Origin of the sequence: Streptomyces sp. NPDC091271, assembly GCF_044757505.1 — a bacterium.
GTDB lineage: Bacteria > Actinomycetota > Actinomycetes > Streptomycetales > Streptomycetaceae > Streptomyces.
Genome location: NZ_JBIVVD010000009.1, coordinates 110,178 through 166,771, shown reverse-complemented (window position 1 = coordinate 166,771; position 56,594 = coordinate 110,178). Strand labels below are relative to the sequence as shown.

General features: G+C 70.1%; 50 protein-coding genes, 1 tRNA gene and 2 pseudogenes (2 of these 53 cut by a window edge). 26 read left to right on the top strand and 27 right to left on the bottom strand.

Translation table 11 applies throughout. The features are described 5' to 3' along the window. Positions 1-1,169, bottom strand: the 5' end (the start) of a protein-coding gene (locus ACIQM3_RS33045; protein ID WP_401630917.1) for a penicillin acylase family protein. The gene continues 1,576 nt to the left of window position 1, outside the view; the window shows 1,169 of its 2,745 coding nt (coding positions 1-1,169); it begins with the start codon at positions 1,167-1,169; its stop codon lies beyond the left edge, outside the window. A gap of 220 nt (positions 1,170-1,389) precedes the next feature. On the opposite strand from ACIQM3_RS33045, the gene ACIQM3_RS33040 reads away from it, so the two are divergent. The 6 genes from ACIQM3_RS33040 (at position 1,390) to ACIQM3_RS33015 (ending at position 7,273) form a co-directional block, all read left to right on the top strand. Continuing rightward, positions 1,390-3,003 carry a potassium/proton antiporter gene (locus ACIQM3_RS33040; RefSeq protein WP_401631261.1) on the top strand — a complete coding sequence of 538 codons (1,614 nt, stop codon included), beginning with the start codon at positions 1,390-1,392 and terminating at the stop codon, positions 3,001-3,003. Positions 3,004-3,317: 314 nt separating this feature from the next. Continuing rightward, positions 3,318-4,598 (top strand): MFS transporter, encoded by a 1,281-nt coding sequence (locus ACIQM3_RS33035; protein WP_401630915.1) that lies wholly within the window; start codon positions 3,318-3,320, stop codon positions 4,596-4,598. 66 nt (positions 4,599-4,664) lie between these two features. Beyond that, positions 4,665-5,015: an FmdB family zinc ribbon protein gene (locus tag ACIQM3_RS33030; protein ID WP_401630914.1), complete on the top strand. Its 351-nt coding sequence runs from the start codon at positions 4,665-4,667 to the stop codon at positions 5,013-5,015. Between the two features lie 87 nt (positions 5,016-5,102). Then, positions 5,103-5,951, top strand: a complete 849-nt coding sequence (locus ACIQM3_RS33025; protein WP_401630912.1) for an S-methyl-5'-thioadenosine phosphorylase — start codon at positions 5,103-5,105, stop codon at positions 5,949-5,951. 180 nt (positions 5,952-6,131) lie between these two features. Next, complete coding sequence (locus tag ACIQM3_RS33020; protein WP_401630910.1) at positions 6,132-6,692, top strand: RcpC/CpaB family pilus assembly protein; 561 nt, start codon at positions 6,132-6,134, stop codon at positions 6,690-6,692. A gap of 119 nt (positions 6,693-6,811) precedes the next feature. Next, entirely contained in the window at positions 6,812-7,273 is a 462-nt protein-coding gene (locus tag ACIQM3_RS33015; RefSeq protein ID WP_401630908.1) for an MscL family protein, read from the top strand. Positions 7,274-7,314: 41 nt separating this feature from the next. Here ACIQM3_RS33015 and ACIQM3_RS33010 read toward each other — a convergent pair whose 3' ends face one another. The 11 genes from ACIQM3_RS33010 to ACIQM3_RS32960 form a co-directional block, all read right to left on the bottom strand. Further along, positions 7,315-7,542 carry a hypothetical protein gene (locus tag ACIQM3_RS33010; RefSeq protein ID WP_401630906.1) on the bottom strand — a complete coding sequence of 76 codons (228 nt, stop codon included), beginning with the start codon at positions 7,540-7,542 and terminating at the stop codon, positions 7,315-7,317. Between the two features lie 21 nt (positions 7,543-7,563). Further along, positions 7,564-7,968: a hypothetical protein gene (locus ACIQM3_RS33005; RefSeq protein ID WP_401630904.1), complete on the bottom strand. Its 405-nt coding sequence runs from the start codon at positions 7,966-7,968 to the stop codon at positions 7,564-7,566. After that, entirely contained in the window at positions 7,965-8,660 is a 696-nt protein-coding gene (locus ACIQM3_RS33000; RefSeq protein ID WP_401630903.1) for a ubiquinol-cytochrome c reductase iron-sulfur subunit, read from the bottom strand. Before ACIQM3_RS33000 ends, ACIQM3_RS33005 begins: the two co-directional genes overlap by 4 nt. Continuing rightward, positions 8,657-9,259, bottom strand: a complete 603-nt coding sequence (locus ACIQM3_RS32995; RefSeq protein ID WP_104786667.1) for a 4Fe-4S dicluster domain-containing protein — start codon at positions 9,257-9,259, stop codon at positions 8,657-8,659. Before ACIQM3_RS32995 ends, ACIQM3_RS33000 begins: the two co-directional genes overlap by 4 nt. 7 nt (positions 9,260-9,266) lie before the next feature. After that, entirely contained in the window at positions 9,267-11,591 is a 2,325-nt protein-coding gene (locus tag ACIQM3_RS32990; RefSeq protein ID WP_401630901.1) for a molybdopterin oxidoreductase family protein, read from the bottom strand. Further along, positions 11,588-12,745 carry an MFS transporter gene (locus ACIQM3_RS32985; RefSeq protein WP_401630899.1) on the bottom strand — a complete coding sequence of 386 codons (1,158 nt, stop codon included), beginning with the start codon at positions 12,743-12,745 and terminating at the stop codon, positions 11,588-11,590. Before ACIQM3_RS32985 ends, ACIQM3_RS32990 begins: the two co-directional genes overlap by 4 nt. 134 nt (positions 12,746-12,879) lie before the next feature. Then, positions 12,880-13,983, bottom strand: coding sequence for a peptidase C39 family protein (locus ACIQM3_RS32980; protein WP_401630897.1), 1,104 nt, complete (start codon positions 13,981-13,983; stop codon positions 12,880-12,882). 67 nt (positions 13,984-14,050) lie between these two features. Beyond that, on the bottom strand, positions 14,051-16,153 hold the full coding sequence (locus ACIQM3_RS32975; RefSeq protein ID WP_401630895.1) for an iron ABC transporter permease: 2,103 nt from the start codon (positions 16,151-16,153) through the stop codon (positions 14,051-14,053). Beyond that, complete coding sequence (locus ACIQM3_RS32970) at positions 16,150-17,214, bottom strand: iron-siderophore ABC transporter substrate-binding protein (protein WP_401630893.1); 1,065 nt, start codon at positions 17,212-17,214, stop codon at positions 16,150-16,152. The genes ACIQM3_RS32975 and ACIQM3_RS32970 overlap by 4 nt, the downstream gene beginning before the upstream one ends. 96 nt (positions 17,215-17,310) lie before the next feature. Further along, entirely contained in the window at positions 17,311-18,174 is an 864-nt protein-coding gene (locus ACIQM3_RS32965) for an ABC transporter ATP-binding protein (protein ID WP_401630891.1), read from the bottom strand. 165 nt (positions 18,175-18,339) lie between these two features. Further along, complete coding sequence (locus tag ACIQM3_RS32960; RefSeq protein WP_401630889.1) at positions 18,340-19,215, bottom strand: helix-turn-helix domain-containing protein; 876 nt, start codon at positions 19,213-19,215, stop codon at positions 18,340-18,342. 92 nt (positions 19,216-19,307) lie between these two features. On the opposite strand from ACIQM3_RS32960, the gene ACIQM3_RS32955 reads away from it, so the two are divergent. Beyond that, positions 19,308-20,381 (top strand): P1 family peptidase, encoded by a 1,074-nt coding sequence (locus ACIQM3_RS32955; protein WP_401630887.1) that lies wholly within the window; start codon positions 19,308-19,310, stop codon positions 20,379-20,381. 153 nt (positions 20,382-20,534) lie between these two features. After that, on the top strand, positions 20,535-21,281 hold the full coding sequence (locus ACIQM3_RS32950) for a DUF6227 family protein (protein WP_401630885.1): 747 nt from the start codon (positions 20,535-20,537) through the stop codon (positions 21,279-21,281). Positions 21,282-21,295: 14 nt separating this feature from the next. Here ACIQM3_RS32950 and ACIQM3_RS32945 read toward each other — a convergent pair whose 3' ends face one another. Then, on the bottom strand, positions 21,296-22,870 hold the full coding sequence (locus ACIQM3_RS32945) for an MFS transporter (RefSeq protein ID WP_401630883.1): 1,575 nt from the start codon (positions 22,868-22,870) through the stop codon (positions 21,296-21,298). 61 nt (positions 22,871-22,931) lie between these two features. On the opposite strand from ACIQM3_RS32945, the gene ACIQM3_RS32940 reads away from it, so the two are divergent. Beyond that, on the top strand, positions 22,932-23,921 hold the full coding sequence (locus ACIQM3_RS32940) for a helix-turn-helix transcriptional regulator (protein WP_401630881.1): 990 nt from the start codon (positions 22,932-22,934) through the stop codon (positions 23,919-23,921). A gap of 135 nt (positions 23,922-24,056) precedes the next feature. Here ACIQM3_RS32940 and ACIQM3_RS32935 read toward each other — a convergent pair whose 3' ends face one another. Beyond that, complete coding sequence (locus ACIQM3_RS32935; RefSeq protein WP_401630879.1) at positions 24,057-25,058, bottom strand: RNA polymerase sigma factor RpoD/SigA; 1,002 nt, start codon at positions 25,056-25,058, stop codon at positions 24,057-24,059. 150 nt (positions 25,059-25,208) lie between these two features. Here ACIQM3_RS32935 and ACIQM3_RS32930 point away from each other — a divergent pair, with 150 nt between their 5' ends. Next, complete coding sequence (locus ACIQM3_RS32930) at positions 25,209-25,787, top strand: GNAT family N-acetyltransferase (protein WP_401630877.1); 579 nt, start codon at positions 25,209-25,211, stop codon at positions 25,785-25,787. Here ACIQM3_RS32930 and ACIQM3_RS32925 read toward each other — a convergent pair. Beyond that, the gene (locus tag ACIQM3_RS32925; RefSeq protein WP_401630875.1) at positions 25,735-26,517 is read right to left on the bottom strand and encodes a dioxygenase; all 783 of its coding nucleotides are present in this window, start codon (positions 26,515-26,517) and stop codon (positions 25,735-25,737) included. The genes ACIQM3_RS32930 and ACIQM3_RS32925 overlap by 53 nt on opposite strands. A 181-nt stretch (positions 26,518-26,698) precedes the next feature. On the opposite strand from ACIQM3_RS32925, the gene ACIQM3_RS32920 reads away from it, so the two are divergent. Then, entirely contained in the window at positions 26,699-27,211 is a 513-nt protein-coding gene (locus ACIQM3_RS32920; protein ID WP_401522092.1) for a MarR family winged helix-turn-helix transcriptional regulator, read from the top strand. A 33-nt stretch (positions 27,212-27,244) separates the two neighbouring features. Here the strand turns inward: ACIQM3_RS32920 and ACIQM3_RS32915 are convergent, their stop codons facing one another. Together ACIQM3_RS32915 and ACIQM3_RS32910 are read right to left on the bottom strand one after the other, a co-directional pair. Further along, a complete protein-coding gene (locus ACIQM3_RS32915) occupies positions 27,245-28,765 on the bottom strand; it encodes an MFS transporter (protein WP_401630873.1) in 1,521 nt (506 codons plus the stop codon). 196 nt (positions 28,766-28,961) lie between these two features. Further along, on the bottom strand, positions 28,962-29,615 hold the full coding sequence (locus tag ACIQM3_RS32910; RefSeq protein ID WP_401630871.1) for a TetR/AcrR family transcriptional regulator: 654 nt from the start codon (positions 29,613-29,615) through the stop codon (positions 28,962-28,964). Between the two features lie 253 nt (positions 29,616-29,868). Between ACIQM3_RS32910 and ACIQM3_RS32905 the strand changes: the two genes are divergently transcribed. Next, positions 29,869-31,146: a M6 family metalloprotease domain-containing protein gene (locus tag ACIQM3_RS32905; protein WP_401630869.1), complete on the top strand. Its 1,278-nt coding sequence runs from the start codon at positions 29,869-29,871 to the stop codon at positions 31,144-31,146. 6 nt (positions 31,147-31,152) lie between these two features. On the opposite strand, the gene ACIQM3_RS32900 is transcribed toward ACIQM3_RS32905, so the two are convergent. Further along, positions 31,153-32,877 carry a class I adenylate-forming enzyme family protein gene (locus tag ACIQM3_RS32900; RefSeq protein WP_401630867.1) on the bottom strand — a complete coding sequence of 575 codons (1,725 nt, stop codon included), beginning with the start codon at positions 32,875-32,877 and terminating at the stop codon, positions 31,153-31,155. A 291-nt stretch (positions 32,878-33,168) separates the two neighbouring features. On the opposite strand from ACIQM3_RS32900, the gene ACIQM3_RS32895 reads away from it, so the two are divergent. Together ACIQM3_RS32895 and ACIQM3_RS32890 are read left to right on the top strand one after the other, a co-directional pair. Then, positions 33,169-33,594, top strand: a complete 426-nt coding sequence (locus ACIQM3_RS32895) for a winged helix-turn-helix transcriptional regulator (protein WP_401630865.1) — start codon at positions 33,169-33,171, stop codon at positions 33,592-33,594. A gap of 159 nt (positions 33,595-33,753) precedes the next feature. Continuing rightward, positions 33,754-33,826, top strand: a tRNA-Arg gene (locus tag ACIQM3_RS32890). A gap of 46 nt (positions 33,827-33,872) precedes the next feature. Here ACIQM3_RS32890 and xerC read toward each other — a convergent pair. Beyond that, a complete protein-coding gene (xerC, locus tag ACIQM3_RS32885; protein WP_401630863.1) occupies positions 33,873-34,811 on the bottom strand; it encodes a tyrosine recombinase XerC in 939 nt (312 codons plus the stop codon). A 47-nt stretch (positions 34,812-34,858) separates the two neighbouring features. Between xerC and ACIQM3_RS32880 the strand changes: the two are divergent. Continuing rightward, positions 34,859-35,155, top strand: a pseudogene (locus ACIQM3_RS32880) (IS701 family transposase); the annotation flags it as partial. 22 nt (positions 35,156-35,177) lie between these two features. On the opposite strand, the gene ACIQM3_RS32875 reads toward ACIQM3_RS32880, so the two are convergent. Beyond that, positions 35,178-35,708, bottom strand: coding sequence for a hypothetical protein (locus tag ACIQM3_RS32875; protein ID WP_401630861.1), 531 nt, complete (start codon positions 35,706-35,708; stop codon positions 35,178-35,180). A gap of 1,449 nt (positions 35,709-37,157) precedes the next feature. On the opposite strand from ACIQM3_RS32875, the gene ACIQM3_RS32870 reads away from it, so the two are divergent. The 3 genes from ACIQM3_RS32870 to ACIQM3_RS32860 all read left to right on the top strand — a co-directional run bounded on the left by ACIQM3_RS32870 (position 37,158) and on the right by ACIQM3_RS32860 (position 39,958). Next, entirely contained in the window at positions 37,158-37,598 is a 441-nt protein-coding gene (locus ACIQM3_RS32870) for a hypothetical protein (RefSeq protein WP_401630859.1), read from the top strand. A 490-nt stretch (positions 37,599-38,088) separates the two neighbouring features. Continuing rightward, positions 38,089-38,697, top strand: coding sequence for a hypothetical protein (locus ACIQM3_RS32865; protein ID WP_401630857.1), 609 nt, complete (start codon positions 38,089-38,091; stop codon positions 38,695-38,697). A gap of 202 nt (positions 38,698-38,899) precedes the next feature. Then, positions 38,900-39,958: an HNH endonuclease gene (locus tag ACIQM3_RS32860; protein WP_401630855.1), complete on the top strand. Its 1,059-nt coding sequence runs from the start codon at positions 38,900-38,902 to the stop codon at positions 39,956-39,958. Positions 39,959-40,074: 116 nt separating this feature from the next. Here the strand turns inward: ACIQM3_RS32860 and ACIQM3_RS32855 are convergent, their stop codons facing one another. Continuing rightward, complete coding sequence (locus tag ACIQM3_RS32855) at positions 40,075-40,962, bottom strand: aminoglycoside phosphotransferase family protein (protein WP_401630853.1); 888 nt, start codon at positions 40,960-40,962, stop codon at positions 40,075-40,077. Between the two features lie 85 nt (positions 40,963-41,047). Here ACIQM3_RS32855 and ACIQM3_RS32850 point away from each other — a divergent pair, with 85 nt between their 5' ends. Further along, on the top strand, positions 41,048-41,797 hold the full coding sequence (locus ACIQM3_RS32850) for an ATP-grasp domain-containing protein (protein WP_401630851.1): 750 nt from the start codon (positions 41,048-41,050) through the stop codon (positions 41,795-41,797). A gap of 6 nt (positions 41,798-41,803) precedes the next feature. On the opposite strand, the gene ACIQM3_RS32845 is transcribed toward ACIQM3_RS32850, so the two are convergent. The 3 genes from ACIQM3_RS32845 to ACIQM3_RS32835 form a co-directional block, all read right to left on the bottom strand. Next, positions 41,804-42,631 carry an adhesin gene (locus ACIQM3_RS32845; RefSeq protein WP_401631258.1) on the bottom strand — a complete coding sequence of 276 codons (828 nt, stop codon included), beginning with the start codon at positions 42,629-42,631 and terminating at the stop codon, positions 41,804-41,806. Positions 42,632-42,728: 97 nt separating this feature from the next. Continuing rightward, the gene (locus tag ACIQM3_RS32840) at positions 42,729-44,552 is read right to left on the bottom strand and encodes an MFS transporter (protein WP_401630849.1); all 1,824 of its coding nucleotides are present in this window, start codon (positions 44,550-44,552) and stop codon (positions 42,729-42,731) included. Between the two features lie 192 nt (positions 44,553-44,744). Continuing rightward, positions 44,745-47,558 (bottom strand): D-alanyl-D-alanine carboxypeptidase, encoded by a 2,814-nt coding sequence (locus ACIQM3_RS32835; protein ID WP_401630847.1) that lies wholly within the window; start codon positions 47,556-47,558, stop codon positions 44,745-44,747. Between the two features lie 164 nt (positions 47,559-47,722). Here ACIQM3_RS32835 and ACIQM3_RS32830 point away from each other — a divergent pair, with 164 nt between their 5' ends. The 4 genes from ACIQM3_RS32830 (at position 47,723) to ACIQM3_RS32815 (ending at position 52,126) form a co-directional block, all read left to right on the top strand. Continuing rightward, on the top strand, positions 47,723-48,436 hold the full coding sequence (locus ACIQM3_RS32830) for a GPP34 family phosphoprotein (protein ID WP_401630845.1): 714 nt from the start codon (positions 47,723-47,725) through the stop codon (positions 48,434-48,436). A gap of 248 nt (positions 48,437-48,684) precedes the next feature. Next, a complete protein-coding gene (locus ACIQM3_RS32825; RefSeq protein ID WP_401630843.1) occupies positions 48,685-49,542 on the top strand; it encodes a helix-turn-helix domain-containing protein in 858 nt (285 codons plus the stop codon). Between the two features lie 247 nt (positions 49,543-49,789). Continuing rightward, complete coding sequence (locus ACIQM3_RS32820) at positions 49,790-49,996, top strand: DUF397 domain-containing protein (protein WP_356709852.1); 207 nt, start codon at positions 49,790-49,792, stop codon at positions 49,994-49,996. Positions 49,997-50,542: 546 nt separating this feature from the next. Continuing rightward, entirely contained in the window at positions 50,543-52,126 is a 1,584-nt protein-coding gene (locus ACIQM3_RS32815; RefSeq protein WP_401630841.1) for a sodium:solute symporter family protein, read from the top strand. Between the two features lie 89 nt (positions 52,127-52,215). Here ACIQM3_RS32815 and ACIQM3_RS32810 read toward each other — a convergent pair whose 3' ends face one another. Continuing rightward, the gene (locus ACIQM3_RS32810; RefSeq protein ID WP_401630840.1) at positions 52,216-53,331 is read right to left on the bottom strand and encodes an ADP-ribosylglycohydrolase family protein; all 1,116 of its coding nucleotides are present in this window, start codon (positions 53,329-53,331) and stop codon (positions 52,216-52,218) included. A 184-nt stretch (positions 53,332-53,515) separates the two neighbouring features. After that, positions 53,516-53,989: a carboxymuconolactone decarboxylase family protein gene (locus tag ACIQM3_RS32805; protein ID WP_401630838.1), complete on the bottom strand. Its 474-nt coding sequence runs from the start codon at positions 53,987-53,989 to the stop codon at positions 53,516-53,518. 309 nt (positions 53,990-54,298) lie between these two features. Between ACIQM3_RS32805 and ACIQM3_RS32800 the strand changes: the two are divergent. Further along, positions 54,299-55,032, top strand: a pseudogene (locus ACIQM3_RS32800) (DUF5753 domain-containing protein). After that, positions 55,029-55,247 carry a DUF397 domain-containing protein gene (locus tag ACIQM3_RS32795; protein ID WP_401630837.1) on the top strand — a complete coding sequence of 73 codons (219 nt, stop codon included), beginning with the start codon at positions 55,029-55,031 and terminating at the stop codon, positions 55,245-55,247. The pseudogene ACIQM3_RS32800 and the gene ACIQM3_RS32795 overlap by 4 nt, the downstream one beginning before the upstream one ends. Here the strand turns inward: ACIQM3_RS32795 and ACIQM3_RS32790 are convergent. Next, positions 55,220-56,326 carry an alkene reductase gene (locus ACIQM3_RS32790; protein WP_401630835.1) on the bottom strand — a complete coding sequence of 369 codons (1,107 nt, stop codon included), beginning with the start codon at positions 56,324-56,326 and terminating at the stop codon, positions 55,220-55,222. The genes ACIQM3_RS32795 and ACIQM3_RS32790 overlap by 28 nt on opposite strands. A gap of 58 nt (positions 56,327-56,384) precedes the next feature. On the opposite strand from ACIQM3_RS32790, the gene ACIQM3_RS32785 reads away from it, so the two are divergent. Beyond that, on the top strand, positions 56,385-56,594 hold the 5' portion of the coding sequence (locus tag ACIQM3_RS32785) for a MerR family transcriptional regulator (protein WP_401630833.1). The gene runs 165 nt beyond the window's last position; only the first 210 of its 375 coding nucleotides appear in the window; its start codon is at positions 56,385-56,387; the stop codon falls past the right edge of the window.

Below are 56,594 nucleotides of genomic sequence, written 5' to 3'. Positions count from 1 at the left end.
GTGACGTCCGCGCCGAGGTTGGTGAAGCCCCAGGCGATGTCCTGGTTGTGGCCGATGACCACACCGGGCATCCCGGAGAACGTGTAGCCGGCGGTGTCGTACTGGCACGACTCCGAGAGCTGACGGCAGTGCAGCCCCATCTGGTACCAGAGCGAGGGCAGCTGCGGCGCCAGGTGCGGGTCGTTGGCCAGCAGCGGCTTGTCCGTCGTCGTGTACTCGCCGGAGACGACCCAGGAGTTCGATCCGATGCCGTTGCCGTTGGGGCCGAGCAGCGCCGGGATCTCGTCGAGGCTCTCGGAGAGCGCGGAGAGCTGGGTGTTCAGGCCCTCGGTCGCGCCCTCGACGGTCTGCGACCCGATCTCTCCCGTCGGCTCGGCCTCGGGGTCGTACTTACCGGTGGCCGGGGAGACCGCGCCCTGCTCGACGATCGGCTTGTTCTTCTCGTACGGGTAGTCCGGGTAGAGGTCCTTGATCTGCTTCGCGCTGAGCCTGCTGGTCATCAGCGAGCGGTCGATCTCGTCCTGCATGTTCCCGCGCAGGTCCCAGGCCATCGCCTTCAGCCAGGCGATCGAGTCGACCGGGGTCCACTCGGTGGGCTTGTAGTCGTTGGTCAGGCCGAGGGCCGCGTACTCGACGGAGATGTCCTTGCCGTCCTTGCCGTCCAGATACGCGTTCACCCCCTCCGCGTACGCCTGGAGGTTCTTCTTGGTGTCCTCGTCCAGGACCTCGTCGTACTCCTTCTGCGCGACCTTGCGCCAGCCCAGCGTGCGCAGGAAGGAGTCGGTCCCGACCTGGCCGGAGCCGAACATCTCGGAGAGCCGGCCCGAGGTCATGTGACGGCGTACGTCCATTTCCCAGAAGCGGTCCTGGGCCTGGACGAAGCCCTGGGCGCGGAACAGGTCGCTGTCGGTGTCCGCGTAGATCTGCGGGATCCCGTAGTCGTCGCGCTTGACGTCGACGTCACCTGACAGACCCTTGAGTTCGAGCGAACCGGTGGTCTGCGGGTACGAGGCCCGGACCGTGGAAACGGACCAGTACGCGCCGTATCCGACACCCGCGACAAGCGCCAGCACCAGGACGATCACGATCAGGCGGGCGCGTCGCCCCTTCTTCCTGCCTGTCGTCTTCGCATCGGAAGACCCGGAAGGGGCGGTTGTGTTGGCGGGCATCGCTGTCCTTCGAGGGGCAGGGTGGTCCTGGGAGTGCAGGAGCAACCATAGGCGCCCCGCCGAAGCCACTCGGACGCGGTATGGGGATGCATCCATTTGCGCACCGGTTCGCACGAACACTCGAAGGCGTCAAGAAAACGTTAAAGATTAGGTAAGGTAACGAAGTACTGGCCGCCGGAGGACGATCCGGAAGGCGTACGCACCAGGGAAGGAACGGACCCTGACTGTCCACGCGCTCAACGAACTTCTGCTCGTCTGCTCACTCGTCCTGCTGGTCGCCGTCGCGGCCGTACGCATCTCGTCCCGCAGCGGGCTCCCAAGCCTGCTCCTGTACCTCGGCATCGGCATCGCCATGGGGCAGGACGGCATCTTCGACGTCAAGTTCGACAACGCCGAGCTGACCCAGGTGATCGGCTACGCCGCCCTGGTCGTCATCCTGGCCGAGGGCGGCCTGGGCACGAAGTGGAAAGAAGTGAAACCCGCGCTGCCGGCGGCAGCCATGCTGTCGATCATCGGCGTGGGCATCAGCGTGGGCGTCACCGCGAGCGCGGCGCACTATCTCGTCGGCCTCGACTGGCGGCAGGCCCTGATCATCGGAGCCGTCGTCTCCTCGACCGACGCCGCGGCCGTCTTCTCCGTCCTGCGCAAGGTCCCGCTGCCCTCCCGCATCACCGGTGTCCTGGAGGCCGAATCCGGCTTCAACGACGCTCCCGTGGTGATCCTCGTGGTGGCGTTCTCCGCCGTCGGCCCCGTGGAGCACTGGTACGTGCTGGTCGGTGAGATAGCCCTGGAGCTCCTCATCGGTGCCGCGATCGGCCTCGCGGTGGGCTGGCTGGGCTCCTTCGGGATCCGCCATGTGGCACTGCCCGCGTCCGGGCTCTACCCGATCGCCGTGATGGCCATCGCGGTGTCGGCGTACGCGGCGGGCGCCATGGCCCACGGCAGTGGCTTCCTGGCCGTCTACCTCGCCGCGATGGTCCTCGGCAACTCCAAGCTCCCGCACTGGCCGGCGACCCGGGGTTTCGCCGACGGGCTCGGCTGGCTGGCGCAGATCGGCATGTTCGTCCTGCTCGGCCTGCTGGTCACCCCGCACGACCTGATCGACGACTTCTGGCCCGCCGTGGTCGTGGGGCTGGTACTCACCGCCGTCGCCCGGCCGTTGTCCGTGTTCATCAGCCTGGCGCCGTTCCGGCTGCCACGGCGCGAGAAGGCGCTGATGTCCTGGGCGGGCCTGCGTGGCGCCGTCCCCATCATCCTGGCGACCATCCCCATGGTGTCCGGGATCGAGGGGAGCACCCGGGTCTTCAACATCGTCTTCGTACTCGTCATCGTCTACACGCTGATCCAGGGACCGACCCTGCCCTGGCTGGCGAAGACCCTGAAGATCTCCGACGACCCCTCCGAGACCGCCGATCTCGGCATCGAGTCGGCACCCCTGGAACGGTTGCGCGGCCATCTGCTGTCCGTCGCGGTCCCGGGCAAGTCCAAGATGCACGGCGTGGAGGTCGGGGAGCTGCGGCTGCCCGCCGGGGCCGCGGTCACCCTCGTCGTACGGGACGGCAAGAGCTTCGTCCCCGCGCCCTCGACCGTGCTGCGCCGCGGGGACGAGCTGCTGGTCGTCGCGACCGATCCGGTGCGCGACGCGGCGGAGGCCCGGCTGCGGGCGGTCGGACAGGGCGGCAAGCTGGCCGGCTGGCTGGGGACGGGCGGGGCTGACCGGGCCGACGAGGTCACGGTGGACATGCCGCACCTCGCGAAGCTGGCCCGGAGGCTGGGCAAGGGCGGCGAGAGTCGCCCGGCGGACAAGGCGGAGAGCAGCCGGGCCCCTCACTGACCGGAGAGGCGGCGAGGGGCTCCAGCTCACAATCGCAGGTGCACCGGGGCCAGGGCCTGTAACATGAAGGACCGGATCTTCTGATCCACACGATGTGAACGTGATCGACCAACCCTGATCGACCAACTCTGTCTGATGCAGAGCTGGCGCGACCGTATGGCGGTCGTGGCGTCCTTCGCCTCTGGAGCGAGCGCCCGGCATCTACCGCAGTCCCGCGCGAAGAGGACAGCTCTCGGCAGTTCCCGCACGCTCCCCGCACCCCGTGCGAGGCGTTCCCGGGGACACGGCCACCAGGCGGCAGAAAGGCATGGACCGTGGCGTCCACGGTCTCCGACCGCCCCGGTTACGGGCAGTTGCTGCGCACCCCGGGTGCGTGGACCTTCCTCCTTCCGGGCTTCGCAGCCCGGCAGCCCTTCGCGATGCTGACCATCGGGATCGTGCTCCTGGTTCAGCACACCACCGGCTCGTACGGCAGTGCGGGCGCCGTGGCCGCCGCCTCCGGCGTCTCCATGGCGCTGTTCGCGCCGCAGAGCGGCAGGCTCGCCGACCGCTTCGGCCAGCGGGCGGTGCTCCTGCCCGGCGTCCTGATGCACGCCGTCTCCGTCGGTGGCCTCACCGCACTCGCCCTGGCGGACGCGCCGCTGTGGGCGTTGTTCCTGGCGGCGGTGCCCACCGGAGCCTCCATCCCGCAGGTCGGGCCCATGGTGCGGGCGCGCTGGGCGGCCCGGCTCGGCGCCGCCCCGGGGCGTCCGGCCTCCCCGCTGATGGCCACGGCCGCCGCCTTCGAGTCCGTGACGGACGAGTTCACCTTCGTCGTCGGGCCCGTGCTCGCGACCGCGCTGTGCACCGGCGTGCACCCTGCGGCCGGACTGGTCGCGGAGGCGGCGCTGACACTGCTGGGCGGCATCCTGTTCGCCGCCCAGCGCTCCACCGAGCCCGCTCCCCGGGGCGCCGCCACGGCGGACGAACCGCACCGCTCGGCGCTCTCCGTACCCGGGGTGCGCGTCCTCGCGATCACCTTCCTGGGCATCGGCGCCGTGTTCGGCGGCATGCAGGTCTCCCTGACGGCGTTCTCCGAGGAGATCGGCCGTCCGGGCGTTAACGGGCTGCTGTACGGGATCTTCGCGGCCGGCAACATGCTGGCGGGTATCGCCTGCGGGGCCATCGCCTGGAAGAGCAGCCCGCGCCGTCGGCTGATCGTCGGCTACGTGGCCCTGACCCTGACCGCGTCCGGCCTCTGGGCCGTGCACTCCGTACCGCTGCTGGCGGGGCTCGGACTGCTGGTCGGACTGTGCATCGCGCCCGCGCTGATCAGCGGCTACACCCTGGTCGAAGCCCTGGTGCCCGCGTCCGCCAGGACCGAGGCCTTCACCTGGCTCACCGGCGCCGTGGCGCTTGGTCAGGCGGCGGCCGTCACGGTGGCCGGACAGCTCGCGGACGCCCATGGCGCGAGCACGGGTTTCGTGGTCCCGCTGGCCGGCACGGCGCTGGCCCTGGCGACCCTGCTGGCCCTGCGTTCACGGCTTGCGCCGAGGGCCGGAGGGCGGACGGTGGCACGTGGGATCGGTCACCGCGAGCCGGTCACGGTGGACTGATCGCTCGGAATAGGTCAGTATGGAGCGTCGTTAGCACTCATTGAGTGAGAGTGCCAGGAGGAGCAAGTGCCGACCTATCAGTACCAGTGCACCGAATGCGGCGAGGGCCTCGAAGCGGTGCAGAAGTTCACCGATGATGCCCTGACCGTGTGCCCGAACTGCGAGGGACGCCTCAAGAAGGTGTTCTCGGCCGTCGGCATCGTCTTCAAGGGATCCGGTTTCTACCGGAACGACAGCCGCGGCTCCTCGTCGAGCAGCACGCCGGCCACGTCGTCGTCCGCGAAGACATCCGATTCTTCCGCCGGGTCGGCCTCCGGGTCCTCCTCGGCGAAGTCGGACGCGAAGCCGGCCGCCTCGGCCGCGTCCTCGACCTCCTCCTCGGCTTCTTCCTCGCCGAGCGGTACGTCGGCCGCCTGAGGCACCCGCGCACCACACGTTCCACCCCGGACCCCGCTGATCGACTCGGCGGGGTCCCGGTCGTGCGCGCCCGGTTAGTGTGACCGCATGGTGAACGCAGAAACGGCTACAGCGGAAATCGGTGTCATCGGCGGATCGGGCTTCTACTCCTTCCTGGAGGACGTCACCGAGGTCCAGGTGGACACCCCGTACGGAGCGCCGAGCGACTCCCTCTTCCTGGGTGAAATCGCGGGACGCCGGGTGGCCTTCCTCCCCCGGCACGGCCGCGGCCACCACCTCCCGCCGCACCGGATCAACTACCGCGCCAACCTCTGGGCCCTGCGTTCCGTCGGCGTACGCCAGGTGCTCGGCCCGTGCGCGGTAGGCGGTCTGCGTCCGGAGTACGGCCCCGGCACCCTGCTCGTACCGGACCAGATGGTCGACCGTACGAAGGCCCGCACGCAGACGTTCTACGACGGTGAGCCGCGGGCCGACGGCACCCAGCCGAACGTGGTGCATCTCGGCTTCGCCGACCCGTACTGCCCCCAGGGCCGCAAGGCGGCCCTGGCCGCGGCACGCGGTCGCGACTGGGAGCCGGTGGACGGCGGAACCCTGGTCGTTGTCGAGGGCCCGCGCTTCTCGACCCGCGCCGAGTCGCGCTGGCACGCCGCGATGGGCTGGTCGGTCGTCGGGATGACGGGGCATCCGGAGGCGGTGCTCGCCCGCGAACTGAACCTCTGCTACACGACGCTGACGCTTGTGACGGACCTCGACGCGGGGGCCGAGGCCGGCGAGGGCGTCAACCACGCCGAGGTGCTCGAGGTGTTCGCGGCCAATGTGGACCGGCTGCGGTCGGTGCTCTTCGACGCGGTGGCCGCTCTGCCCGCGAACGAGGGCCGTGACTGCGTGTGCGCGCACGCACTGGACGGGATCGACACGGGGATCGAGCTGCCGTAGCCCGGCACGGTCACGGGCATCGGGCTCGCGCTCCGCCCGCTTCCGACTCGTACGGGTGGCCGGGTTGTCCACATCGTGGGGGCTGTCCACAGGGCCGGGCGGGATTTGCGCGGAGGGTGGATCGTGAGGGGGTCCGGCGGGATCTCCCGCGGACTCCCCTCACGACAGGTGGTGTTGGCCATGTTCCCGTCGGTGCCCGATACACGTCCCGCGCCTCCCGCACCGTGCGGGGTCCCGTCCTTCGGGCCCCTGCGCGTGCGGGGCGGCGGCGGGCGGCGTCTCCGGCGGGCGCTGCGGGGGCAGCGCCGGGCGCTGGCCGCGGGCTTCGCGCTGGCCTCCGCCGTGCTCGCCGCCTCAGGGCTGGGCGGGGAGAGAGGGGCGGTCGCCGTCGGCGGGGACGCGCCGCCGGGGCCCGACCGGCGGGCCGTACCTCTGGTGTCCGCTCCGGTGCGGATCGCCGACGCGGCGACGGTGGGGCTGCTGCGGCCGGGCGACCGCGTCGACGTGATCGCCACGGCCGACGGGGAGCCCGGGGCCGGAGTGGTGGCACGGGACGTGCGGGTGGCGGAGGTCCCACACGGTACGGGCGACGCGGAGGCGCCGTTCCCCGCGGCCGACGGCGGGGCGGGCATGGGACATGGCGCCCTGGTGGTCCTGTCCGTGGAGCGGGACACCGCGGCGGCTCTGGCAGGTGCCGGCGCGTCGGGTCGTCTCGCGGTGGCGGTGTCCCATGCCGAATAGGACTGGCATCGCGTCAACTCACCCGTGCGACGTACTCGATTGGACAGTGTGGTCTTCTGGCGCCTTATGTGGCGGGGCGGTTCGCTCCCCCTACTGCACGCACAGAGGAAGGCTCACCTGTGAGCGAGAAGAACGTCGGCCTCCTGGAGGGCTTCAAGGCCTTTCTGACGCGCGGCAATGTGATCGATCTCGCGGTCGCCGTCGTCATCGGTGCCGCCTTCACGAACGTGGTGAACGCTGTCGTGAAGGGCATCATCAATCCGGTGGTCGGTGCGTTCGGCACCCAGGACCTGGAGAAGTACACGTCCTGTCTCCAGGGCCCCTGTGCGGTGGATCCGGAGACCGGGAGGATGGACGGTATCGAGATCCTTTGGGGCTCGGTGCTCAGCGCCACCCTCAGCTTCCTGATCACCGGCGCCGTCGTCTATTTCCTGATGGTGCTGCCGATGGCGAAGTACCTCGCCAGGCGGGCCGCGTCCCAGGCCGCGAAGGAGGGCGTGCGGGAGACGCTGGAGGTCAGCGAGCTGGAAGTGCTGAAGGAGATCCGGGACGCGCTGGTCGCCCAGCGGGGCCAGGCCTGAGGTCGTCTCCGCACGGCCGGACCCCTGCCCGGCAGGCCGCGTCAGATGTGGTGGGGCGGCTTCTCGTCGAGGAAGCGGGCCAGGTCGGCCGCGCCGCCGCCGGACGGAGCCCGCTCACCCCACCCCTGGTCCGTGTCGTCCGCGGACTGCCGGTCCAGCGGATCGTCGAAGACCAGAGCCGACGGCTTGGGCCCGGACTCCTGCGGGGGCCGCTGCTGGGGCTGCGGCGGCTTCGACTCTCGCGGTCCGGGGGCGGGGGCGGTACTCATGCCTCCAGGGTACGGCCGGGCTCAGCGGTCCTTGGGATCGAGCAGCCACAGCCCCAGCACGACGAGGAACGACAGGCACAGAAAACCGGCGCCCCACCAGGCCGTGCCTGTGTCGCCCTCCATCCACACGTTGACGACCTCCGTCAGAGCCCAGAGCTGGCCGATGACGACGCCCATCGCCAGCACCAGCCTGGCCGTCAGCTTCGCGGAGCGCTCGGGTTCCTGCTCGGAGCCCGCTCCCGGTCCCGGACCGGTGTGACGGACCCGGGGGTCGGCATAGCCACTGGTGGGCCGGATCTGGGGGTAGCGCTCATGGAGGGGGCGGTTCAGCTCGGCCCGCTCGCTGCCGGGGTGATAGTCGGGATACCGCGTTCCGGCGGGGCTGGGCGGCCGCGGCGGCTCGATCGGGTCCAGAGGTTCCGTCATGACCGCATCCCCGTGGTGGCGGCGTCGGACGGAGCCGGCGCGGGTGGCGCCTCCGCGCCGCCTCCGGTGCCGGGGCAGCCGATCCGTGCGGCGAGATCGGGGCGGTCCTCGCCGAGCTGGCGGCACAGCCCTGCTTCGGCGCTCTCCCCGGAGCGGGTGGTCCCGACGGCCCAGATACTGCCGTCCTCCAGTTCGGTCAGCACCACCTTGGGCAGCCCGCGGGGCGGCGGGCCGGCCGTGACCGCGCCGGTGCGGGCGTCGAAGACTCCCTCGTGGCAGGGGCAGTAGAGCTCGCCGTCCGTACCCCGGTCCTTGCGCCAGAGCACGCCGCAGGCCAGATGGGTGCAGACGGCGGAGTAGCCGACCAGGGTGCCGTCGTCCATCCGCACGGCGACCGCCCGGTCCTCGTCGCCCGGGTAGCGGAAGGCGAGGGACTCTCCGGGCAGCAGCTGCGCGGCGATCCGCTTCGGGGACGGCGCCTTCCCGTCCTCCGTCTCGCCGTGCCGGTGGAGGATGCCTCCCGCCACGGCCAGACCGCCCACGGCGAGACCGCCGGACACGGTGGCGACGATCCGGAGGTAGTCGCGGCGGGTGGTCAGCGAGTCGGCGGCGATCCGGTCGTGCAGGGCTTCACGGGGGTCGCTCCCGGAGCCGTGGTCGGGGCCCGGCTGCTGCTGTTCGGTGACGCTCATCGGCGGACGTCCTTCCCGTTGATCTCGACGACGGGGAGTCCGCCGGGTACCGGCCACTGGACCCGCTCCGCGGGCACGACCATGGCCACGCCGGTGCGGACCTCGCTCTCGCCGAAGACGAACGTGTCGGCGACCTGCACACCGGGGCGCTCCGCCTGGAGCTCTTCGACGGTGCCGTAGTAGAGGGCACCGGTGGGGCAGACGGTGGCGCACATGGGGGCGAGTCCGTAGGCGGTGCGGTCGTAACAGAGGTTGCACTTCATCTGCAGCTTGGCCTGGAGGTCGATCTTCGGAACACCGAAGGGGCAGGCGTTGACGCAGTTGGCGCAGCCGATGCAGCGGGTGGTGTCGGCCTGCTGCACGACACCGTCCGCGGTGACCAGGATCGCGTCGGCCGGGCAGACCTCGGCGCAGGGGGCCACCGGGTCCTCGCAGTGCATGCAGACCGTGGGGAGGGAGGCGACGGATGAGCCCTCGTCGGTGTAGTCGAGGTGGATCATCGACTTGCCTCGGTGCGAGTCGCATTCCCGGCAGGCGGAGACACAGGCCTGACAGCCGATGCAGCGCCCCGGGTCGATGAACATCGTTCTGCCCATCATCCGGGCATCAGCTCCTTTCCGAGGTGCCGCGGCCCTGCGGGGCCGTGGGCGGCAGTGGGTCGGTGCGGGAGACCTGGGTCTCGGGATAGGCGACGTGGCCGGGGGCGACGGGGGGTGCGGGGACCTCGTCGATCGCCTCTGCGTGTTCGATGCGGCAGGCGCAGACCTTGTACTCGGGGATCTTGGAGCGGGGGTCGAGGGCGTCGATGGTGAGGGCGTTGGCAGCCGTGGGGACGGGCCAGTGGTAGGGGATGAACACCGTGTCGGGACGGATCGCCTCGGTGACCAGCGCGGGGAAGACCTCGCTGCCGCGCCGGGTGACGACGCGGACGGGTTCGCCGTTGTGGAATCCGTGGGAGGGGTGGACCTCGGCCCAGGGCCGCGGGGTCTGCTCCACGAGCGCCCCCAGCCGGCGGGTCTGGTTGCCGGAGAGGAAGTGCGCGACGGTGCGTCCGGTGGTCAGCGTCATCGGGTGCTCGGCGTCGTACGGGTCCGCCGGCGGATGCCACTCGACGACCTGCATGTGGATCTTGCCGTCGGCGTGGTAGGTCGTGCCGTCCTCGAACAGCCGGGGGGTGCCGGGGTGGTCGGTGGACGGGCAGGGCCAGGAGATTCCGCCGGTCTCCTCGAGCCGTTCGTAGGTGATGCCGGAGTAGTCGATGATCGTGCCCGCGGAGGCCCTGCGCAGTTCGTCGAAGACCTCGCGGGAGCTGCCGAAGGCGAATTTGTCGCCTGCTCCGAGGCGGCGGGCGATCTCGCACATCACCCAGGTGTCGGTCCGCACGCCGGACGGCGGCTCCTGCGCCTTGTTGTGCTTGACGACGCGTGCCTCCGCGTTCGCCATCACCCCTTCGTCCTCGGCCCAGATGGTGACAGGGAAGACGACGTGCGCGTTGGCGGCGGTCTCGGAGAGGAAGAAGTCGAACTGGGCGTGGAATTCGGTGGTGTCGTACCCCTCCTTGACCACGGCGTAGTTGGGGAGCGACACGAAGGGGTTGTTGCAGATGCCGATGAGACCGCGGATCTCCTGGCGCTGCATCTGCCAGACCATTTCCATCATCGAGGTCCCGGCGGCCGGGAGTTCGGACTCCTCGATGCCCCAGATCTCGCAGATCTGCCGGCGGTGCTCCTCGTTGAGGATCGAGCGGCCGCCGGGGAGGAGGTCGGCCTTCTGACCGTGTTCCCTGCCGCCCTGGCCGTTCCCCTGCCCGGTGAGGGTGCCGTATCCGGCGCCGGGCTTGCCGATGTGGCCGGTGGCGGTGCAGAGGTTGATCACGCTGAGGCAGTTCTCGACGCCCTGCGTGTGGTGCTCGATGCCCCGGGCGTGGAAGGCCATGGCCTTGGGCGCGCGGGCGAAGGCACGGGCGACCTGGACGACCTGCTCCGCGGGGATCCCGCAGATCTCCGCGGCGCGCGACGGGGGGTACTGGGCCACGTTGGCCTTGACCTCCTCCCAGCCGGTGGCGTGGGCCGCGAGGTAGGCCTCGTCGGTGAGGCCCTCCTCGATGACCACGTTCAGCACGGCGTTGAAGAAGGCCGAGTCGGTGCCCGACTTGAGTGCGACGTGGATGTCGGCGGTGCGCGCGACCGCCGTCTCGCGCGGGTCGACCACGATCAGAGTGGCACCGCGGTCCCGGGCCCCCCAGACGTACTGGGTCAGTACAGGGAAGCACTCACCGACGTTGGCCCCGGCGAGCAGGAGGCAGTCGGTGAGCAGGATGTCGGAGAAGGGGTTGCCGGCGCGGTCGATGTTGAAGGCGAGCTTGTTGGCACCGGCGGCGCTCACCATGCAGAGCCGGCCGTTGTAGTCGACGTGCTTGGTCTTCAGTGCGACCCGGGCGAATTTGCCGACCAGATACGTCTTCTCGGAGAAGAGGCTTGCGCCGCCGAGGACGCCGAAGGCGTCCCGCCCGTGCTCCTGCTGGATGCGCCTGATCTCGGAGACGGTGAAGTCCAGCGCCTCGTCCCAGGAGACCTCCCGCAGTTCCTCGTCGCGGGTGCGGCGCATGAGGGGCGCGGTCAGCCGGTCCGGGTGGTTGACCTGCTGGTAGGCGTTGATGCCCTTGGGGCAGAGCCGCATGCGGTTGATGTCGTGGTTGCGGGGCTCCACGCCGAAGACCTTGCCGCCGCGGTCCACCCGGAGATACATCCCGCACTGGACACCGCAGAAGCAGCAGTGGGTGGGGACGAGCGTCTCGCCGTTCTGGTCGGCGTGCCACTGGTCGGCCGGGATGCCGCCGGCGTCGCGGAAGCCACGGGTGCCGGGCGGGGCGAGGGAGGGGTCGAGGGGGACGGTCGTACGGCCGTCGGCTGCGCGTGGGTCCGCGGTCACTTGAAACCCTTCTTGACCTTGGTGAGATAGGCGTTGCCGCGCAGTACCCGCTTGCAGCGCGGGCAGTATTCGGCCCACGCGTCGAAGCCGAGTTCGAGGTCACGCATGGTGCCGCGCAGATTCTCGACGTACGGGCCGGTGTCGATGGCCTCTCCGCAGCGGCGGCAGGCGAAGATCTCGTCGTCCTGGCGCCCGGTGTACTTGAAGAGCTGCATGCCGACCGCTGCCGGGCGCTGCACGATGTGGAAGAACTTCCCGAACGGGATGTAGATGAGGGTGAAGACCACCGACACCATGTGGAGGATCGCCAGGAACTCGTAGCCTCCGCCGTGCAGGAAGATCGAGGAGAAGGTGAGCAGCAGACCGGTCACGGAGATGATGATCAGAGCGAGCAGCGGCACCATGTCGTAGGCGAACCGCTGTCCGGTGATGGCCCCCCGGTCCTTCATACGGCGCCAGAGGAAGTACCCCGCGCCGGGGATGACGAGCACCGCGGCGATGTCCAGGCCGTGGAACATCAGCCAGCCGATGATGTTCAGCGAGTCGAAGCCGAGGATCTTGAGACCCCAGATGCGCATCTCGTAGCCGGGCCCCGACCCGGTGTCGGAGGTGAAGGTGAACCAGCCCCAGGTCAGCGGGAAGGTGATCAGCGCGGCGAGGACGCACCCCCAGAAGATCAGCTGGTGGGCTGCCCAACGGGCGTGTGAGCGGGCGCCGAGGAATTTCTGGAAGCCCAGGTAGGTCGCGATCATCTTCGGCAGGGCGGTGGGTGCCTTGCGGAAGTTCTCGGCCGAGAACAGGCTGCTCCAGCCGTTCTTGAAGAGCCGTCGGGCGCCGGGGGCGGACACCCAGACCGTGTAGCGGTAGGCGACCCCGAAGGCGAGGAAGACGGTGGCGACGGCGTACGGGAGCAGCGCCGAGTCGAAATCGTGCAGCAGGCGGCTGCCGAACACGATCGCGAGGATCAGCAGGCAGGAGACCACGGCTCCGGCCAGGGCCGCGCGGCCGGAGACGGATCGCGGAAGGTTCCGGGCCGCCCTCGCGGCGACGGAGGGCCCCTTGCCGGGTGGCCGGCCGGCCGTCCCACCGGACGGGGCGGTGCGGACACCGGGCTCGGGCTGCTCGGCTGCGGCGCGTTCTGGTGGCTCGGTCACCCGGCCACCGTAGGGCCGAAATGGGCGTTCGGTCCCGTTATATGCCCCGATGGTGTGAGCGCGTCGCCCAGGTGGCCCGAGCCCCGGCTCTTCCCCGGTCCCTCACCGGACGCAACAGCCGGCCGAGGGGTTTCTCACCCGGGCGGTTCGTCGGAGGAAGCGTCGCGCTGCTGCGGGTGGCCGATTGCCACGGCACCGCGGAAACGGTCCGCCGAGAGGGTCGACATGGTGTCGAGCGACGAGTCGGGGACCGGCAGCAGGTGGGCGTCGACCCAGGTGTCCCCGGCGCCCGCCTGGGCCCACGGGTCCTCGATCACGACGGCGCCGGGCACGGCGCCGTGGCAGAGCACCCAGTGCGGCACGTCGAACCCCTGCATCCCTGCGAGCGAGACCAGGAGCAGCACGTGCTCACGTCTGCCGACCGCGCTCCGGATCGCGGCCAGGGAGAGACGGCCCGGGTCGACCGGGACACCGATCCGCCCGGCCTCCGTGCGCGACGTGCGCTGGAGCAGGGCTCGCCACTCCTGTTCCTTCTCCGTGCAGTGGTCGAGCAGGACGGGCTGGTCCGTATCGAGGTGGACCGTCACGGGGGACGACGGCCACGCCCGGCGTACGGCGACGCCCAGTCCGATCGGCTCGCACGCGGGGAAGTTGGTGGCGTCGCGCCACAGTGTCAGCTCCGCCTCGCGGTCGAGTGCCTCCCGGGGCAGCGTCCCCCCGTGCGCCTTCGCGACCAGAGCGGTGACGGCCCCGCAGGTGAAGTGCGTGGTCTGCCCGTAGTACGGGGGCTCGGTCCCCGGGCCGTCGCACAGCCAGCGCACGTAACCGGCATCGGGCCCTGCCCCGTCCTCCACCGGCGAGAGGGGAGGACACAGAGGGGCGAATCCCGCGGCCGCGGCGGCCTCCGGGCTCGCCGTCCACCCTTCCCACTTGACCTGTACGAGCCCGCGGTCCCGTGCGTGCGCGATGACGGCCTCGACGGTTGCCGGCACGTCGCCGACCGCGTCGACGATCTTGAGGTAGGCCGTGTGCGGGCGTGCCGTCACGAGCGCGGCGGCGACCCAGTCCGCACCGTCGTCACCCGGAACGGCCACGATGTGGGGGGCGTGGGCGGAACGGTCGACCGTGTGCCAGCGCTCCGGGACCTCGTGCCCGAGGTGCCCCAGCGAGCTCGGGGGCGTGTCGGGCTCGAACGGGACCACGACGCTCTTCACGGGCGTTCCCTGCTGGGACGGCATTCCGGCGCTCCTCGGCGGGTCGGGGAAGGTGAAGGACGGGTTCTCGGAAGCGGGATCCCGCCCGGTGTCAGGCACGGGACCGCCCGAGCACCCAGACGAAGTACGGGGCGCCGACCAGGGCGATCATGAGGCCCGCCGGCACCTGGGCCGGTACGACGATCGTGCGGCCGAGAGCGTCGGCCACACAGACCAGCAGTGCTCCGAGCAGCATCGCGACCGGGATCGACCGCCCGTGCCGGGCGCCCACCAGGGACCGGGCGAGGTGCGGGGCGACGAGCCCCACGAAGCCCACGACACCGACAGCGATCACGCTGAGCGCCGCGAGCACCGCTGCGATGGCCAGTGCGGCGAAACGCGTGCGTTCCGGCCTGACGCCGACGACGCGCGGGGTGTCCTCGTCGACGGCGAGCAGGTCGAGATGGCTGCGCATGGCGAGCAGCACGGGAACGGCGAGCGCCAGGGCCACCGCGACCGGGACGACGTCGGGGAACGTACGCCCGTAGGTCGTGCCGGAGAGCCAGGTGAAGATCCGCGGGGTGTTCCACGGGTCGGCACGCAGCAGGAGGAAGGTGGTGACGGAGCTGATGCCGTACCCGCAGCCGATGCCGATCAGCACGAACCGGTCGGGCAGGAAGCCCCCGCGCCAGGACAGCAGGGCGATCAGCCCGAACGTGGCGAGTCCCGTCACGACCGCGGCCGCGATGAGCAGCGGCCGCCCGCCGGGCAGGCCCGAGGTGACGACGGCCACCGCACCCAGCCCGGCGCCCGCCGTGATGCCGAGCACGCCCGGCTCCGCCAGTGGATTGCGTACCGCACCCTGTACGACGCATCCGGCCAGTCCGAGAGCCGCGCCGGCGAGGATCGCGGCCAGCACGCGCGGGACCCGGTCGTCGAGCGCCTGCCCGATGAGGTCGGGGGCGGTGCCCTGGGCCCAGAGCGCGATGTCACCCGTCCGGAGCCAGAGACTTCCCGCCAGAACCGCGACGAGGGCCGCCGCGGCCAGCAGTGCCACCGCGCCGAGCACGACGAGAAGGAAAGCGCGGCGCGACCGTGCGGCGACCCGTGCGTGCGGTGGCTGACGCAGCCGGCCCGTGTCGCGGAGGCGGAGCGCGAGGATCACGATGACCACGGAGCCGAGCAGCGCGGTCGGCACACCGGTGGGAATGGAGGCGGCCCCGTCCGCGCCCTGCAGCGCGCGCAGCGACGCGTCCGCGAGCAGGATGAGCAGCGCGCCGAGCAACCCGGCCGCGGGCACCAGGAAGACGTGCCGCCGCAGCGCCCGGACCCGTCCCGCGATCAGCCGGGCGAACACGGGGGCGCCGAGGCCGACGAAGGCGATCGGGCCCGCGAGCGTCACCGCCGTGCTGGTCATGACCACCGCGCAGATCACGGCGATCACACGGGTGCTCCGGATCGGCACGCCGAGGGTGGACGCGGCGTCGTCGCCGAGGTTCATCACATCGAGCCTGCGGGACAGCGCCAGGGCGACGCAGAGCACCACGGCCACGAGGGGGAAGGCGCGTACCGACGCGTCGATGTTGATCTGTGCGAGCGAACCGCTCCCCCAGGCGAAGAGACCGGTCGTGTTCTGTTCGAACAGGATGAGGACCATCGCGGTCGCCGCGTCCAGGGCCATCGCCGTCGCCGATCCCGCGAGGATGAGGCGGGTGCCGGTGGTGCCCGCGGCCCGGCCCGCGAGGAGCAGTACGAGCGCCGCCGCGGCCAGTCCGCCGGCGAACGCGACGGCGCCCGACGCCCAGAGCGGGACCGCGAGGCCGAACGCCGCGACGAGCGAGAGCGTGAAGTAGGCCCCGGCCGTGACCGCGAGGGTGTCTGGGGAGGCGAGCGCGTTGTGCGTGACGGACTGGAGCAGCGCCCCGGCCGCGCCGAGGGCGATGCCCACCGCCACGCCCGCGAACAGGCGCGGCAGGCGCGAGCCGGTGAGGATCTCCCCGACCGGAGCCCCACCGGTGTTCTCCCGTTCCCCGCCGAGGTACCGCACCAGGTCACCGACGCCGACACCCGATGTGCCCTGCGTCAGGTGCCACATGCCCACCAGGACGGTCACGACGAGGAGGAGTACGAGGACGGCCGCCCCGGTGGGGCCGCTGCCGCGCTCGGCGTGCGGCAGGGCTTCCCTCCGGGGTGCCGATGTCCGCGTCGTGCTCACTTCTTGTCGAGTACGTCGACGTAGGCGTCGATCGCCTGCGCGCAGGAACGCGGGCCGCCGGCGCCCCACACCCGCGCCGGGAACGCGTGCGCGCGGCCTTCCTTCACGGCGGGCATGGTCTTCCAGAGCGGGTTCTTCTCCAGTGCGGCGACGTACCCGCCGGCCCCTTCGTCGTTGGCGTAGAAGAGGTTGGCGTTCCCCACCGAGGTCAGCCCCTCGACGTCGGTCTGCGCGAGGCCGTACGAGGGGTCGACGCCCCCGTCGCCGTGAGCCTTGTCGACGTCGTCGGTCCACGCGGGGTTCATGCCGAGCTCTTTGCCGATCTCGGTGAACAGGGCGCCGTCACTGTAGGGGCGGACGGTGAGGTTGCCGCCCTCCAGCCATCCGTCGAAGAACAGGAAGTCCTTCGTCGGCAGATCGGCGTCGGTGACCTGCTTCTTCGCCGTCGCGAGGTGCGCGTCGAACTCCTTGAGCACCTGGTCGGCCCGTTCGGTGCGCCCCGTGGCCTTGCCGATCATGCTGAACACTTCCCGCATGTTCCCGATCGGGTCCTTCGGGTCCGCCCCCCGCGTGGCCATCACGGGGACGCCGCGCTTCTCCAGCTTCGCGATGGTCTCGTCGTCGGCGTCGAACGCCTCCACCACGATGAGGTCGGGCTTCGCGGCGTAGAGGGTGTCGAGGTCGGGCTCCTCACGTGTGCCGATGTCGGTCACCCCGCCGGGCAGCTTCTCCGCGCTGACCCAGGTGCTGTACCCCTTGGCGTCGGAGACGGCGGTGGGGGTGACGCACAGGGTCAGCGCGTCCTCGACCTGCTGCCACTCCAGGACCGCGATCCGTTCGGCGGGCTTGTCGAGCTTCACCTGACGGCCCACGCCGTCCTTGAAGGAGACAGGCTTCGTCGACGTGGTCGTGGTGTCCTGGGCGCAGCTCTCCGAAGCGGGCGCCGCCTCGGCGCTGCTCCCGGTGCCGGCCTTGTCGACGGTGGTCGTGCCGCAGGCCGTTGCGGCGAGGGCTATGAGCCCTGCGGAGGCTGACGCCGCCAGGCGACGGGCACGGTTCATGAACGATCCTCTTTCTTGCGATGAGTTGCGGCGGCGGATGTGCCGCTTCAGGCGGGGTGGCGTACGACGGCTCCAGCCGGGATGGCGTACCGCCGCTCAGCCGGGATGGCGTCCGATCGGGTCGATGCGGAGACGGCCCGTGCGGGGGTCGACGCCGACCTCGACACGGATGTCGTAGACCTCGCCGATGTTCTGCGCCGTGAGGACGTCGGCGGGTGCGCCCGCCGCGTGCACACGGCCGGAGCGCATCAGGACCAGCGTGTCCGCGACGCGGGACGCCTGGTCGAGGTCGTGCAGCACGATCCCGACCGCGATGCCGTGCTCCTCGACGAGATCGCGCACCAGGTCGAGCGTCTCGATCTGGTAGCGCAGGTCCAGGTGGTTGGTCGGTTCGTCCAGCAGCACGACGCCGGTGTCCTGGGCCAGGCAGGCCGCGAGCCAGACCCGCTGCATCTCCCCGCCGGACAGCTCCCCGACCGGCCGGCCGGCCATGTCCCGTACGCCGGTCACGCCCATGGCGTGGTCGACGGCGCTCCGGTCCGCGGCGGTCGGTCCGGCGAAGCCACGCCGGTACGGGTGGCGGCCGAACGCCACGACCTCCGCGACCGTCAGCCCTTGGGGCGCCGGCCTCGACTGGGAGAACAGCGTGACCTCGCGGGCGAACCGACGGGCGCTGAGCAGGGCCGCGTCGCGCTCGGACGGGCCGCCGGGTGCGCCGAGCGTCACGCGGCCGCCGTCGACCCGGTGCAGTCGCGACAGCGCGCGCAGCAGCGTGGACTTCCCGCTGCCGTTCGGCCCCACCAGGGCGGTCGCGCGGCCGGGTTCCAGGGCCAGCGAGACGCCGTGGACGACCTGTGTGCCGCTGTACCGCAGTACCAGGTCGTGCCCGTTGAGGGCGGCCTCCGGCGTGGCGGCGTCGGCCGCGGGGCGCCCGGCGCGCCGGGAAGTGCTCGTGAACATGGGTGGGTCCGGACACTCGGAGGGGCAGGGACTGCGGCACCCTCCGTCCGGCTTTCGCCGGCCGGGCAGCGGACTCCCCCACGCACGGAAGCACCGTGCGCGGCGAGCAAGAACTTAGGGTCGCCTAACTCCGAGAAGGGTATGTTCCGCTTGCGAAGTCGGCAATCAGGAGTTTTGGACAGGCAATACGGGATTCCGGACATCCCCGGATGAGCTGTCGGCCGCGTCGAAGTAGGCGCCCGGCGTGGTGCCCATGACCCTCCGGAAGGAGGCGATGAAGGTGCTGGGCTGCGCGTAGCCGAGCGCCTCGGAGACGGTCGCCACGTCGAGCCCCTCGGAGAGGAGCGTCAGCGCCCGGTGCACGCGCAGCACCTGCCGCCACTGCGCGAAGGACAGGCCCGTCGCGTGGCGGAACGCGCGGGTGACCGTGCGGTCGCTGATCCCCAGCCGCCGCGCCCACTCCTCCAGCGAGCGGCAGTCGGCGGGATCGTCCAGCAGCGCTTCGGCGATGGCGTCGATCCGGGGGTCACCGGGCAGTTGCAGCACCAACTGGCGTTCCGACGGCCTCAGCACGTCGAACACGACCGACTCCGCACGCGTTCTGGCCGCCGCGTCGAGATCCGCGCGGGACAGATGGGTCAGCAGCGACTCCAGCAACGGCGTCATCGCGATCGCCTGCGGCTCCTCGAACGCGAACGGCGCGCGGTCGGGGGCGAAGAAGGCCTCGTAGAATTTGGCGCCCGCCGTCGCCCTGCCGCCGTGCACCAGTCCGGCGGGCATCCAGAGCCCCTGCCCCTCGGACACGGTGAAGACGCGGTCCGCCACCCTGGACGTCAGCGTCCCCCCTCGTACCCAGACGAGCTCGTGGAGGGAGTGCGAGTGGGGCGCCCACTCCGTGGGGACGGGCGGTATCTGCAGCCCGGCGATGATGGCGAACGGGGCTGTCGCCTGCTCGAGGAGCGGCGCGACCCGGCGCACGACGGTGCCCGCCTCGCGCCGCCACATCCCGGGGCGCGCGTCGCCATGGGACGGTCGGACCATGCGGACGACTCTATCCGGCCCGCCTCCGCTCCCCCCTCCACCGCCTGTACGTTCGCCCCTGCACGGCACCCCGCACTCACGAGGAGCTTTCCATGACCGACGAACTGCCCGGCCGGGGCCCGCTGGACGCGCTGACGGACGTGGCAGGGATCCGCGTCGGCCACGCCGGGGTGCCGGGCGAGGGTGCGCTGAGCGGGACCACCGTCGTCCTGGCCCCCGAGGGGGGAGCGGTGGCGGCCGTCGACGTACGCGGCGGCGGCCCCGGCACCAGGGAGACGGACGCCCTCGATCCGCGCAACCTGGTGCAGCGGATCGACGCGGTCGTCCTGACCGGCGGCAGCGCGTTCGGCCTCGACGCCGCGTCCGGCGTGATGGCCTGGCTCGAGGAGCAGGGGCGCGGCGTCCGGGTCGGCCCGGACCCCTCCCAGGTGGTCCCGGTGGTGCCGGCGGCCTGCCTGTTCGACCTGGGTCGGGGTGGTGAGTGGCGGGCCCGCCCCGACGCGTCGACCGGCCGCGCCGCCGTGGAGGCCGCCGCCGCCTCCGAGCCGGGCGCGCGGGTGCCCGAGGGCTCGGTGGGCGCGGGCACGGGAGCGGTGGCCGGGCAGGTCAAGGGGGGTGTCGGCACGGCGAGCGTGCGCCTGCTCTCCGGGGCCACGGTCGCCGCTCTGGCCGTCGTCAACGCGGCGGGCTCCGTCCTGGATCCACGGACCGGGGTGCTGTACGGGGAGTACGGCGCGGGAGAGCCGCCCGCGCATCCCGCGCCCGCGGTGCACGAAGCCGCGCGCCGGCGGCTGGCGGAGATCCGGGGCGCGCGGGCAGACCGGACGGAGGAGACCGGCGGCGCCTTCAACACCACGATCGCCGTCGTCGCGACCGACGCCGTCCTCACCCGGGCGCAGGCGCAGAAACTCGCGGGCACGGCGCACGACGGGCTGGCGCGCGCCGTCCGGCCGGTCCACCTGCTCACCGACGGGGACACCGTCTTCGCCCTCTCCACCGACCGCCTGCCGCTGCCCCAGGAACCCGTCGCCGCGCTCAACGACATCCTGGCGGCGGGGGCGGACACCCTGGCCCGCGCCATCGTGAAGGCCGTCAGGGCGGCGCGGGGTGCCGACGGCCCCGGAGGCACGTTCCCCTCGTACAGCGAGCTCTACGGCGCATCCTGAGGCGGCCGGGAACCTCTTGCGCGCCACCCCGAACAGCCGGGAATTTTCTGCGTGCGCGGTACGTTTTTGGTGAACCCCGGTCACGATGTCAGACCCAGGGACTACGTTATGCACGCATCAGGTAACACGCGGCGACGGCCTGGAGACAGCACCTTGAGCGATCCGTACGAGACAACCGAGCAGCACCTCGAGCGACTCCTGCGATGCGCCCTCAACTCCTTCGACCTGTCCGACACGACGGTCGACCGGCTCGGGACGGCACTGGCGCACAGCAGCGCCCTGCACTCGTCCCACCACAGTTCCGTACTGCACCGCGAGACCTACCGTCACACGTATCTGCTCTCCGACGGCACCACGCTCACCCTGTGGGAGCTGGTCCACGGCGGCGGCAGGGACATCCCGGCCCCTCGCAGCCACGAGCTGTACGACGACGAGGGCGACGCCCAGCTCGCCGCCGCGCGCCTCGCCGGAAGCTTCTGGGACACCCCCGCCCTCGGTGACGACAGCCTGCGGGAGGACCTGGAGGCGCTCACCCTGCTCATGAGCGTCCCCCCGGCCCCCCTTCCCCGCATGTACGCGTCGGACAATTCGGCGGACCATGCCCGCCGTGTCCTGCGCCGCGCGGAGAACGGCGACCGGCCGGGCGCCGCGACGGCCGGACTCCTCCGGGCCGCCTTCGCCCACCACATCACCCAGGTCTTCGGCCGCCAGTACCACGTCGACGGACGGGATGCCGGTTTCACGCTCTACGAGCACGCCTTCCTCCTCCTGGACGGCAGCGAGACGAGCCTGTGGGAGGTCGAGCACACGGCCACACCCGACGGCCGGCACATGTGCGAGGTGTACGACGACGAGCAGAGCGCCCGCATGGCCATGGAGAACCGCACCCGGATCTGCTGACCCGGCCGTCGGGTTCAGCTCGCCAGGACGGGCTCCTTCCTGGCCTCGCCGTCCTGAGGCTCTCCGGGGCCCGTGTCCTCGTCGGTGCCGCCCTCCAGATGCACCTGGGGCCTGGCGGGCAGGGCGAACATCACGAGGAAGATCACCGCGAGCACCCCGGCCACCCACCACAGCGACTGCTGGAAGGCGTCCACGAACGCCGCGCCCATCGCCTCCGGCGGCAGCCGGTCGCTGATCGAGCCGAAGAAGACGACCGAGACGAGGCCGAGCCCGAGCGCCGTGCCCATCTGCTGCACGGTGTTGATCAGCCCGGATGCCGAGCCGGAGTGTTCCTTCGGCACTCCGGAGAGCACCGCGTCCGTGAGCGGGGCCACGATCAGCCCCATGCCCACGCCCATGACCACCAGCGGGAGCGCCATCTGCCAGGGGCTGATGGCCAGTCCGTAGCGCCCGGCCTCCCAGATGTAGAGCAGCAGCCCGGCGATCATCAGCAGGGCGCCTGCCTGCAGCACCTTGCGGCCGAAGCGGGGCACCAGCTTCTGCACGGAGATCCCTGCCGCACCCGAGACGGCGATCGAGAACGGGATCCCGGTCGAACCGGCGCGCAGGGCGCTCCAGCCGAGTCCCATCTGCAGGTAGAGCGTCCAGACCAGGAAGAAGATGCCCAGGGCGACCCCGAAGGTCAGCTGCACGGCGGTGCCCGCGGCGAAGCTCTTCACCCGGAACAGCGAGAGTTCGATGAGCGGCGAGCCGTCCCGGTCCGCCTTCCTGCGCTCGAACACGATGAGCGCCGCGAACACCAGGAGGCTTGCGGCCATCGACAGATGGCCCCACAGCGGCCAGCCCAGCTCGCGTCCCCGGGTCAGCGGGTAGAGCAGCATGAGGAGGCCGAGCGTCACCAGGGCGACGCCGGTCAGGTCCAGCCGGAGTGCCTTCGGTGCCTTGGACTCGCTGATGAACTTCCGCCCGAGCACCAGTCCGGCGATGCCGACGGGCAGGTTGATCAGGAAGATCGGCCGCCACTCCAGGCCGAAGAAGTTCCACTCGGTGAGCAGGGCGCCCAGCAGCGGCCCGGACACCGCACCCAGCCCGACGATCGCGCCGAACAGCCCGAAGACCTTGCCGCGCTCGTGCGCCGGGAAGGTGGCGTGCACGATCGACAGCACCTGCGGCACCATCAGCGCGGCCATACCGCCCTGCAGGATGCGCGAGGCGACCAGCATCTCCGGGTTCACGGCGAAGCCGCAGAGGGCCGAGGCGATCGTGAAGCCCCCTATGCCGATGAGGAAGAGCCGCTTGCGGCCGTAGATGTCACCGAGCCGGCCGCCCGTGATCAGACCCGCCGCGAAGGCCAGGGCGTATCCGGCGGTGATCCACTGGATCGACGTGAACGAGGCGCCGGTGTCCCGCGTGATGCTCGGGATGGCGATATTGACGATCGTGACGTCGACCAGGTCCATGAAGGCCGCGGTCATCACGATCGCGAGCGCGAACCAGCGGCGCCGGTCCGCCGGGTCCTGCGGCGTGGCCGGCCCTGTCGACGTCGTGCGGGCGGCTGCCGTGGCCGGCAGAGATTCGGATGGAGTCATGGGAGGAAGCTAGAGGCCCAACAGGTCAGATAGTGACCTAATGGATGGGCATGCTGTACCCATGACCGACACCCCGGCACGACTGCTGAAACTGCTGTCGCTCCTCCAGACACCTCGCGAGTGGCCGGGCAGCGAACTGGCCGAGCGGCTCGACGTCACCGCGCGCACCATCCGCCGCGACATCGACCGGCTCCGCGACCTCGGCTACCCGGTCGAGGCGTCGCGGGGCTCGGTCGGCGGCTACCGCCTGGTCGCGGGCTCCGCCATGCCGCCGCTCCTCCTGGACGACGAGGAGGCGGTGGCCATCGCGGTGGGCCTGCGGGCCGGGGCCGGTCACGCCATCGAGGGCGTCGACGAGGCATCCGTACGGGCGCTGGCCAAGCTGGAGCAGGTGCTCCCGTCACGGCTTCGGCACCGGGTCTCCTCCCTGCAGAACGCCACCGTGCCGCTCACCCGCGGCGACGGTTCGACCATCGACCCCCGCACGCTCACGGCGATCGCCTCGGCGGTCACCGGGCGGGAACGGCTGCGCTTCGCCTACCGCTCCGGGGACGGCACCGCCTCCAGGCGGCAGGCCGAGCCGTACCGGCTGGTGAGCACGGGCAGCCGCTGGTATCTCGTGGCGTACGACATGGACCGCGAGGACTGGCGCACCTTCCGGGTGGACCGGGTGAGCGAGCCCTTCGCCACCGGCTCCCGTTTCACCCCGCGTGAGCTGCCCACCGGGAGCGGGGACGCGGCGGAGTTCTTCGCCCGGTCGATGTCGCGTACCCAGCCCGAGCTGCGCCTCGACGTGACCTTCCGGGCCCCGGCGGGCTTCGTGACGGCACGGCTGCCCTCGACGCTCGGCCCGGTGGAGCCGACGGGTGAGCAGAGCTGCCGGCTGCGCACGGCCTCCTCCGACTCGATGGAGTGGGTGGCGCTGCGGCTGGCACTCGTGGACTGCGAGTTCGAGGTGCACGGGCCCCCGCACCTGGTGGAGCACCTCAGCGGCCTGGGTGCCCGGCTGACCCGCGCCGCGTCACCCCGGCCGGCGGCGGGGCGGACGTGAGAGCTGCGGGGCGGACATGAATGAGCCCCGGCGCCGGGGGGGGTGGGCGCCGGGACTCAGCTCATGGGACCGGAAAGGAGACCGGTCGTCGGGCCGGTGCGAACCGGCTTGATGGGGAGATTACGGGTTATTCGCTCACGCCGCAGCGTCAAAGCCCGTGTCGTGAGCCATTCGCTTCAATTCGAGCAATGCGTGCTTCTCGATCTGGCGGATCCGCTCCCGCGTCAGACCGTGCTGCTTGCCCACCTCGGTGAGGGTCCGCTCGCGGCCGTCCTCGATGCCGTACCGCATCTTGATGATGGAGGCGGTGCGGTTGTCGAGCTTGGAGATCAGGTCCTCGAGCTCCTCGCTGCGCAGCAGAGTCATCACGGACTGCTCGGGCGACACGGCGGAGGTGTCCTCCAGCAGGTCCCCGAACTGCGTGTCTCCGTCGTCGTCCACGGACATGTTCAGGCTGACGGGGTCGCGGGCCCAGTCCAGGACGTTGCCCACGCGCTCGGTGTTGGAGTCGAGCTCGGCGGCGATCTCCGCGTGCTCCGGGTCGCGCCCGTGCTCACGGTTGAACTCACGCTGCACACGCCGGATCCTGCCGAGCTCCTCCACGAGGTGGACGGGGAGCCGGATCGTGCGGGACTGGTCGGCGATGGAACGCGTGATGGCCTGCCGGATCCACCATGTGGCGTACGTCGAGAACTTGAAACCCTTGGCGTAGTCGAACTTCTCGACCGCGCGCACCAGGCCGGCGTTCCCCTCCTGGATCAGGTCGAGCAGGGGCAGACCCGCCCTGGGGTAGCGCCTGGCCACGGCAACGACCAGCCGGAGGTTGGAGCGGATGAATATGTCCTTGGCGCGCTCGCTCTCGGTGACCAGCGCCTCCAGCTCCTCACGCTTCGCTCCGCCGGCCTCGCTCTCCACCACTCCGTCGAGGATCTGCTGGGCGTAGACGCCCGCCTCTATCGTCTGCGAGAGCTCGACCTCCTTGGCGGCGTCGAGCAGCGGTGTGCGAGCGATCTCGTCCAGGTACATGCCGACCAGGTCGCGATCGGCGATCTCCCCGCCCACGGCGCGAACACTGCTTGCCCGGTCGGTCCCGCCGGTACTGGCGGACGAACGACGGGCGACGGCACGGGTTGCCATGCGTGCTCCCTTGCTGAGTAGGTCGCGACACCCTCCCGGGTGCCCTGCATCCGATGGAAACAACGACTGGAATCCGGACAGAATTCCCACGGGGGCCATTCACTTTCGAGATCATGCAGTACCCTGTCGCCCCCAACACGAGGACACAAGGTGCAGATACCCACAGAAGTGCAGGTCAGACCCGGTGTCGAAGCCGACCTCGAGCCCCTGACGGACATCTACAACCATTACGTCCGTGAGACCGCGCTCACTTTCGACACGGCTGCCTTCACCCCGGAGGAGCGCCTGCCATGGTTGCGCTCCCATCCGGAAGACGGCCCCCACCGGCTCCTGGTTGCTCTGGACCCGAGTACCCTGCACAACGCTCCGCATGTCCTCGGCTATGCCACCAGCAGCCCCTTCCGCCCCAAGGCGGCGTACAGCACTTCGGTCGAGGTGAGCGTGTACTGCGCCCCCGACGCGACGGGCCGCGGCATCGGAACGCTTCTGTACAGGGCGCTGTTCGAGGCTCTGGCCGACGAGGACATCCACCGCGCGTACGCCGGGATCGCGCAGCCGAACGAGGCCTCGGGGCGGCTGCACCACGCCTTCGGCTTCCGGCACGTCGGCACCTACACGGAGGTGGGCCGGAAGTTCGGCAGGTACTGGAACGTGGCCTGGTACGAGAAGCCGCTGCTCAGCCGAACTGCAACGAGCGCTTCGCCAGACCCAGCCAGAAGCCGTCGATGACACTGCGCCCCTGGTCGAGCTCGCCCTCGGCGGCACCGAGGGTGACGAACAGCGGAGCGAAGTGCTCCGTACGGGGATGCGCCAGCCGGCCCGCCGGTGACGCGTGCTCGAAGTCCAGCAGGGAGTCGATGTCCTGCGCCTGGAGCGCCCGGCGCCCCCAGTCGTCGAACTCCGCGGACCAGCCGGGTACGCCGCCACCGGTGTGCCGCAGCGCCGCCAGGTTGTGCGTGAAGAAGCCGCTCCCCACGATCAGCACACCCTCGTCACGCAGCGGCGCGAGCTTGCGCCCGATGGCCATCAGCTTCTGCGGGTCGAGCGTCGGCATCGAGATCTGGAGAACGGGGATGTCGGCGCCCGGGAACATCTCGACCAGCGGCACGTACGCCCCGTGGTCGAGGCCCCGGTCGGGGATGTCCTGGACCGGGGTCCCGGCGCCGCGCAGAAGCTTGCGGACGTCGTCCGCGAGCTTCGGGGCCCCGGGGGCGGCGTACTCCACCTGGTAGTAGTGCTCAGGGAAGCCCCAGAAGTCGTAGACCAGTGGCACGGTCACGGTGGCGCCGAGAGCTAGCGGGGCCTCCTCCCAGTGCGCGGAGACCATCAGGATCGCCTTGGGCCGCGGCAGCCCCTCCGACCAGGCGGCGAGCTCGCCGGGCCAGACCGGGTCGTCGGCGAGCGGCGGCGCACCGTGGGAGAGGTAGAGGGCGGGCATACGTTCCGCGGTGATCGTCATGACGCTCCCATTCCTCTGTCGATCAAGGTATGTGTGTTCACTACAGGTACCGGAAACTGGCATCTGCGCGAGCAACGGGGATTCGAGGCCGGCCGCTCCGGGCCAAGTCTTTGAATCTTCAAGTTCCAACTACCGGAGACCTTAGCTCTATCTAGTTCAACTTTCAAGAAAAGGTCGTACAGTGGAGTACATGACCACGGCATCCCCCGGCGGGCCCCGGTGGCTCACCGACGAAGAGCAGGGCGTGTGGCGCGCCTATCTCCACGCCACCACGCTCATGGAGGACCATCTCGACCGCCAGCTGCAGCGCGACGCCGGCATGCCGCACGTCTACTACGGACTGCTCGTCAACCTTTCCCAGGCCCCCCGGCGGCGGAAGCGCATGACCGAGCTGGCCAAGGACGCCAAGATCACCCGGTCCCGACTCTCGCACGCCGTCGCCCGGCTGGAGAAGAACGGCTGGGTACGCCGCGAGGACTGCCCCTCGGACAAGCGCGGCCAGAACGCGATCCTCACCGACGAGGGCTACGCCATGCTGGCGCGGTCCGCACCGGGGCACGTCGAAGCCGTACGCCAGGCGATGTTCGCCCGGCTCAGCCCCCAGCAGGTGCAGAGCCTCGGCGAGATCATGCAGGTCATCGCCACCGGCCTGCAACCGGAGGGCACGGACGCGGATCTGCCCTGGCTCCGCTGAGCGGAACCAGGGCAGACATACGGAGCCGTGCGCTCAGTGCGCGACGACCGGGATCTTGAACTCTTCCTCGATCCCGTCCGCCAGGTCCCCCGAGCCGCTCGCGGCGCCGGTGCCCGGACGTCCGGTGTTGATCAGGCCCACCGCGATCGCCGAGGCGGCGACCAGGATGCCGACCGCCCACCAGATCGCTCCGGCGAATCCGGCGACCATCGCCTGCAGCTGGAGCAGCTTCGGGTCGCTCGCACCGGCGGCGTGGTCGGCGATGTAGGCGGTGGTGGCACCGGCGGCGATGGTGTTGAGCAGCGCCGTACCGATGGCCCCGCCGACCTGCTGCGAGGTGTTCACCATCGCGGAGGCGACACCCGCGTCACGCGGCTCGATGCCGTGCGTGGCGAGCGACATGGCCGGCATGAACGCCGTACCCATGCCCAGGCCGAGCAGCAGCTGACCCGGCAGGATGACGGCCGCGTACGAGGTGTCGATGTCCAGCTGGGTCAGCAGCAGCATGCCGACGGCCGCCACCAGGAACCCGGGGCCCATCAGCAGCCTCGGCGGGACCCGGGTCATCAGCCGGGCGCCGATCTGCGTGGAACCGGTGATCATGCCGACGATCATCGGCATGAACGCGAAGCCGGTCTTGACCGGCGAGTACCCCTTGACCACCTGGAGGTAGTACGTCAGGAAGAGGAAGAGCCCGAACATCGCGATGATGGCGAGGCCGAGCGAGAGGTAGACCCCTCCACGGTTGCGCTCGGTCAGGACGCGCAGCGGCAGCAGCGGCGACTTCACACGCGCCTCGGTGACGACGAAGGCGAGCAGCAGCACGGCGGCCGCGACGAACATGCCGACGGTCAGCGAGTCCGACCAGCCGGCCGACTCGGCACGGGTGAAGCCGTACACCAGCGAGACCAGACCCAGCGTGGACAGGACGACGCCGGGGATGTCGAGCGCCGAGCGGTTGCGGCCGCCGGCCGGCTCGCGGATGACGAAGTAGGCACCTGCCGCGGCGACGATCGCGAACGGGATGTTGACGAAGAAGGTCCAGCGCCAGTTCAGGTACTCGGTGAGGAAGCCGCCCAGGATCAGGCCGACCGCGCCACCGCCACCGGCGATGGCCCCGTAGATACCGAAGGCCTTGGCGCGCTCCTTGGCGTCCGTGAACATCACGGCGAGCAGGGAGAGGGCCGCGGGGGCGAGCAGTGCGCCGAAGACACCCTGCAGGGCGCGGGAGCCGAACATCATCGCCTCGCCCTGGGCCGCGCCGCCGAGCGCGGAGGCCGCGGCGAAGCCGAGCAGCCCCACCACGAAGGTGCGCTTACGGCCCCACAGGTCGGCGATGCGTCCGCCGAAGAGGAGGAGTCCGCCGAACGCGAGGGCGTAGGCGGTGATGACCCACTGCTTGTTGCCCTCGGAAATGCCCAGGTCGGTCTGGGCGGAGGGCAGGGCGATGTTCACGATGGTCGCGTCGAGCACGACCATCAGCTGGGCGAGGGCGATGAAGGCCAGCGCTTTCCAGCGGCTGGGATCCGGAAGGGTGCCGGCTGTTTTCGACATGGGAGTAGCCACCTAAGGACACGAGGAGTTGCGGGTCCGGCGCACGGGCCGCGGACGGACCGGCGTACGGAACCGGAAAAGGGCGAACGGTGCCGACGGCCGGACGCGTGAGGTCCGGGCCGGCTGTCAGGGCTGGTGCGGCCGCCGAGGGCTGCTTACTGAGGGCTGTGGGTCGGGGTTCTCCGGTGCGCGGGTGTCAGCACCCGCTGCGCAGGTCCTCCAAGGTCGCCGCCGATCCGGGCAGCGCGGAGCGGGCCGGGGCTTCCAGTCCGTCCAGGAACAGCTGCAGATGGCGGTGGGTGAACCGGTCTATGTCCAGGCAGGCGATGCCGGGCAGCGGCCGGGTGAGCTGGGAGAGGGCGACGAGTACGTCACCGACGGCGATGTCGGTGCGCAGCCTCCCTGCGGACATGGCACGCTCCACGAGCCCTTCGACGGCCTCTTCGAGACGTCGGCGCTCGGCGAGCAGTTCGGGATGGGCGGTGTCGAAGCCGCCGGACAGCATCGGGCACAGGGCGCCGATCCGTTCGTCGGCCGCCGCGTGCACGAAGCGGCTGAGGGCGGCGAAGGGGTCGGACTCGGCCGCGACGGCCTCCTCCACCCGGTCGGTGGTGCGGGAGGTGACGGCGAGGACGACCTCGTGGATCAGGGCCGCCCGGTCGGGGAAGTTCCGGTAGAGCGTGGCGTTGCCGACTCCTGCCCTCCGCGCGACCTCGTCGAGCGGCACATCAGGCCCGAACTCGACGAACATCTCGCGCGCGGCCGCCACGATCCGCTCCCGGTTGCGCAGCGCGTCGGCCCGCGGGCGGGACGTACGGCGCTGTTCGGCGCAGGTGGCGACGGGCTTCACGGCTTCCCTTTCCGGTGTGTGGCCGGCCCTCGCGTCAACCGGGGACCGTCTCCCCGTTTCGCGGGGACACAGGTGCAAACGGGGAGAGGATCCCCGGTTATTTCCCACCTCGATGTGACCTGCATCACAAGGGTGTCGGGACGGAAACCCTCCATCGGCGCACCCAGCGAGCGGTCCCCCACGACCCGGCAGAGGCTGATCGCCAGAGCGCAGTCAGGACCGGCCGGCTGCCGCGGACCGAAGGCGACGCCCCATGCAGCAGCCCCGCCACCGGATACGCGGACACCGCCGCCCCCTCGCGCTCGCCGGAGCGACGGCCCTGGTCATCGCCACGATGGCATCGGCCAGCTCCACCCTGCCCATCGCCAGCCGCGCCTCCGCCGGACCGGCGGCCACCCCTCGGGGCACCGGCCTCGCACCGTGCCGAATACCCACGGCCATGGGCGTGCAGATGTCGGAGGGCATGCCGACGCCCCCCGGCTACGCACGCTCCACCGGCCGGATCAGAGCACTCAACCTGATGATCGATTTCCCCGACGCGCAGGCGACGGAACCGGCCGAGGACCGGCTCGCGGAATTCTTCCCGCAGACCTCCGACTGGTTCCGCACCAGCTCCTACGGCCGGCTCACCTACCTGCCCGAAACACCCGTGAAGGACTGGCTGCGGATGCCGCTGCCGTTCTCCGAGTACGGGATCGACCGCGGCTCACCGTACGAACCGGGTTACCGCAAGATGGTCAAGGACCTGGTGACCGTCGCCGATCCGAAGGTCGACTTCTCGGCGTACGACCTGGTCAACGTGCTGGTCACCCCGAACGCCGGCCCCTCGGCGCTGGACACCGTCCTGTCGGTGACCTTCTCCGGCAACGACGACGCCCCGTTCGCCGACGGCACCCCGCTCGCCAACACGTCCTTCGTCTACAGCCGCCAGGACGACGGCTCGGGCTCGTACGCGGAGACCGGCTACCGGGTGCTGCCCCACGAGAACGGCCACGTCTTCGGGCTGCCCGACCTCTACACGATGGAGGGCGGCGGCTCCGTGGGGCACTGGGACATCATGTCCGAGGACTGGGGGGCCAACAACGACCTCCTGGGCTGGCACAAGTGGAAGCTCGGCTGGCTGGGCAACGACCAGATCAGCTGCGCCTCCATGCCCGGCACCAGCGAGCACGTCCTGGGGCCGCTGGCCACGACGGGCGGCCCCAAACTGGCCTTCGTGCCGGTGAGCGCGGAGTCCGGCTACGCGGTGGAGGTACGGACCGCGGAGGGCAACGACGAAGCGGTCTGCCGGCCCGGCGTCCTGATCTACAAGGTGAGCTCCGACGTCGACACCGGCCAGGGCCCGGTCTCCGTCGAGGACAGCACCGAGGACAGCGGCGGCTGCACCCGGCGGCCCAATGTCCACGCCGAGCTCTCCGACGCCCCGTTCGAACCGGGGGAGACGTTCACCGACCGGGCCGACGGCATACGCATATCCGTACTGGAGAAGGACTCCGACGGGAACTACCGGGTACGGATCACCCGGCCGTAGGCGGCCCTAGAAGCCCTCCCGCGCGTGCTCCTGGACCACGCCGCGCAGCTCCCGCTTGAGAATCTTCCCTGTGGCGTTCCGCGGCAGCGGCTCCCTCGTCACCAGCACATGGGCGGGGACCTTGAACGCCGCCAGGCTCCGCCCCACGTGCTCCCGCAGCGCGTCCGCCGTGACCCTGGAGTCCGGGCTCACCCGGACGACCGCCGCGACCTCCTCGCCCAGCACGGGGTGCGGGACGCCGAGCACCGCCGCGTCCTCGACGTCGGGGTGGTCGTGCAGTGCGGCCTCGACCTCCACGCAGTACACGTTCTCGCCGCCCCGGATCACCATGTCCTTGATCCGGTCCACGACGGACACCCGCCCGTTCCTCACGACGGCGAGGTCCCCCGTACGGAACCAGCCCCCGGTGAACGCCTCGGCCGTCGCCACCTCGTCACGCCAGTAGCCACGGACCAGGGACTGGCCGCGCAGCCACAGCTCGCCGGTCTCGCCGTCCGGGAGCTCCTCGCCGGCGGGTCCGGCGATCCGCACCTCGGTGACCGGCGTCGGGGTGCCGGCGGAGTCCGGGTGCGCCCGGTAGACGGCGCCGAAGACGGCCAGTACCCCGCCGCTGGTCTCGGTCAGCCCGTAGCCGTTGCGCGGCTCGATCCGCTCGCCGTGCCGGGCCGTGAGCCGGGCGACCAGGTCCGGCGGAGCCGCGGCGCCTCCGGTGTTCATCCCCTTCAGGCTCTCCAGTCCGTCGCCCGCGCGGTCCGCCGCCGCGAGCAGCTGGAGCGCGGTGGCCGGGACGCCCGCGTAGTGGGTGACGCCGTGCCGGCGGATCAGCCTGAGGGCCTCCCCGGCGTCCCACTTCTCCATCAGGACGAGGGTGCCGCCCGCCGCCATCGCCGCGTACAGGCCGGTGAACGCGGCGACGTGGAAGAACGGGAACGTCATCAGCGTGACCGGCGCCGGCCCCTGCCCCGGGACCACTCCACGCCCCAGCGCCGAGGCTGCCGCCTGGTAGCGCGGGTTGAGGGCCGCGCCCGCCTGCGCGAGATGCGTGGCCACGGCCCCCTTGGGCCGCCCGGTGGTGCCGGAGGTGTAGATGATCGTGGAGTCGTCCTCGGGCCTGATCTCCACCTCGGGCGGCGCGGCGTACGGATCGGGCTCCGGCAGATCCGCGTACCGCTCGGCCCCGGGCGGCAGCTCCCCCTCGCCGTGGAACACGACGAGGCGCGCCCCCGTCTTCCGGCACCGGTCCGCCACCTTCGGCAACTGCTCCCCGTCGACCAGCAGCACCGCCGGCTCGCAGTCGTCGAGGGCGTACCCGAACTCCGCCTCGGTCCACCAGGTGTTGAGCGGTACGGCGACGAGACCGGCGAGCTGCGCGGCCCAGAACGCGATCTGCCACTCGGGGTGATTGCGCATCGCCACCACGGCCCGGTCACCGGGGCGGAGCCCGTACGACTCGGTGAGCCGCCGGGCGAGCGAGGAAGCGGCCGCGAAGAACTCCCCGTACGAGCAGGTTCGTTCGCCGGAGATCAGGAACGGCTGATCACCGAAGGCCCAGGTGGTCTCCACGAACTCCCGCAGGGTGCGGGGGCCGTTCGCGTAGATGAGGGACCCGTGCTCGGCGCGCACCACGGCGAACGGCGCCCCGGGGCCGGTCAAGGCCTCGATACGGGCGAGGGCCTCCAGGTCCGGTGAACTGCTGGGGCCGGGTGAACTGCTGGGTTCGGCGTGCGGCACGGACGGCCTCTCGACGCACTGCGGACTGGCTCAGCGACCCGGCGACGCTATGCCCGCACCCTGCCCGCGTCAACCGGCCCGGACCCTGTCGACGTCCGGGCTGACGTGTTGCTCGGCGGGAAACGGCAGCCCCAGGACGTCCAGGGTCCCGTCGACGGGCCCCGGCGCTCTCGCCGCCGGTCAGCATCGCCCCGGCCAGCGGTGGAACCGGTGGCGTTCTTCGGCTTCTTCGGGAGCTGGCATCCTCAATAAAGTAGGTACCTAGAAGAAAGTGACTATCGGAGGGTCTGCATGAACACCAGCACCGCACGGCCGGGCGCCTGGCCCGCCTCCGCACAGGGAGTGACCTCGGAGCAGGCATGCCCGATCGCCCCGGTGCTCGACATCGTCTTCAGCCGCTGGACGACGCCGATCCTCTGGACGCTCCACGCTTACGGGCGCCAGCGATTCGTCATACTGCAACGCAATATCGGCACCATCACCCCGAAGGTGCTCACACAGCGCCTGCGCCAGATGGAGCGCGACGGTCTGGTGCTGCGGACGTACTACCCGGAGGTGCCCCCCAGGGTGGAGTACGAGATCACCGACCTCGGAAGCAGCCTGGCACCGCTCTTCGCCCACCTCGCGGACTGGTCCACGGACAACCTGCCGCGCGTGGAGCAGGCGCGGCAGGAGTTCGACGCGACGGAGGAGACGGCCTCCGGTCGCGGCCACTGAACGCACGGCCGACGCCCCGGCAGGGCCGGGACGCCCCCGCCGCGGAGCGCGCCTACCCGCTACACTGATCCCGGTGCAGGGCCACGCCCTCGCACCGCACGGCTCAAAGGAACCGAGTGCCTGGGTCCGCAGGGACCCGATACCCGTTTCCCGGGCCGCGCCTTCGTAGCTCAGGGGATAGAGCACCGCTCTCCTAAAGCGGGTGTCGCAGGTTCGAATCCTGCCGGGGGCACAACGCGTTACCGCTCTGACCTGGGGTTTCCCCCCAGGGAGGGGCTCTACTCGGCCTCGGACTTCTCGTCCGAGGCCGTTTGCGTGAGCGGTGCGTGAGCGGACGGGGAGTTGATCTCCCGAATTTTCCCCGAAGGATCAGCACCATCCAGCACGGATTCCGCTTCGGCGGACTCCGCGTCGTCGGGCTCGGCGTCCGCTTCAGGAGCGGTGTTCTCGGGGGTTGTGCGCGCTCGCGGCACGAGCCGGGCCGCAGCCTCCGCGATCGCCAGATCCGCCTCGGGGAGCAGGCTCGTGTACGTGTCCGACGTGGTGATCGAGGAGTGGCCGAGCATCTCCTGGATGTCCTTCAGGCCGGCACCTGCAGCGTGAGCCAGGGTCGCGGCACCGTGGCGGAGGTCGTGGAGCCGAACCGGCGGGAGGCCGATCTCCTCGTACAGCTCGATGAATCGTCGTGTGACCTTGGCGGGGTGGAGCAGTTCTCCGTTCTCGCGGGTGAAGACCCTTCCGGTCTCCGCCCAGGCGCTCCCCCACTTCTCGCGGTCCCTGTCCTGCTGGGCTCGGTGCCGCTTGAGTGCCTGGACGGTGTTGGCGTCGAGGGCGATGGTGCGCGCTCCGGCGTCCGTCTTCGGATCGTCCTCGTACACCTCCCAGCCATTCACGACGAGTTGCTTGGCGACCGTGAGGAGCCCGGCCTCCAGGTGCGTGTCGGTCCACCTCTGACCGCACGCCTCGCCTCGACGAAGTCCGCGGAAGGCGACCAGGTGAAACAACGCGTACAGCCAGCCCTCGGCTACATGGTCGAGAAAGAGGCCGGTGTGTTCCGGCGTCCAGACCATCACCGGCGACGGCTTCTCGCCGGTGCGCCTCCAGTGAACGATGCGCTTTTCGGTCCACACGAGCGCCTTGGGTCGCCTGCCCGCCTTCAATTCGACGTGGGAAGCCGGGTTGAAGGTGATCAGCTGTAGAGCGATCGCGGCGTTCAACGCAGCCCGCAGTGTGGAGCGAACGCGTTGGCGCGTCGCCGGACCGCCGCCGCTACCCGTCCTGGAGCCGCTGGGTCACCCTCGCCATGCTCGCTCATGCCTTCCTCGCCGTCGTCCGTGCAGACGAACGCAGGCGTTGCACCGGATCAGACGACCTGGCCCCGCTGACCTGCAACGAGATCCAACACCTGTTCCTCACCGTCACCGTCCGGCCGCTGACCGACCTCTCCCACCGGCTCGGCTGGTCCGACTGGAGACGCCGCCACCAGGCCCGAGCCCAGGCCAGCCATTACCGGCGGCAAGCTGCAATTCAGGCATGGATGATCTCTCGCTGCGAAGGTTGAGCGTTCTCACCGAAGACTGGGATCAGATCCGGCGGCGTCGGTAGTACGCATACGTGAGGACCAGAAGCAGTGGGCCCCACAGGTTCATCAGCCCGCTCATCGCCATCGCGAGGACATCCCAGCCCTCGTCGTACGGCCAGGCCGCCGTGCCGGCGGTAGCGGCTTCGTACAGCCAGTGGATGCAGAGCGCGGTGAAGAAGAGGCCGCCTAAGGTTGCGGGGGTGATCACGGCGGCCGGCGGGATGCGTCGCCCGCCCAGCCTGGGCACCCAGTGGGGAACGACCTCGCCCCAGCGGCGGACCAATCCGAAGCTGAGCAGCGCGAGGATTTCGGTGAGGATCGTCAGCCCGATGACGTAAGGGGCGTTGTACCAGGCAGGGGGCATGGGCTCTCCGCCCATGCCGTACCCGAAGCCGATCGGTAATCGCCAGATGCCGACGGGCAGTACGACCAGAGGGATGGTGTGCGCGACGCGCTCTGCCCAGGCGGGCACGCTGTGCTGTGCGGGGCCCGTCGCTTCGGAGTTCGGGTGGAAGTGCCTTGTCGTCGTCATGCATCCACCCTGCCGTGAGGCACGGCGACGCGGATCAACTCGGAGGTTGGCCTTGTCCCGCCCCGCGTCCGCCCCGCGGTGGAGAAAAGGTCAGCCTTCGAGATGATGAGGGCGGCGTTTCGCGGCTTGGGGTCGCGACGAACCTGCACACCAGGCAGCCCACTTCGTGGGCGTCGAAGAGTCGATCGCCCAAAACTTGAAGGCTCTGCCCAACCTTCGATGAGAATGTTCAAGCTTCGCTGCGGCAGGTCAATGAAGATCACGATCTACGGCTGGAGTACTAGGTGGGCCGCCTCTCACTGCGTGGCCTTAGTCACAAGGTTTTGTCATGCTTAATGGGCACATCGGGGACAATCCGCCTGGTTTAAACCTGGTATTCAATTCGTGGGCGTCGGGGGGTGTGGTAAGCATCCGACAAAAATGCAGTTCAGGGGTTGTCTTAATGCTGTACTAATGCCCCCTCAGGGGGCCTTCGAGTGCGTGTTGGTAGCCCTCCTTTTCTGAAAAAGTGCGAGTTGGATTCTTTGCAACAGAGTCCCTCAAGATGGGTGCAAGCAAGCCCACCCACACCGCGAAGGCTGGCAGGCGAAGCGGAGGGGTGGGCAAGGAACCTAGGAGGCTCAATCATGAGTTTGACTCGTGCCCAGGGGGGCCTGTCAAACCCTGCCCCTCAGCCTTGGGTGATTATCGTGATCATCATCGTGATGACCGCATGGCCCGCTCTCAGAGAGCCGGTTGGTGCATACGCTGATGCTTTTGCAGTCGTGACGTTGTTGACTACAGCCCACGTCCAGCAGCGCCGTGCCGCAACCACACCAACCACTCACGTCCGTTACCGTCTCTCCGGGGCCTCGTAGCGGCTGGTATGGCCGTCGCTAACCGATCCGGCTAGAGCTACGAGCCAGAAGGCCTCTGACATCCATCGCTGACATCAACGACGTCGTACAGGGGCGTACATGGGCACCTCTGTCCGGTCGTCATGGCGGCGAGATCTTAAGGCCACGTCGGCACCCGATCGAACTCCCGAAGCGGGTGTCGCAGGTTCGAATCCTGCCGGGGGCACAGCACAAAGGGCCAGTTCGGAGGCTTGGTCCTCTCGAACTGGCCCTTTCGCATGAGCACGCCCGTGCCCTGCGCGTGCCACTACGTCTCGGTGTCTCCCTGCTGCTTGCGGATCATCGCCCCCAGCCGATCAGCAATGGCGCGGCCCCGGGCGGTCATGGCTGATAGACCAGCGCGGCACGTGCGGTGCTGTGCCCCGGCACGGCATCAGCTCACGCGTGCTCGCACTGGCGGCCACGAGGCTGCTTCCCGGTCGGGAGCCAGGGACTGGTGATCCCCCGTTCCCCGCCCCCAGAATCTCGCCGTACGGTTCAGGAGGAGTCACCAACGCAGAGCTGCACCCGAAAGAGGTTGCTGTTGATGCGTGGCGTACGGCGATACTCCGGCATGAGCAGAATTGCGCAGGTCATCGTGTTGGCGACATACGCGGATGAGGTCATGGAACCGCTGACCCGCCCTGACGATTCACGTAGCTGGCGCGGTCACTTCAAACCCCTCGACTTGTTCGTCGGTGGCTGGGTCATTGAGTTCAACCGTATGGAGCCGCGTACCGGGCTGCTGAAGCATCTCGAATCGCTTCCCTGGCCGAACCCTGGCCATGTCCAGGTGCTGATCCATGACGAGGAGGACGATTGCTTCGGCCTATGGATGATTCACGACGGCAGACTGATCGAGGTACCACTCCCGCGCACGCAGCGCTTTCATTCCCCGGCTCCTCCCTCTGAGGACTACGCGCCGAGTCCGGGGTATCTGTGGCGAACAGACATGGGCAGCACCGTGCCTGCAAAGCTCTCGACGCAACGCCAAGATCGGCGAGAGGCCTGGTAGCCAGGGCCAACAGGCCTCGACGACGCTCTCCTACTTCGTATCCACGCAGGGACACAGCCCTAGTCGGCCCCGCGTGTCCCTGGGCAACCTCAGTCCGCACTTCTGACAGTGGGATGCGCCCTTCCGTATGTCACGCGACGGAGGTGTATGAGCCTTACCTTTTGGACGTTCGACGGGATACGACACGACCTGGCCCCCCAGTTCTGCCCCGAGACCGCGCCCGTTGGAGTGGCGAAGCGTCAGGTACGAGGCATGCGGGCCAGTTTGGCAGCACATCGAGAGACGCGGTAGGAGTAGGCAGGGGCACGGGCAAGATCTTCAAATCCTGCCGTGACCCGAAACAAAGGGCCCTCACGGCCGGAGTCCGAAGTCGCCGCGGGGATGTCGCTGGAGTCCGCGCTTCACTCAGCGGAGTGGAGTCGGCGGCCTATGGGGTGTTTCGGGCTCGCTCATGCTTCGGTCTCGTTGTGTCTTGCCGAACGATGGATGCATGTCACTGAAAAGTCTGCGTTCGCTGGCCCGCCGCGTGGTTCCCGCGCTGCTGGTCGCCCAAGCCGCCTTCCTCCCCCTCCAGGCCGCCTCTGCTGCCGAGCACGCGTCACACCCGTGTCTGCTGGCCGCCAGTTGCGGTTCGGTCGTCGTCGCTCCTGTCTCCCAGGCAGCCCCGGACCACGGTGACTGCACCAGTCCGGAGCCGGTCGTGTGCCTGATCCGGAGTGAGACTCCGGAGGAGCGCGAAGTCGCGCGCGATCAGCGGATGCAGTACCACCATCTCCTTGAAGACATGGAACGCAAGGAGTGCACCATGCGCGCCGACGGGCGTTCGGAGGAGGACATCGCACGCACTCTGGTTCAGATGCGCAACGACGCCAAGGATGTCGTCCGCGCCGGCATGACCCGGGAACAAGTCGCGGAGCTGGAAGCACGTAACCAGAAGAAGTACGGCAACCCCCTCGGCCCGACAGCGGACCAGCTCTACGTGAAGTACGGCTCCTGGGAGAAGGTCACCGAAGCCGCCACGCGTTCGAGCGCGGCCGTGGACCACGAACTCGGCCTGGAATTCCGCCACTGCCCCTGCGAAGTGCTCCAGGCGGCATGACTCGGCCCTCAGAGCGTGCGTGGCCCCGGCCCAACGCCACAGCGCCACCATCAGGCCGGTCCGCCTGCCTCCTCGCAGGCGGACCGGCCTGATCGGTCGAGCCGAAGGCCGGCCGCAACCCGGTGAAAGGCGTCCACTGCGGCGTGACGGACACCCCATAAGTGCCTGACTGGTTGTCAGTGGCGAGCCTTACGCTTTCACCATGCGCAAAGGGGCGATCAGTCGAGATGGTGTGGTCAAGGCTCTGACGGAGCATGACGAGCTGGGACAGGACAGATTCCTGTCCAAGTATGGGTACAAGCCGGCCACCGGATACCTCCTCCTGCACGAGGAGCGAACCTACGACTCGAAAGCCATCGCCGGTGTGGCTCACAAATTCGATCAAGGCCGGGCACTGAGGCCGGACGAACTGAGCGGCGGAAGGTCTCACGCCGCCAGGTGGCTAGCCCGACTCGGCTTCACCATCCGTTCGTCTCGGAGCCCCGACTGGACTCGCGACGAGATCATCCTTGCCTGTGACCTGGCCATGAAGAACGGTTGGAAGCGCTTGGAGTTCGACGACCCACGGGTGACCGAACTATCTGCTCTGCTCCAGACCATGCCGATCCATCCTGAAGAGATACGTAATGAGCTCTTCCGGAATCCCAACGGCGTAGCTCGGAAAACGGTGGACATCACGTGCCGCCACCCCGACTACACGGGCAAGCCCACGAACGGCAACGCACTGGATGTCGAAGTCATGAACGACTTCCTCGCCCGGCCGGCCGAAATGTCGGAGGCAGCCCGACGCATCCGGCATGGCCTTGTAGTCGGAGAATTCCAGGATCTGCCACCTTCGGCCGAGGAGGAAGACGACTACAGCGCACCCGAGGGCAGGCTGCTGCTGAGCCGCCACCGAAGCCGCGAGCGGAACAAGGGGTTGCGCAAGAGGAAGATCGACACCGTGTTGCGTCAGGGTCGTCAGCTCGCGTGTGAGGCATGCGGCTTCGATTTCGAGCAGGTGTACGGCGACCGTGGAACGGGGTACATCGAGTGCCACCACGTCGTCCCACTGCACGAGGCCGGCGAGGGCAGGACCAAGCTCAGCGACCTCGCTCTCATATGTGCCAACTGCCACCGCATGATCCATCGGCGCGCACCCTGGCCGACCCCTGGGGAGCTGCGAACCTCCATGGAGCAGAAGCACGCGGCTGACAGGCGAGCAGCGGAAGTCTTGGCACGACCGCGCAGGGCGGCTGACGAGCAGATGCCGAACCCGTGATCCGACATGCGTCGCTGGCATCAACGTTGGCGCGCAGCGACGGGCCCGGAGAAGCCGCAAACGTCGACTCCTACCTGATAGGAGAACTCGGCCCCGCTCCTGAAGCGGGTGCCGAGTCACCCCGTGGCGTCGCCCCATCCCGTCTCCTCCAGGATCTCGCCGACCACCCGCCGGGCCGTCTCCGCCATCGCCGGGTTCGACGTCCGGTAGTACGAGAGCTCCATGAGCGCGATCGACAGGGCCCAGCCCCGCCCCCGTGCCCACGTCGCCGCGTCCGCCCCCACCCGCGTGCGGAAGGTCCGCCTCGCCCCGGCCCGCAGCAGGTACCAGCCGGGGATCAGGTCGACCGCGGGGTCGGCCAGGCCCATGCAGCCGAAGTCGATGACCGCGTTCAGCCGGCCGCCCGAGACCAGGACGTTGCCCGGCTGGAGGTCCCCGTGGACCCATACGGCCGGGCCCTTCGGGGTGGGGGCCCGCAGGGCTTCCGTCCACGCGGTGGCCGCCGCCCCGGTGTCGATGACGCCGTGCAGCGCGTCCAGGGCGCCCCGGGTGGCCGTGTCCCGTGAGGGCAGCTGTTCGCTGCGGTAGGCCGGCGGGCCGTCGGTGGTGTCCACACGGCGCAGCGCGAGGACGAACTCCGCCACGTCGGCGGCGAATTCGGCACTGCCCACGCCGGGGGCCGGATTGGTGCCGTCGAGCCAGCGACAGACCGACCAGGCCCAGGGGTAGCCCTCGTCCGGCGCACCCTCGGCCAGGGGTGTGGGGACGGCGAACGGGAGGTGCGGGGCGAGGCGGGGCAGCCAGCGGCTCTCCGTCGCCACGTCCTTCGAGCCGCCCTCGATACGGGGCAGCCGTACGGCCAGATCCGCGCCCAGCCGGTAGATGGCGTTGACCGTCCCGTGGGAGCCGACCGGCTCGACGGGAAGGTCCGCCCACGCGGGGAACTGCGCGGCGAGCAGGCGCCGTACGAGCGCTGCGTCGGTCTTGGTCTCATCGGCGTGCATCCGGCCCATGCAAGCCGAACCGGGCGGGGGTGTCGAACGAAATCCGGTGGGCCACACTTCCCCGGCTGCGGCAGGATCCCTGCTCATGACCCTCGTACTCCCGCCCCGTCTCACCGCCTCCGCCCGGGCCCTACGCGACAGCGCCCGGCGGCGAGGGCTGCACACCTTGCGGCTGCCGGACCACGAGGTGCCCGAGGGGCTGCGCGGCGGGAGCGCGTATCTTCACGCCGGTCCTTCCTTCGCCGACGCCGTGGCCTCCGCGCTGGGTGTCGCGCCGCTCGAGGCTCCCGCCGACTGGCTGGCCCGGCTGCCCGCCGAGTTCGTCCGGCGCGAGATCCGTGCCGTGCCCATCCGTGAGGCGTACGGGCTGCGCCGCCCGGTCTTCGTCAAGTCTCCGAACGACAAGGGCATCCCGGCGCTGGTCTACGCGGACGGATCCCGGTTGCCGGGGCCGGACGCGGTAGATCCGGAGACGGTGGTGCTGGTGAGCGATGTCGTCGCGTTCGACGCGGAGTACCGGCTGTATCTGCTCGACGGGCAGGTCCACACCGGCAGCCGGTACGCCGTCTCGGGGCGGCTGCACCTGGCGCCGCTGTCCGCCGAGGCCCACGCGTTCGGCTCGGAACTGCTCGCCGCGGCGGGGCACACCCTGCCGTCCGCGATCGTCGTCGACGTCGGATTCACCGACGAGGGCCACTGGGCGGTCATCGAGGCCAACGCCGCCTGGGCCAGCGGCTGTTACTCCTCAGACCCGGATCGCGCACCGGAAGTGGTGCTCAGGGCCGCCGGCCCTTCCGCACACCTGGCGGAACGGGACCGCCCGTTCGTCCGGTGAACCGCGTCAGCGGCAGGACGCCCTCAGCTGTGCCGCCGCGTGGTGCGCGCCCACCAGCTCCGCGTCACCCCAGTCCCGGCCCCGGTCGACCATCTGCACCGCGAAGGTGTCCCCCTTGACCGGGTAGCTCCGTACGTCGACGGCGGTGCCCCGGTGCTCCGGCTGGTGGACGGCGAAGCCCGTATAGGCCGAGTCCGTGTCGTGCGGGTCGGACAGGACCCGGTAGACGGTCGGGGCGCCCGCCACGTCCCGCTCGCGGACGCTGCTCGGCACGAAGACCGTCAGGGCGCACTCGCGGAAGCCGTCACCGAGGTGCCAGGACCAGACGGCGCTGCTCCCCCGGTCCTGGCCCGGGCTCCCCGACATCGGGACGGCGCTGAACCGGCCGTCGCACGGACCGCCCGCGAAGCCGCCCGACTCGACGGTGTACCAGCCCGCGTCGCCGTTCTCGAAGCGCCCGCGCTCGGCGTAGTCGCCCGTGGTGCAACCGGGCCCGGCCCATGCGGTGTAGCGGTAGCGGCCCGTATCGGCAGAGGGCGCCGGTACGCCGTCCCCGGACCCGATCGGCCCGATCCGGGTCGGGGCCCCGCCGCCGGTCGGTGCCGGTACGGCGCCGGCGCGGCCCGCGGTCTCCGGGCGCGCGCCTCCGGCACCCGTGGCGAGCAGCGACACGGCGGTGGCCAGACTGCCCGCGGCCACGACGACTCCCGCCACGATCAGCGCCTTCCGCCGCCGGGGCAGCGTGGAGAACCGGCCCGTCAGCGTCTCCTGGGCGATCCAGGAACCGCTGCCGCGAGGCGAGCGCGCCACGGAACCGCACCGGGGACAGACCATGCCCGGCAGCGGACCGATGTGTTCGCCGCCGCAGTGTTGGCACCTCATGGCAGCACACCATGCCAGTGCGGCACGCCCGGAGGGAGAGTTCCCGCACTTATTGGCGCAGTTCCTCGGGGCAGGGCGTGCCCGGCTGGAACTGATACGGCCCCGCCAGGCGGTAGACACCAGGGCGCGGTGCGAGCAGCTCGGTCCACTCGTCGCCGTCCGCGTCCTCCTCCACCTTGATCAGGCAGCCGTGATCGTTGGTGAATTCCTTCGGAGCGTTCCCGTCTTTCTCCGAACGCTTCTTGGACACCTCCGTCTCCCGCGGCCGCTCCACTCCCTTGCCCTCCTCGTCGACGACGGCCAGCCACCGGGAGTACGGGATCCGGATCAGGACCCGGCCCGCCGACTGCACGCGGATCGTCAGCCTGTCGTCACCGGCCCGCTCCACCGTCGCGGGCGGATCGGCGAGCGGCACCGGGTCCAGGACCCGGAACACCTTCCAGTTGGCGTCGCTCCAGACCGCCTTCAGATACGGCAGCCCCTTCTCGACGAGCGCGGTCTCCTGCTCGGCCCCCGAGTCCGGCTTCCCGGTGGGCAGCACCACGTAGTGCACGGCCCAGCGGTCCAGCCACTCGCGGTAGTTCATGGAGTTGAGGGTGTCGTCGTAGAAGAGCGGGTTGCGCTTCATGTCGGCCTGCCGGTTCCAGCCGCGCGCCAGATTCACGTACGGCACGAGCGCCGAGGCCTCACGGTGGCTGCTGGGAGGTACGACCTCGACCCTGCCCCGCTCCGCCCCCACCCTCTGGAGCTGGTTGACCAGTGGGGCCAGTGAACGGTTCCAGGACGCGTCGGGGGCGGTACGCACGATGTCGTCGACGCCCTTGAAACCGATCCAGAAGTTCAGTCCCGCGAAGACGATGACCAGCGCGTACCAGCGCCGGGTGCGCGGAGCCGTGTACGGGAGTGCGGCCAGCAGGACGACACCGGCGAACAGCATCGCCATACGCGAGACGTTCGAGCCGATCTGCGAGTCGACCACATAGGTCAGCAGCGTCCCGGCGCCGTAGACCGCGGCGGCCGTCCGCACGGTGCGCCAGTCGCGGGGCACCAGGAAGAAGACGAAGACCGCGTAGAGGAACGGCAGTGACAGGGTGCCCAGGGCCATCGGCTGGGTGCCCGAGAACGGGAACAGCCACGAGGACAGGACCACCACCGCGACGGGGGCCAGACCCAGCGCGTACGCCCCGGGGCGCCGTTTGTTCAGGAAGAGCGCCGCGGCGACCACCCCGAGGAAGAGCCCGGCGACCGGGCTGCCCGCCGTGGCGAGCCCGGCCAGCGGCGCGGCGATTCCGGCCTTCGCCCACCGCTTGTAGCGCCAGCGGTGGGGCCAGCAGAAGACGGCGGCGACGGCGCCGAGCGCGAACATCATGCCGAGCCCGAACGTCACCCGGCCGGACAGGGCGTTGCACAGATACGCGAAGACTCCGGCGAGCGCGCACGCGACGGGGTTACGGACCGCGGGCACCCGCACCAGGATCAGGGCGGTGAGTGCCGAGGACACCGTGCCGGCGACCATCATCGTCGACCGGACGCCGAGCACCGACATCAGATAGGGCGACACCACGCTGTACGAGACCGGGTGCATGCCCCCGTACCAGGCGAGGTTGTACGCCGTCCCGGGGTGGCGGCCGACGAATTCGGACCAGGCGTCCTGGGCGGCGATGTCACCGCCGCTGTTCGCGAAGAAGAAGAACCAGAGGAGGTGCACGGCGGCGGCGACCGCGGTGGTCAGCAGGACGGGGTGGCGCAGGAGACGGCTCCGTATCGAGCCGTCGGCACCGTCGCCGCCACCGGTGGCCTGGGCCGGGATCCGGACCGGGGTGCTCTCGGCGGGCGGGCCGGCTTCGGCCCGTGTCGGCTCAGCGGTGGTCACTGCGACTCTCCCCGTCCTTGCCCGGGCCTGCCGAACCCGTCCATGTACTGCACGGGCCTCATCCGTACGCGGAAGGACGCGTCCCGGCGCCCGACCGTTGCCTTCGGGACGCTAGCACGCGGCATTTTCGCCGCGCTGCCCTATTGGGGACACGCCCCTGCCCCCGCGACGGCGGGGACAGGGGGGCGGCCGTCAGGTGATGCGGGTGAGCTTGTCGCCGAAGCCCGGTTCGGTCATCTCGCTCTGCAGGGCGACCGGGGCGGAGACCTTGCCCGTCCCCGTGCCGACCGTCACCTCGCCGACGACGGTGCCCGCCTTCGCCGTGTGGGCGGGCGCCTTGCCGCCGTCGGTCAGCTTGAGATCCACCTCGAGCCCGCCCCAGCCGACGGCCTTGAGGTCCTTGGTCGCGACCACGGGGGTCTGCCCGCCGAAGCCGTTGTCGACGTACCCGACAATCTGGCCCTTCTTGACGACGGTGGCGGAGTCGACGCCCTCCTGGGCGGTCTGGATCAGCGCCAGACTGCTCTGCAGGGCGCGCTGCAGCTTGGCGTCCAGGGTCCCGTCGACATCGGCACCCATCACCGCGCCGATGATCCGGCGCGTCTTGCCGTCGATGACCGTGTCGGCCGTCCAGATGAGGTTGCCGCCGGCGGGGGTCGACGAGCCGGTCTTGATGCCGCTGACGCCGGGCTCCAGCAGGATGTTGTTGTTGTTGTAGATCGTCTTGCCGATGCCCGGGATCTCGGCCTGCGGCATGTTCACGATCTCGCGGAAGACGTCGTTCTGCATGACCGCCTTGGCCAGCTTGAGCTGGTCCGCGGGAGTGGACCGGGTGGTGGCCTCGAGACCGCTGGGGTCCGTGTACACCGAGTTCGTCATCCCGAGGTCCTCGGCCGCCGCGTTCATCTTCTCGACGAACGCCTTCTCGGTGTCGGCGTCCCAGCGGGCCAGGAGCCGCGCCACGTTGTTGCCGGACGGGATCATCAGGAGCTGGAGCATCTGACGCTCCGTGTACTTCTGGCCCTCCTTGATGGGCGCCGTCGACTCGTCCGGCCGGTTCGCCTCCTCACCGGCCTTCGCGTCGACCACGATCTGGTCGCCCGCCTGCTTGCCGGTGATCGGGTGGCCCTGGAGGATCACGTACGCCGTCATGATCTTCGCGACGCTCGCGATCGGCGCGGACTTCTCTTTGCCGTACGTGCCGATGGTGCCGACGCCCTCGACCTCGACGGCACCCTGTCCGTCCTCCGGCCACGGCATGGCCAGCTTCTCGCCGCCGAAGGTGTACGTGGGTGAGGCGGAGAGGGTCAGTGTGGGGTCGGGCAGCGGACGCATCGCCTGCGCGATCGCAAAGATGACCAGGACGAGCAGGAGAAGCGGCGTCCAGATCTTCACCCTCCTGACCGCGGTGCGGACCGGGGTCTCCGGGGGCGGCGGGGTGTTCGTCAGCTCGGCGAGCAGGTCGAGCGGCGGCCTGGGCGGCATGGGCTGCTGCCTGGTCCGCTCGGCCTCGGCGATACCGGCCCCGGGGCTCGCGGGGCTGCCGGGGCCGGCCGTGACGTCCGGGGTGACCGTGGGGCCGACCACGGGCGCGGGGCGTACGTCGTCCGAGCGCAGCGGCACGAACTTGCTCGTCCGCTCGGCGGGAGCCTCAGGAGCCTCGGGGGCTCCGGAGGCCTTGGCGGCCCAGGAGGCGGGCTTCCGCGCGGCCGCCTTCTCCTTCGGCGGGAGCTTCAGCGCGGTCGTCGGGTGGTCGATCTGCTCGGCCCGCGGCGCCTTGAAGACGGCCGTCGGATGATCGATTCCTCGCTCGTCGCGCGCGGAGTCCGCCTCCTCCGCCGGGGATACCTCCGCCCGGGTCTTCGGGATCCGGGGGGCGTCGTCGGGGGCGCGGGTGGCCGGTGCGTCGTCCTTGGCCTCCGCGGACTCGGCGGCGTCCTCGGACGCCTCGGCCTCTGCGGTCTCTTCGGCGTCGTCGGACTCATCGGCGTCGCTGTCGGCCGTGGCCTTGGCATCACTGCCGGCCGTGGCCTTGGCATCACAGCCGGCCGGGACCTCGGCGTCGCTGCCGGTCGAGGCTTCGGCGGCGGGGGCGGCCGCTGTTTCGGCGGCGGGGGCGGCCGCTGTTTCGGCGGCATCGTCCGCCGACGAGTCGTCGTCGGCCGGGGTCACGTCGGTGTCCGCCGGCGTCTCGTCGTCGGCGCTCTCCGCCTTCTCCTCGGTGACAGCCGGAGCCTCTCCGCTGCTCCCGGGCGCCTTGTCGTCGTCCTCGGACGGCTCGGCCGCAGCCTCGGCCGCACTGCTACGACCTGCGGCTTCCTCTTCGGGCCCGGTCGCCACCCATGCCGCGACGGCGGCACGCAGCCGGGCGTCGGTGGGCGTCGATCCGGCCTCGGAGCCGGTTTCGGAGCCGCCGTCCGAATCAGCGCCGTCGGTGTCGGTACCCGACGCCGCGTCCGGTGCGGACGGGGCCTCCGAAGCGGGCTCGGCGACCTCCTCGCGCTCGGAGCCGGAGTCCGCCCCGGCGTCGGAACGGCCGGAATCGGACTCGCCCTCAGCGTCGGAGTCCGCCCCGGCGTCGGAACGGCCGGAATCGGACTCGCCCTCGGCGTCGGAGTCCGGCCGCGTCTCCTCCGAGGAAGTCGACGAGGGCGCCTCAGGCGCCGCCGTGGCCTCCCCGGCCGCGTCCTCCGCCTTCTCGGCCTCCCCCGCCGCCTCGCGGGGCGTGGAGGCCCTCTCAGGGCCCTCTGCGCCCTCCGAGGCGCCGGAGGCGCCCCCTGAGGCGTCGGCCTCCGCGGAGTGCGGCAGGCGGAAGACAGCGGTCTCGCTGTCCTTCGCGGTGCCTGTCGCCCCGTCCGTCGTGCTCCCGTCCGCCGCAGCGACCGGTCCACGGAACACGGCGAGACGCGGATCGCGTTCCTCAGCCGTCCCCGACGACTTCCGCTGCTCCGACTTGTCGGGGGACTCGCCCGCCACCGATACCTCCTTGATGAGCCGCGGGGACATGCCCGCACTGTCCGAACCATCTACCAGTGTCCTGTGTGAACCCTTGACCGAGCCGCTAGACGAGAACGACATACCTAACGGTTCCCTCACAAAGCACCCAGGCACCCTCGACAGACCAATGTGAGAGGGGTCACCCTGTCATTCATCCACGCGGGGAGGCATGGATGGGCAGGAGCCGCAGAACAATTCCGGAGGAGCTTCTGTTGCTCGCTCTGGACCCGACCACGGGTACCACAGCGCAGCCGCAGTCGCTCGACCTCGGCCTGGCCGGGGCACAGCTAGTGGAGCTGGCTCTGGCAGGACGGATAGCCCCTGACGGGGATCGTATCGCCGTGGTGATGCCACGGCCGACAGGAGATCCGACTCTGGACTCCGCACTGGAACTGCTGCGCCGTCGTGGCAGTCCGGTTCGGGCAGTCCACTGGATCGGCGGGCCCCGGCTGGGACTTCGCCAGATCTACCTCGCTCATCTGGAGCGGTGCGGCATGGTTCATGCCGTGGCGGGCCAGATGTGCGGAGTGCTGCCGACGACTCGCTACCAGGCGACGGACACGGCAATCAGCCGGGACATCAAGGCCCGGCTGGACAACGCGATCCGCACCGGCGTACCGCCGGACCCGCGGACCGCGGCGCTCGCCGCACTGGCCCACGCGGTCGGACTCGGCAAGCACCTGTACCCCGGGAACGAGGGGCGCTCATCGCGCTCCCGGCTCCGGGACCTGATCAGACACGACCCGATGGGCGGTCTCGTGGCGCATGCCGTGATGGACGTCCAGAACGGCGTGGCCGTCCAGCCACGCCGTAATCAGCAGACGGCAGGCGTGCCGTTGCAGCCGCAAGCGCACCGCGGCAGCATGGCGCACACCTCCGTCCACTGACAGCACGACCGCGCGGACACTTGGCGCGGAGTACTGAATACCGCCATATCGCCGCACCGAAGTCCCCATGACCCGGTTCGGGAGCCGCACCAGGCGCGGGGCAGCCGGATCCACCGGCTGCCCCGCGCTCTTGCGTGCGCTGATTGCGTGTGGCCGTTTCCCAGCGCGGCCGGGGCCCCGGGTGGCAATCTGCTGAGCAAGCAGATACGCACAGCTACAACAGCTGCATAGCCGGAGGTGCCGTTCCCGTGCCGACCAACGTCAATCCCACTGTCAGGCGACGCCGGCTGGGCCAGGAACTGCGCCGCCTCCGCGAGATCAAGGGCATGACGGCCGAGGAGGTGGCGGAGCGCCTGCTGGTATCGCAGTCGAAGATCAGCCGGCTGGAGAACGGCCGCCGCTCGATCAGCCAACGCGACGTACGCGATCTCTGCGGGGTCTACGAGGTCGAGGACCACCGCGTCGTCGACTCACTGATGCAGATGGCCAAGGACTCCCGCCAGCAGGGCTGGTGGCACGCCTTCGGCGACATCCCGTACAGCGTGTACATCGGGCTGGAGACCGATGCCGAGTCCCTCCGGGTGTACGAACCCCAGGTGGTCCCCGGTCTGTTGCAGACGCGGGGTTACGCGGAGGCTCTGATCAACGGCGCCCTGCCCGAGGCGCCGCCGTCCGACATCGAGAAGCGGGTGAACGTCCGGGCCCGCCGCCAGGACCGTGTCAACGCCCCCGAGCACCCTCTGCGCCTGTGGGCCGTCATCGACGAGTCCGCGCTGCGGCGGCTCGTCGGCGGCAAGCAGGTCATGATCCAGCAGTTGGAGCACCTCATCGAGCAGTCGCAGCTGCCCCATGTCACCGTGCAGGTGCTGCCCTTCGACATGGGGGCGCACCCCGGCATCAACGGTCAGTACGCCATCCTGGAATTCCCCGACGCCGCGGACTCCAGCGTGGTGTACATCGAGGGGGTCACCAGCGACCTCTACCTGGAGAAGGCGAACGACGTGCAGCGCTACAGCGTCATGTACGAGCACCTGAGGGCGCAGGCGCTGAACGTGGACCAGACCCGCCAGTTCATCGGCGACATCGCCAAGAGCTACACGCGCTGAGAGCCCTCCGGCATCCACCGGAACAGATCTGCCCGACAAGCCCCTTTGCGCGGGAAATGCTGTGATGTAAGTGAGGTGGGGGCGGGACGATACACCGCCACCACCTCACTGCGGAAGACCCACATGGAATATGCCATCCGGTCGAGTGAACGGCCCCACCACCACGCGATGTTGGCGAGTAGCGTCGATCACGCCAACAGGAACGAAGTTGGTGCCACTCACATCAACTCTCTGAACCGGAGTGAACATGGCCATTCTTCAGGGCGCTACGGATAACTGGACGAAGTCGACGTACTCCGGCGGCAACGGCGCGTGCGTCGAAGTGAAGTCGCCCGTCACGCAGGCCATCGCCGTGCGCGACTCGAAGGCCCCCGAAGGCCCCTCGCTCTCCTTCGTGTCCGGAGCGTGGAACACCTTCGTGCGCGACGTCGCGTCGGGTTCGATCAACGCCTGACCGGTACGCCGGTCCTCAAGCGCCGCACCATGGCCGGTCACGGAACACGACCGCCAGGAGCCCTCTCGACTGGCCCGCCGTCCTGGCCGAGGGGGCTCGACCCGCCATCAAAACCGGCGTCGTCGATGGACGTACCGCACACATCACCACGTCAGCATTCGGCACCGACAGCACACTTCGTGCCATCGGTGCGCAAGCCTCACGTACAGCCTTCCCCCTTCTCCGGCCGCACGGGACCCGCATCCCGTGCGGTCGTTCTGCGTTCTCGGGCGTTCCTGCCTTGCGTCGATCTCTGCACAGCCTGACGAAGTGCCCGCTCATCGTGTGGCCGCGCTCACGTTCACGACAACGCTCCGAGAGGTCAAGAACGAGTAAAATCGTTCGCCTTGCTGATCCGCGTTCACATCCCTGATCGCGAAAACCTTGACCGAGGGCCCGGACAGGCGGTTCAATCCCCGAAGTCCCCGTTCCCGCACGGGGCCCCGCTGAACGGCCGTACTGACGAAGTGCGTTCCCGTTCACAAGGCGGACCCCTGGAGGGGGCACATGAACAGTCTCGACTGGGCCGTGCTCATCGGCTACTTCGGTGTGATGGTCGCGATCGGACTCTGGTCGCACAAGCGCGTGGACAATGTCAGCGACTTCTTCACGGCCGGCGGCAAGATGCCGTGGTGGCTGTCGGGCATCTCGCACCACATGTCCGGTTACAGCGCGGTGATGTTCACCGGCTACGCGGGTATCGCGTACCAGTACGGCGTCACGTCCTTCGTGACCTGGTCACTGCCGATCGCGATCGGCATCGGCATCGGCGCCAAGCTCTTCGCGCCCCGGCTCAACAGGCTGCGTTCACGGCTGCACGTGGCCTCGCCGCTCGAATACCTCAAGAACCGCTACAACATCCAGACCCAGCAGGCCCTGGCCTGGTCCGGTCTGCTGCTGAAGATCGTGGACGTCGGTGCCAAGTGGGCGGCCATCGCCACGCTGCTCTCCGTCTTCACGGGCATCACCCTGACCCAGGGCATCTTCATCACGGGCGCCATCACCGCCGTGTACTGCACGGTCGGCGGGCTGTGGGCCGACGCGCTCACGGAGCTCGGGCAGTTCATCATCCAGCTCTTCGCCGGTCTGGCCATGCTGTTCATCGCCATGAGCAAGCTGGGCGGCTTCAGCTCACTGTGGACGGTCTGGGACAAGCTGCCCGAGGGCCACACGAGCCCGACGGCCGGCCCGTACACGGTGACGTTCCTGCTCGCGTACCTCTTCATCAAGACCTTCGAGTACAACGGCGGCATGTGGAACCAGGCCCAGCGCTACATGGCCACGGACTCCGCACGCTCCGCGACCCGTTCGGCCCGCCTCTCCGCGATCCTGTGGCTGGTCTGGCCGACGGTGCTCTTCTTCCCGATGTGGGTCGCCCCGCTGCTCGTCGAGGCCAAGAAGCCCGACGCCTCGGACAGTTACGCCCTGATGACCGAGCAGCTGTTGCCGCACGGTCTGCTGGGTCTGGTGGTCGTCGGCTTCTTCTCGCACACGATGGCCATGTGCTCCTCCGACGCCAACGCGATCTCGGCGGTCTTCACCCGGGACATCGCACCGGTCTTCTCCAAGGCTGCCCGGACGTGGAGCAACCGCAGCGGTCTGCTGGCCGCACGGCTGTCCACGCTCGCCTTCCTCGGACTGTCGATGGCGCTGGCGACCCAGATCAACTCGCCGACGTTCAAGGACATCATCTCGGTCGTCATCAAGTGGGTGGCCGGACTCATGGGCCCGATCGCCATCCCGTTCATGCTGGGTCTGCTGCGCAGGTTCCGCCGGTCCGGCCCGACGGCGGCCCTCACCAGCTGGGCGGCGGGGCTGCTCGCGTTCTACTTCACCAACTACAACTTCGACGGTTCGGTGAAGACGGATGTCGCCCTGCAGTACCAGGTGGCACTGCCGCTGGCGATCTCCCTCGTGCTCTACATCGTCATCGGATTCATCAAGCCCGAGGACACCCCGGAGCGCGACGCCCTCATCGAGATGATCAACACCGACGACGGGGGCCCTGCCGGCGGAGCCGCGGCGGCGGCCGTCCCCCTGCAGAAGCCCGGCCCGGAGAGCACGGGAGTTCCGGAGGGTGTGAAGGACTGACCGCCCCTCACGCGGGGGGCATCCGAACGGTGGGCGGGCGCGGCGGCGCCCGCCCACTTCTGTCCTCCGGGCCTCCGGAGAGCCTTCGCTCAGTCCCGCGGGTAGCGGGCCAGCCAGCCCGGGGCGACCGCGGTCGGGCTGTGCAGGGCGGGCCCCTGGGTCATCTCCATCGCGAAGTCGTCGGAGAGTTCGAGGAGCGTCGAGCGCCCCTCCAGCTCCGCCAGCCAGGCCGGCGGCAGCGCCGTCTCCCCGTGCAGCGCCCCGAGAAGAGCCCCGCAGACGGCCCCGGTGGCCGCGGACGGCCCGGAGTGGTTCACGGCGAGCCGCAGCCCGTGGCGTACGTCCTCGCCCACCAGCGCGCAGTACAGCGCCACGGCGAGGACCTCCTCGGCTGAGTCGGTGTCGCCCAGCGCCTCGATGAGGGCCGGCCCGGGTATCCCCTGGCGTACGGAGCCGAGGGCCTGCCGGAGCGCCTCGGTGACCTGTTCGTTGCCCGGACGCCCGGCGAGCAGGGCGAGCGCGTGCTGGACCGCGCCGTCCAGGGTCTCGCCGCGGGCCAGGCCGTGCACCATGACGGCGAGGGCTCCGGCGGCGAGCTGCGCGGTGGCGTGGCCGTGGGTGTGGGCGGCGCACTCGACGGCCAGCTGCAGGACGAGCTGGGGCTCCCAGCCGACGAGCAGCCCGAAGGGCGCGGAGCGGGTGAGCGCGGCCGAGTCCCGCGCCGCGGGGTTCTTGGGCACGGCGAGGGTGCCCATCGTGGAGTCACCGAATCCGACGAGGCACTCCCTGGTCGGGGCGCGGCGGGTGTACAGCCACTCCTCCCTGGCCAGCCAGCCGTTGTCCTTGCGGCGTTCGTCGGGCCCCCAGGCGCTCTGGGTGGCCGCCCAGCGCAGATGGGCGCGGTGCACGTCGGTCGGCGGATGCCAGGCGCCGGTGTCCCGGCGGACCTGGGCCCGGATGAGCCCGTCGACGGTGAAGAGGGTGAGCTGGGTGACCGCGGTGACGGCGCCGCGTCTGCCGTGCGCGGGGACGAAGTCGGCCACCCCGTCCACACCGTGGGCGGCGCGTATCGCCTCCAGGGTGAGCCCCGAGACACCCGCCCCGAGCGCGTCCCCGATGGCCCCGCCGAGCAGGGATCCCCGTACCCGGCCGCGGAAGTCCTGCTGCTGGGCACGGCCCCAGACAGCTGTGGTCCCTGTGCTCACCGTGCCCCTTCCGTCCGGCCTGCCGCCTGCGACTGCGCAAGCACTGTAATCGAACAGGAAGGAGCGGTTCAGGGGCGGAACGGAATGTACGGACTGGTACGCGAGAGCACTTCCGCGCGGCATTCCTCATGGTTTCCGGCCCACCCCAGCGGCCGGGAGAGCCGCCCGGCCGCGGGTGGCTCGTTCAGCCGAACATGCCGGGCCGGTAGTCGCCCGCGGGCTGCTGGACGATGACGTTCAGCCGGTTGTACGCGTTGATCACGGCGATCAGGGCCACCAGGGCGATGAGTTGGTCCTCGTCGAAGTGCTCGGCGGCGTTCGCCCACACGTCGTCCGGCACACCGCCGGACGCGTCGGCGATGCGGGTCCCCTGCTCCGCCAGTTCCAGGGCGGCGCGCTCGGCATCGGTGAAGACGGTGGCCTCGCGCCACACCGCGACCAGGTTGAGCCGGAGCGGCGTCTCGCCCGCCTCCGTGGCCTCCTTTGTGTGCATGTCCGTGCAGAACCCACACCCGTTGATCTGACTGGACCGGATCTTGACCAGTTCCTGGGTCGCGGCGGGCAGCCCCGAGTCGGTGACCACTTTCCCGGCCGAGTTGATGTGCTTCAGGAAGGAGGCGGCGGCCTTGTTGCCGAAGAGGTCGAGACGAGCGTTCATGATCAGCTCCTGCGCTGTTGCCGATGCTTACACCCCCTCGACGGACCGGCCCCGGCGGGATGTGACATGGCCACATGTGACCTGGGTCTCGTGCGGACATCACCCGTGGCGCTCCCTGCACTCCGCGACCCGCAGCACGTCTCCCAGCGATTCCGTCGTCCGTACGAGCGCGAACCGCACGGCCCGCCCCCCGGCCGCCGGGTCCGCGAGCACGGACTCGGCCCCGCCGAGCACCTCCTCCGCGCAGGCGATCAGCTCGGCCTCCACCTCGTCGGCCAGGCGGGACTCCGGGAACGCTCGGGGAAGTCGCTGAGCGAGCTCACCGGGTAGACGCGATACGACAAGAGCTACCTGTACCGGCTGGAGACAGGCCAGCGGCTGTCCAAGCTCGCTGTGATGGAGGACCTGGACCGGCACTGCGGTCCGGGGGCCTGCTGGTGCAGCTGTGGAAGGTGGCCCGGCGGGAGGTCTTCAAGGACCGGTACAAGGAGTTCATGCGGCTGGAGCCGACGGCGCGGATCATGCACAAATTCACGCTCGGGATTCCGGGCCTGCTGCAGACGGAGGACGTCGCGCGCGAGTCGTTGTCCGGCATCCAGGAGACGCCGGAGGAAACCGAGTTGGTGGAGGAACAGGTGGTGGCACGGATGGGCCGTCAGCAGTTGCTGCACCGCAAGCCCGCCCCGTCGGTCCGGATCATCATCGACGAGTACGCGCTGCGCCGCCCCGTCCCGGACTCCAAGGTGTGGGACGGACAGTTGACGCATCTGATCGACACGGCGGAACTGCCGTCGGTCGTCCTCCAGGTGCTCCCCTTCTCCGTGGGTTCACATCACCTCATGGACGGCTCCCTGACCCTGCTCTGGCAGGAGGACGGGTCCTCGGTTGCCTACACGGAGGGCAACGGCTGTGCCGAACTCATCGAGGAACCGGCGGCGGTGACGCGCTACCGGCTGTCCTACGATCGGCTGCGGGACCGGGCGTTGCCCCCGCCGGAGTCCACCGGATTCATCAGGGGCGTCCTGGAGGAGCACAGATCATGAGCCGTATCCCCGACCTCGGAACCGCGGTCTGGCGCAAGTCCAGCTACAGCGACGGCGGCGACAACAACTGCCTCGAAGTCGCCGACCGCTACCCCGGCCTCGTCCCCGTTCGCGACAGCAAGACTCCCGCCGGCCCCGCCCTCGTCATCGCCGCGCCCGCGTGGGCCGCCTTCGTCGCGTACGCGGCTCACCCCACGGCGTCCAGGGCCGGATAGTCCGTGTAACCCGTCTCCCCGCCCACGTACATCAGGTACGCGTCCCGGACCTGGTTCACCGGCGCGCCCGTGCGCATCCGGCGGATCAGGTCGGGGTTGGCCAGGAAGGGGCGGCCCAGCGCGATCACGTCGGCTCCGGCTGCCAGCAGCCGCTCGGCGTGGGCGATGCCGCCGTCCTCCGGGATGCGGTCCTTCGGCAGCACCGGGTTGGCGATCAGCGTGCCCTGCCAGTCCTTCCGGATCCGCTGGAAGACGGGATCCTCCGGGTCGGCGTAACCCACGTGCAGATAGGCCAGGCCGGCCCCCGCCAGGGCCGCGAGAAGCGCCGGGTAGATCTCCTCGGTGTCGCCCTCCACCATGCCGTTGACCGTGCTCCACGGCGAGACGCGCAGGCCCACCCGCTCGGGTCCGATCGCAGCCGCCACGGCCTCGGTCACCTCCACGACGAAGCGGATGCGGTGGGCCACGGGGCCGCCGTAGGCATCGGTCCGCCGGTTGGTCCCCTGGCCGAGGAACTGGTGGAGGAGATGGCCGTTGGCGCTGTGCACCTCGACGCCTTCGAAGCCCGCCTCGATGGCGTTGCGGGCGGCGGAGGCGAAGTCCGCCACGGTCGTACGGATGTCCTCCTCGGTCATCTCGCGCGGGACGACCGAGGGCACGCGCCCGGCCGGGGTGTGGATCGTCTCCGGCAGCGCGATCGGCGAGGGAGCGACCGGCGTCAGTCCGCTGGTGTCGGGATGGCCGGCGCGCCCGCCGTGCTGGATCTGGAGGAACATCTGCCCGCCCTCCGCACGGACCGCGTCGGTGACCCGGCGCCACCCCTCGACGTGGGCCGGACTGTGGATCGCGGTGATGTTCGGGTACGTCTGACCCACGGCGTTCGGCGTGGACGCCTCGGCGATGATCAGCCCCGCCGAGGCGCGCTGCGCGTAGTACGTGGCCATGAGCGGGGTCGGGACGCCGTCGGCGGTGGCACGGTTCCGGGTCAGCGGAGCCATCACGAGGCGGTGGGGAAGGGTGAGGGGGCCGAGCTCGACGGTCTCGAAGAGCTTCGCGGGGGAAGTGGCTGCGTTCGTCATGCCGGAACGGTAAGAATTGACACCGGTGTCAGGTTCAAGCCCCGGAGGCGAGGAAACCATGCGGATCGGCGAGCTGGCCACACGTACGGGCGTGAGCGAGCGCTCCCTGCGCTACTACGAGACCCAGAACCTCCTGACGGCCGACCGCACCCCCGGAGGCCACCGTGACTACGCCGAGGGCGCGGTCGACCGTGTGATCCGCATCCAGGAGTTCTACGCCGCCGGGCTGTGCAGCTCGAAGATCGCCGAGCTCCTGCCCTGCGTACGG

Bases quoted from the DNA above. Each gene is read 5' to 3' on its own strand.
- ACIQM3_RS32790 (WP_401630835.1), bottom strand. From the start codon at position 56,326: ATGACGAACGCAGCCACTTCCCCCGCGAAGCTCTTCGAGACCGTCGAG.
- ACIQM3_RS32820 (WP_356709852.1), top strand. From the start codon at position 49,790: ATGGCCATTCTTCAGGGCGCTACGGATAACTGGACGAAGTCGACGTAC.
- ACIQM3_RS32795 (WP_401630837.1), top strand. From the start codon at position 55,029: ATGAGCCGTATCCCCGACCTCGGAACCGCGGTCTGGCGCAAGTCCAGC.
- ACIQM3_RS32815 (WP_401630841.1), top strand. From the start codon at position 50,543: ATGAACAGTCTCGACTGGGCCGTGCTCATCGGCTACTTCGGTGTGATG.
- ACIQM3_RS32995 (WP_104786667.1), bottom strand. From the start codon at position 9,259: ATGATGGGCAGAACGATGTTCATCGACCCGGGGCGCTGCATCGGCTGT.
- ACIQM3_RS32860 (WP_401630855.1), top strand. From the start codon at position 38,900: ATGCGCAAAGGGGCGATCAGTCGAGATGGTGTGGTCAAGGCTCTGACG.
- ACIQM3_RS32895 (WP_401630865.1), top strand. From the start codon at position 33,169: ATGAACACCAGCACCGCACGGCCGGGCGCCTGGCCCGCCTCCGCACAG.
- ACIQM3_RS33000 (WP_401630903.1), bottom strand. From the start codon at position 8,660: ATGAGCGTCACCGAACAGCAGCAGCCGGGCCCCGACCACGGCTCCGGG.
- ACIQM3_RS32850 (WP_401630851.1), top strand. From the start codon at position 41,048: ATGACCCTCGTACTCCCGCCCCGTCTCACCGCCTCCGCCCGGGCCCTA.
- ACIQM3_RS32965 (WP_401630891.1), bottom strand. From the start codon at position 18,174: ATGTTCACGAGCACTTCCCGGCGCGCCGGGCGCCCCGCGGCCGACGCC.
- ACIQM3_RS32935 (WP_401630879.1), bottom strand. From the start codon at position 25,058: ATGGCAACCCGTGCCGTCGCCCGTCGTTCGTCCGCCAGTACCGGCGGG.
- ACIQM3_RS33025 (WP_401630912.1), top strand. From the start codon at position 5,103: ATGGTGAACGCAGAAACGGCTACAGCGGAAATCGGTGTCATCGGCGGA.
- ACIQM3_RS32980 (WP_401630897.1), bottom strand. From the start codon at position 13,983: ATGCCGTCCCAGCAGGGAACGCCCGTGAAGAGCGTCGTGGTCCCGTTC.
- ACIQM3_RS32875 (WP_401630861.1), bottom strand. From the start codon at position 35,708: ATGACGACGACAAGGCACTTCCACCCGAACTCCGAAGCGACGGGCCCC.
- ACIQM3_RS32805 (WP_401630838.1), bottom strand. From the start codon at position 53,989: ATGAACGCTCGTCTCGACCTCTTCGGCAACAAGGCCGCCGCCTCCTTC.
- ACIQM3_RS33020 (WP_401630910.1), top strand. From the start codon at position 6,132: ATGTTCCCGTCGGTGCCCGATACACGTCCCGCGCCTCCCGCACCGTGC.
- ACIQM3_RS33005 (WP_401630904.1), bottom strand. From the start codon at position 7,968: ATGACGGAACCTCTGGACCCGATCGAGCCGCCGCGGCCGCCCAGCCCC.
- ACIQM3_RS32870 (WP_401630859.1), top strand. From the start codon at position 37,158: ATGAGCAGAATTGCGCAGGTCATCGTGTTGGCGACATACGCGGATGAG.
- ACIQM3_RS32955 (WP_401630887.1), top strand. From the start codon at position 19,308: ATGACCGACGAACTGCCCGGCCGGGGCCCGCTGGACGCGCTGACGGAC.
- ACIQM3_RS32915 (WP_401630873.1), bottom strand. From the start codon at position 28,765: ATGTCGAAAACAGCCGGCACCCTTCCGGATCCCAGCCGCTGGAAAGCG.
- ACIQM3_RS32835 (WP_401630847.1), bottom strand. From the start codon at position 47,558: ATGTCCCCGCGGCTCATCAAGGAGGTATCGGTGGCGGGCGAGTCCCCC.
- ACIQM3_RS32945 (WP_401630883.1), bottom strand. From the start codon at position 22,870: ATGACTCCATCCGAATCTCTGCCGGCCACGGCAGCCGCCCGCACGACG.
- ACIQM3_RS32865 (WP_401630857.1), top strand. From the start codon at position 38,089: ATGTCACTGAAAAGTCTGCGTTCGCTGGCCCGCCGCGTGGTTCCCGCG.
- ACIQM3_RS32960 (WP_401630889.1), bottom strand. From the start codon at position 19,215: ATGGTCCGACCGTCCCATGGCGACGCGCGCCCCGGGATGTGGCGGCGC.
- ACIQM3_RS32970 (WP_401630893.1), bottom strand. From the start codon at position 17,214: ATGAACCGTGCCCGTCGCCTGGCGGCGTCAGCCTCCGCAGGGCTCATA.
- ACIQM3_RS32830 (WP_401630845.1), top strand. From the start codon at position 47,723: ATGGGCAGGAGCCGCAGAACAATTCCGGAGGAGCTTCTGTTGCTCGCT.
- ACIQM3_RS32940 (WP_401630881.1), top strand. From the start codon at position 22,932: ATGACCGACACCCCGGCACGACTGCTGAAACTGCTGTCGCTCCTCCAG.
- ACIQM3_RS32855 (WP_401630853.1), bottom strand. From the start codon at position 40,962: ATGCACGCCGATGAGACCAAGACCGACGCAGCGCTCGTACGGCGCCTG.
- ACIQM3_RS32905 (WP_401630869.1), top strand. From the start codon at position 29,869: ATGCAGCAGCCCCGCCACCGGATACGCGGACACCGCCGCCCCCTCGCG.
- ACIQM3_RS33010 (WP_401630906.1), bottom strand. From the start codon at position 7,542: ATGAGTACCGCCCCCGCCCCCGGACCGCGAGAGTCGAAGCCGCCGCAG.
- ACIQM3_RS32925 (WP_401630875.1), bottom strand. From the start codon at position 26,517: ATGACGATCACCGCGGAACGTATGCCCGCCCTCTACCTCTCCCACGGT.
- ACIQM3_RS32845 (WP_401631258.1), bottom strand. From the start codon at position 42,631: ATGGTCTGTCCCCGGTGCGGTTCCGTGGCGCGCTCGCCTCGCGGCAGC.